The following is a 57,671-nucleotide window of genomic DNA, read 5'->3' on the forward strand; positions in this document are numbered from 1 at the left end:
AAAGATGGTAATTTAGTGATTATTGAAAACAAGCTAGATGACAGTGGTCGTGATGTTGTCTGGCAAGTGATTAAATATGCCTCTTATTGTGCCAGTTTAACAAAAGGGCAAATTGTTGATATTTATCAGCAATATCTTAATAAGACTCCTTTCCATTCAGAAACCACAAAACAAGATAAAAAGCCTCAATTGAATGCTGCTGATCGAATTTGTGAATTTCTTGAAATTCCAGATTTAGACGAAGTCAAATTAAACCTTGGCAATAGTCAGCGTTTGATGTTGGTTGCGGCAAATTTCCGCAAGGAAGTAACGAGTACTGCGTTGTGGTTATTGGGTCAAGGTATTAATATCCAGTGTTTTAAAGTAACGCCTTATGCACTAAATGAACAACTTTTTCTTGAAATCGATCATATCATTCCAACCCCCGAAGCAAAAGAGCTCATGATTGGGATTAGCGCTAAAGAAGCAGAAGAAAAGAATACTGAAGTGGTTCTGAAAAATAGGCACTCCATTCGTCGCCAATATTGGGAGCTTACACTTGAAGTTTTCCAAAAAAGTAGCTGTACACTTTACAATAATATTAGTCCTAGCAAGGATCACTGGCTTTCGGCAGGATCAGGGCTAAGTGGTTGCCCTTACAATCTAATTTTTAGTCAAAAAGAGTTACGTGTTGAACTGTGGTTAAGTAAGAGCTCCACAGACGAAAATAAATTTCTTTTTGATTATTTATTTAAGATGAAAAATGAAATAGAAAATACATTTGGATCACCACTTGAATGGATGCGCTTGGATGATAAAAAGGCTTGCCGAATTCAATTTTCATATAAAGTCGATGGCTATAATAAGGAAGAGTGGCCTCAATATACACAATGGCATTTGGTGTATATGAGTAAGTTTGAACGTGCTTTTAAAGTACCATTAAAAAAAGCAGCTAATGCGCTTAAACAAGATAGCAAAAATAAGCTTTAATCATGTAATGATATTGGCATCTTATAAAAGGATTTTAACATGAGCACCGCACAGCATTTTATCAAGCTTGGTTAGAGGTTATTAATAATAATAAAGAACTCAATAAGCAAAAACATTTAGATCGCATGACTGATGCTGTGTTAGAAGATTATGCATTAGAAAAATGCATTATATTTTTATAATGCATCATGTTACTAAAGGAATTTATTCTGCTAGTAACTTTTTAAATTGTGTAGTCTTAGCATCAAGCACAACACAACTATTTCCTTTAACTTTCAAATTATTAATAAGTACGTCATGTTTTGGTTCATCAAAATCGTAAATCGAACTATTTATAAAATCCTGATATGTTCTGGGTGGGCAAAATAGGACATTTGAAGATATATTAAATAATTTTTCTCCCTTTAAATGATAGATATTTGGGTCATCAGATGATTTGTAAGGCCCCAATACGTTATCACTAAATTACATCTTTAGGATAAATATTTTTGTCTCTAAAACCGTATAAAACCACTCTTCAACTATATTTTAATTGCATCAAATCAAGTTGAAAATTTAATTTTATATTATTAATTTGGTGATTATTTTATTTACACTAACTATAATACATTTAATAAAAATCAATTAGTAAGTGATTATTTATATAAAAAGTTAAGGGTGATATTTAAATTGATCACAACTAAAACATATTTTTGATATAGATTTGCAAATTGAAACTGGCACTAATTTTGCATATTTTTATTTGTTTGGCGGTATCTAACTTTTGTTGCGTTAATGTTAGCAGTCATTTCAATTAAAAATGGTGTGTTAATGTAAATGCCTATGTCACACGTTGATTTTAATTATGGTGCTTTTTGCACTATATCTGTGCGGAAGATGGTAAAAATATGGATTTAATCAAGATTAAATTTTTTTGTTGTAAGAACTAAAATTAAGATATTTTATCAAATTTGTATATTAAAGATATCAAAAATACGATGCTCTTAACTTTTTTTACGTGTGACAAAATAGGTTTAATATAGTTGATAGTTAGGATGATTTTATGAGAAATATAAGTAAATATAAACGAAAATTTTTATTGAGTGCTGCGCTAATAACGTTGCTCACCAGTGCACAATCGTATGCTGATGGAACGTTAGTTTATTGTGCAGAAGCTTCACCTGAAACATTTAATCCACAGCTTGTGACAAGCGGTATTTCGATGGATGCGGGTGCAGTTCCTGTTTATAATCGTTTGGTGGAATTTAAATTAGGTACTACCGAAATTGAACCTTCTTTAGCTAAATCTTGGGATATTAGCCAAGATGGTCTAACTTATACTTTTCATTTACGTGATGATGTTAAATGGCATAACAGTAAAGAATTTAAACCAACCCGAAATTTAAATGCTGATGATGTTGTTTTTACATTTATGCGACAAAAGGATAAAAATCATCCTTATAACAAAGTTTCTGGTGGTCAATATGTTTACTTTGAAAGTATGGGATTACCAGATTTAATTAAAGAGATTAGAAAGGTTGATGATCATACAGTCGTATTTGAGTTGAGCAAACAAGAAGCGCCTTTTTTAGCCGATTTAGCGATGTCTTTCGCTTCAATTTTATCAGCGGAATATGCCGATGCTATGCTTAAAAATGGCACACCAGAAAAAATCGATTTACTACCTATTGGAACAGGTCCGTTTACTTTTGTTCAATATCAAAAAGATTCAAGAATCCTTTATAAAGCGAATCCAGATTATTTTGGTCCTAAAGCTAAACTAGATCGTTTAGTTTTTTCAATTACACCTGATGCTGCAATGCGTTATGCTAAGTTACAAAAAGGAGAGTGTCACGCAATGCCATTTCCAAATGTAGCGGATATTGAGCGAATGAAATCAGATAATAACATTGTTGTTAAAGAAATGGCGGGGACTAATATTGGCTATTTATCCTACAATATGGATAAACCACCATTAGATAATTTAAAAGTTCGTCAAGCTCTAAATATGGCTGTCAACAAAGATGCGATCATTAAAGCTGTATTTCAAGGTGCAGCTGAACCAGCTAAAAACTTTATTCCACCATCAATGTGGGGTTATAACGATGCTGTAAAAGATTATCCTTATGATCCTGCACAAGCAAAAGAATTATTAAAATCAGCCGGATTAGAGAACGGGTTTACTTTAAATTTATGGGCGATGCCGGTGCAACGTCCATATAATCCTAATGCACGTCGTATGGCTGAAATGATTCAAGCGGATTGGGCTAAAATTGGTGTAACTGCTAAAATTGTCAGTTATGAATGGGGCGAGTATTTATCTCGTATTCGTAATGGTGAACATGATGCAGTATTAATGGGATGGTCGGGAGATAATGGCGATCCTGATAACTTTTATTCTGTTTTGATGAGTTGCGATGCGGTTAAATCAGGCCAAAATTATTCACATTGGTGTTATAAACCATTCGATGATTTATTACAACAAGCTCGAATTGAACCAAATCATGAAAAACGGGTTGAGCTCTATAAACAAGCACAAGTTGAGATGCATGACCAAGCACCAGCATTAATGATTGCTCACTCAATGGTTTATATGCCGATACGTAAAGAGGTTAAAGGCTATATAATGGATCCTTTAGCATTACATAACTTCAACCAAGTTGCTCTTGAAAAATAGCATTCCTAGCGATTAACCTCTATTATGCGGTTAATCGCTGCGTTGGGTTTTACCTAATTTAATATTATCAATATATTATTTTATAACAATAAAAAGTTTATCTATTTGATAGACAATAATTTAGAAGCAATACTTAAGAGCCACTACATGTTTCGATTTCTTTTAAAGCGGTTAGGTATACTTATTCCGACTTTTATCAGTATTACACTACTGACTTTTATTTTTGTTCACCTTATTCCCGGTGATCCCATTACCGTTCTTGCCGGAGAACGAGGTTTATCGCCAGAACGTCATGCCGAATTAATGACTCAATTAGGTTTAGATAAACCGCTATATGAGCAATATTTTCAATACATTATTGGAATGTTGCATGGTGATTTAGGGATCTCGTTTAAAAGCCAAATTCCAGTTTGGGAGGAATTTGTTCCTCGATTTAAAGCAACTTTTGAGCTTGGATTTTGTGCGATGCTGTTTGCAATTAGTTTTGGGATTCCAATTGGCGTGCTTGCGGCAGTGAAACGTGGATCAATATTTGATCACACAGCTATAGGTTTGTCTTTAACGGGATATTCCATGCCGATTTTTTGGTGGGGAATGATGCTTATTATGTTGGTCTCTGTACACTTAAATTTAACCCCAGTATCAGGTCGTGTCAGCGACATGCTTTTTTTAGATGAAAGTCAACCTTTAACCGGATTTATGTTAATTGATACTTTTTTATGGGGAGAAAAGGAAGATTTTATTGATGCTGTTACTCACTTAATTTTACCATCCATTGTATTAGGTACTATCCCATTAGCAGTAATTGTGCGTATGACCCGTTCTTCTATGTTAGAAGTGTTGAGTGAAGACTATATCCGAACAGCACGAGCGAAAGGAGTTAGCAGACTGCGAATCATTCTTATCCATGCGTTACGTAATGCGATGATTCCTGTAATTACCGTTATCGGTTTACAAGTTGGTTCGATGCTTGCTGGCGCAATATTGACCGAAACTGTCTTTTCATGGCCGGGAATTGGTCGTTGGTTAATTGAAGCACTACAACGTCGAGATTACCCTGTTGTACAAAGTGGTGTTTTGATTGTTGCTGGCATGATTATTTTGGTGAATTTATTGGTTGATATGTTGTACGGTGTTATCAATCCCCGTATAAGACATAAATAAGAGTGTGTTTACAGATGAATAAACAGGTTATTACTGAAGCCACTAATGAGCAAGACACTAGTTTGGTGGTACCTCAACCATTAACCCCTTTACGTGAATTTTGGTTTTATTTTTCACAAAATAAAGGGGCTTTAGTTGGTTTGATCTTTATTGCGATTGTTATATTACTTGCTATTTTGGCTAATTTTATTGCGCCGCATTCACCTTCTGAACAATTTAGAGATGCATTATTAGCGCCCCCAGTTTGGATGGATGGCGGGAGTTGGCAATTTATTTTAGGCACTGATGATGTGGGTCGAGATATCTTATCTAGACTTATTTATGGCGCCCGTTTATCGCTACTAGTTGGTTGTTTGGTTGTTATTATTTCGCTGATTTTAGGGATTACATTGGGATTGATTGCGGGTTATGTTGGTGGCTTTGTCGATAATATAATTATGCGTGCTGTCGATATCATGCTTGCCTTACCTAGCTTATTACTTGCACTTGTTTTAGTTGCAATATTTGGCCCATCTATTGTTAATGCTTCAATGGCATTAGCATTTGTCGCATTACCACATTATGTCCGTTTAACGCGGGGAGCGGCGTTAGCTGAAATTAATAAAGATTATGTTATTGCTTCCCGTGTTGCCGGCGCTGGCGCCTTACGGCAGATGTTTATAAATATTTTACCAAACTGTTTAGCACCATTAATTGTTCAAGCTTCATTAGGATTTTCTAATGCAATTTTAGATATGGCAGCATTAGGCTTTTTGGGAATGGGAGCACAGCCACCAACACCTGAATGGGGGACAATGCTTGCTGATGTATTGCAATTTGCACAATCTGCATGGTGGGTAGTTACCTTCCCAGGTTTAGTCATTTTAATGACAGTGTTAGCTTTTAACTTAATGGGCGACGGTTTGCGAGATGCGCTTGATCCCAAATTGAAACAGTAATGGAGATTCAGTCATGGCACTATTAGAAGTAAAAGAATTATCTGTTCAATTTGGTGGATTTAAAGCGGTAGATTACATTAGTTATGATGTTGAACAAGGACAAGTGGTTGGCATTGTAGGAGAATCAGGATCAGGAAAATCAGTGAGTTCACTAGCCATAATGGGATTAATTGATTATCCGGGTAAAGTTAATGCAAATGCATTACACTTTGACGGTAAAGATCTTCAACAGATATCAGCTAAAATGCGTCGTAATATTGTGGGTGCAGATGTGGCGATGATCTTTCAAGATCCAATGACAAGTTTAAATCCGTGTTTTACCATAGGTTATCAAATCATTGAAACACTAAAAATCCATCAAGGCGGTAGGAAAAAAGCACTCAAAGCAAGAGCAATTGAGTTACTTAAATTAGTCGGTATTCCTGATGCTGAAAATCGACTCAATGTTTATCCTCATCAGTTATCTGGTGGGATGAGTCAGCGAGTAATGATTGCAATAGCGATTGCATGTAATCCCAAACTGTTAATTGCTGATGAACCAACCACAGCACTGGATGTAACAATTCAAGGACAAATTATTGAGTTATTGCTTGATTTGCAACGCAAAAATAATATGGCATTAGTTCTCATTACTCATGATTTGGCCTTAGTTTCAGAGGCTGCGCAAAAAATTATTGTCATGTATGCTGGACAGGTGGTTGAAATAGGTGATGCGGAGATCATTTTTAAAGTTCCACTACACCCTTACACACAAGCACTATTACGCTCTCTTCCTGAATTTACTCAAGATAAACAGCGGTTAGCATCGTTAGCAGGTGTTGTTCCGGGGAAATATGATCGGCCAATGGGCTGTTTACTTAATCCTCGATGTCCTTATGCTACCGAACGTTGTTATACTGAGGAGCCTGCATTAATAAGTTATTCTGAAACTAGGCAAGTAAAATGTCATTACCCACTATCGAGCGAAGGAATACCACAATATGAACAATAATATGGAAAATAACGAATTATTGCTTGATGCCCGAAACTTGAAAAAATATTACCATGTTAAAACTGGTTTTTTTTCTGAACCTAAACAAGTTAAGGCTGTTGATGGTGTATCTTTTACTTTAAGTAAAGCTAAAACACTCGCAATTGTTGGTGAATCAGGCTGTGGCAAATCCTCATTAGCAAGATTATTGACAATGATTGAAAAACCCACATCGGGAGAACTTTATTTTAAAGATCAGAATCTTTTAGATAATGATCTCAAAGCGCAAAAATTGCGTCGACAAAAGATTCAAATTGTTTTCCAAAATCCATACTCATCATTGAATCCACGCAAAAAAATTGGCTCTATTCTAGAAGAGCCACTCATTATCAATACGGATTTAACTGCAAGTGATCGTAAAGCAAAAGTGTTAGCAATGATGCAAAAAGTTGGATTAAAGGAAGAGTTTTATAACCGTTATCCACATATGTTTTCAGGCGGACAGCGACAACGTATTGCTATCGCAAGGGGATTAATGCTTGATCCTGAAATCGTGGTTGCTGACGAACCTGTTTCTGCATTAGATGTTTCTGTGCGTGCACAAGTGTTAAATTTGATGATGGATCTACAGCAAGAACTCGGTTTATCTTATATTTTTATCTCTCATGATCTTTCTGTTGTTGAACATATTGCTGATGAAGTTATGGTGATGTATTTAGGTCGCTGTGTTGAACAAGGACAAAAAGATGAAATCTATGGTAATCCTGAACATCCATACACGCAGGCATTATTATCAGCAACACCGAGATTAAATCTCGATCTTAGACGTGAAAGGATTAAATTAGAAGGAGAATTACCAAGCCCACTTAATCCTCCTTTAGGTTGTGCTTTCAACGCTCGATGCCGTTTAGCGTTTTCACGTTGCACAACTGAGCAACCGCAACTTATTAATTATAACGGACATAAAATTGCGTGTTTTTGTACAGAAAAAAGATAATAAAGGTGACAGTGAATTCTGTCACCGTATACTGTAATAAATCTATTTATTGTATTGTTTAATGATATAAACATGTTGTTGGTAAAAGTCATAAATTAACAGCTAATAATCAGCGAACTAGCAATTTAATACATAAGAAAGCAGTAGCATATCCCAATATTTTGTATAATTTTCACCTCTTTCCTGATAACAAATTGTGATATTTATGGTTTTGTGTTAGTTTCATAGTCATCACTTACATAAAAATAGGTATTGGTTTATCCAAGGTTTACTTATGTCAAATTCTTCTGCAAAAAAAGTGGCTTTTGCTGCTTTTATCGGTACTACTATTGAATGGTATGATTTTTATATCTATGCGTTGGCATCGGTATTGATTTTTGGTCAGCTTTTTTTTCCGTCTGATAACGAGTTTGTACAAATTTTAGGGGCGTTTGCTACCTTTGCAGTAGGTTTTTTATCCCGCCCTTTAGGTGCGATGTTATTTGGGCATATTGGTGACCGTTTAGGGCGTAAAAAATCACTTATTATTACTTTGCTTTTAATGGGGACGGCGACTACTTGTGTTGGGTTATTACCGTCTTATCAACAAGCGGGTATTTTGGCACCAACGTTATTGGTTGCATTGCGAATTTTACAAGGTGTTGCCGTTGGTGGTGAGTGGGGTGGTGCCGTGTTGATGACGAATGAACATGCGCCGAAAGGGTTGAAAAACTTCTTTTCATCCTTTGCCCAGTGGGGAAGCCCAGCAGGCAATATTTTAGCATTACTGGTTTTTTCTTATATTATTCGTTTACCTGTTAATGAACTGATTGATAGTGGTTATTGGCGTATTCCTTTTTTAGCCAGTGCGATTTTGTTAATTATTGGCATTATTGCCAGAGTGACGTTAACCGAATCGCCGGTTTTTGTTGAAGCATCTAAAAAACAAGCAGACTTAAAGCAAGAGTCAGCACCGATTATTGAAGTATTTAAAAAAGCATTGCCATTATTACTATTAGCGATTGGTGCTAATGTGCTGTCATTTAGCGGTATTTTTTCTAATACATTGATGATTGGTTATACTACTTTGGTACTTGGTGTCGAGAAATCAGTGATAGTTGATGCACTGTTTTGGATTGCTATTGTCCATTTTGTTGCTCAACCGTTTATCTCTTATTGGTCAGAAAAATTCTCGGCAACTCGCTTTTTGATTTGTACAGCAATGTTGGCAATGGCATCGGTATTCTTGTTATTCCCGATTATAAATTCAGGCACAAAAACCAGTTTTATTATTGGGATTTCGTTAAATGTGATTTGTTACAGCGGCTTTTATGGTGTAATTGCAGGGTACTTAAGTCGCATTTTCCCTGCCAGAATGCGTTATACTGGGCTGTCAATGAGTTACCAAGGATGTGCGGCTATTTTTGGTAGCTTAATTCCGATGATAGGTGGTTATGTTATTTATACCTACAAAAATTTTTGGTTACCCTTAGCCTTGTTTTATTGTGGTTTAGCACTGATATCCATTATCTGTATCTACTTGTTAAGCAAATATCGTTATTATGATGAATAATAAGGTCAATATATGAAAACCGTTTTATCTATTCAATCTAACGTTGTTTATGGTTATGCCGGTAACAAAGTTGCCACATTGGCTATGCAATTACAAGGTGTCGAAGTGATGCCGATTCATACTGTGCAACTATCAAGTAATACAGTTTATCCGCATTATGATGGGATTGTGCTAGGTGCTCAACAAATCACTCGAATCGTCAACAGTTTAGAAAAAATTGGCGTATTGTCATCCATTGACGCCATTATTTCGGGCTATATTGGGCTTGCCGAACAAGGTGAAGAGATCCTTGAAGCTGTAAAAAAGATTAAATTTTATAATCCTAATGCTATTTATGTTTGCGATCCGGTGATGGGGGGCGATATCAATAAAGGTAGCTCACTGCCACAAAACATTATTGATTTTTTTACTAAGCAAGCGATTAAACAAGCTGACTTTATTACGCCGAATTTATTAGAGTTACAGATATTATCCAATATCGAAATAAAGACTTTTAGCGATGTACTTAACGCAATAAAGATACTGCAAAGCGAGCCTATTCAAGCCATATTGGTTAAAAATCTGCTACATGCCGGTAAAACGACGGAATTATTTGAAATGATTCTAGCCACACCGTCGCAAAGCTATCATCTGGCTCGACCATTATATGATTTTCCGCACCGCCCATTAGGTGTTGGGGATTTAATTTGTAGTCTCTTCACTGCGCATTTAGTCAATGGACAATCACAATTAAAAGCATTTGAATTGGCAGCGAATGCCGCTAACCATGTACTGGAAATTACCAAACAACAAAATGTTCGAGAACTGGCGATTATTGATGCTCAGCAATGGATTAAACAGCCGGATTTGAAGTATTGTGGGACACCGCTAGCATTATAAGGCAATTCAGATCGGTATTATTGTCATTGGTCATAATCATTTTAGCTGCAAAATTTAAATAGTTTATTATTGTGCATGAATAAAAACGCTTTGATCTCGACAAGATATGTTGGAGATCACGTCTTATTGTGGATTTTTTAAAAGGTATTACATTTTTTAGTAATTATTGTAAATTTATTTGAGATTTTTTCAGACCCTCAGTATCAATTTCTGCATTTTTTGTATGAGAGCACAACCATTCTTCAATTCTATCTATAAGTTGTTCATCTGTTAATTTAAATTTCCCTTTTAATGCACATTCCCAGATTATCAATATTTTCCAGCCTAACTTAGCTAATTTTTGTATATTTTTTGTATCGCGTTTGCAATTATCATTAATTTTATTAAGCCAAAATTCAGTATTTGAGTTAGGTAACTTAAATAAATTACAGTTATGTTTATGCCAAAAACAGCCATGAACAAAGATAATCGCTTTATATTGCTCAATAACGAAATCGGGTTTTCCCGGTAATTCTTTGATTTGAAAGTTAAAAGGAATATCTAAGTTTTTTAATAGATTATTAATACGAATTTCAATAAAGGTATTTTCTTTCTTTATTGCTTGCATATTTTTACGCCTAATCTCTTTAGAATGGACATCAACCATAAAGATTTATCTCTGTTTACTTGTCTGACAATAAAGCAGTTCTTATGTTATCAAGATATTGATGATTAACATAAGCTTTAATAACATCTACAGGATTTAAATAGAGGCATTTTATATGTGGAAATACCTTTAATATTTCTGATTGTTCAATTTGCTCGTGATTAAATTCTATGTGAGAAAAAGTATTATGAGTTCCGGGAAAAATAAAGATATTATCTATTTTAATTAAATTTCGATGCACTAACTGTACTGCATTAAGGTAGCAAATCTGTTTAAGTATATCACCTAAAGCAGGAAGCGATTCGCTATTATTATCTTTAGCATCATAGTATTTTGCATCAATAACTGCGCCAGTTAGTAATTTATCATCTTTGATGAAAATATCTAATTTCATTCCAGGTCTTTTAATATCTGATAAATGATTAGTTGTATGCTTATAAACAGGAATTGGAAGCCTATTATTATTAGCTTGATTTGTTCCTCTTAATACAGCGCGTAGCATATTTTCCCAAAGTTGTTCAAATTTCTTGACCCCTAAAACAAGTATAGTTGATGCTGTACCTGGCTCTTGACTTAAAAAAGTAATAAGGTTTTTTAGTAATTTTATTTCTCGATCTGAATAAGCTTGATTTAATTCTTTATTTAAAATGTAAATTTTTTCTTCTATGGTTAAAGTGGACTTTTCAAATTTAGCTAAATTAGGGGCAATCAATAAACCAACTTTTCTGTTCAACCACCAGCTCAAACTGTGATCTAATTTATGTACTATTTCTGCGTGAATTTTAGATATTTCATGGGTATGAAAGTTTGTAAATTTATAGCCATAATATTCAAGATAAAATGGAGTACTAGAATTTATAAAAATAGGAAGTTCTTTTTGGAATGTTCTTTTCCAGTTTATTTTACCTGAATTAATTAATTCTTTTTTAGATACTTTTTTGTATAAGCCATAAGTCTGATAATCGGATAGCAGCTCTTTGGCGAGAGTAAGATAACACAAACTAATTTCAATGTTTTCATCATCATCTGAAGTTATGTGGGATTTATTTCGTGTTGCATACCTTTCTAACATAGACATTAGTAAGCAAGCAAATTCCATTTTATTTATTTTCGAATAATCAGAACTTCTTGGAATAAACATATACACGGTATCATTGTTTATCATCATGCCACAGAAAGAGACATTATTACTATTTTTTGCTGTAAATAAACCGCGCTGATTTATTTCTTTCCTTAAAACTGATGGTAAGTCAGAAATATTATCTCGATCAGTAATAAATTTAAATTTCATTGTAATTGTCAAAATATATTTTTATAACTAAAATAATTTTTCTTGTAATTCAGGACAAAATATCTCTTTTTTTTCTTCAAAACACTTAATAAGTTGCCCAAATGTTCTTATGCTTGAATCAAAAATGATTGTTTTGGCTTGATGTCTCAATAAATCATCCCATAGGTAAATAAAAAGCTTATTGGTTAAGCCTTTTTCATTTATTTCATTGGTTGATAAAAAAAATGGCCCAAGATGACGATCTTCCGGAATATTAAATTCTGACAGACGCTCATTAATTTCTGTTGCTAATTTTCTCCAGGCAACACCAACTGTCTGATTATTGTTCGGAATATTGATAATTTTATCTGATGCTTTATCCATATTAATTTGAATATATTCAAATTCCCAACGTCTTTTAAATGCAGTATCTAAAGGCATAACAGCTTGGTCACTACTGTTCATGGTAGCCAGAATAGATAAATTACCCGGCATTTGTAATTTAACTTTGTTATCAGGATAACCACCAATTTTATTTATCAAATAATCTACTAAGCTTTGATCCGCCGGTTCAATTTCGTAACAACCAATTCCTTTTTCATCTCGGTCAAGAAGTTGAAATATTTCACCAAATACCATTGCTGCTTGAGCTCGGTTAATTTCTTCAATAACCAAATAATGGTGTATTTGAGGATTTTTTAAAGCATTAACATAGGATTGAATAAAAGGACCTGGCATAAAATGATAGCTACATTCATTATTATCGTTCATCGCTGGTTTAAGCATGCCTAAAAAATCGCTATATTGAGTGTCAGCATGAAAAACAGTATGTATACAATCTCCACCTTTAGTCAGTTGATCTATTTGGTAACTTTTTCCAGTTCCAGGAGCTCCATAAAAAATGATATTACGTCCAATATCAATTTCATTTTTATCAATTAAATTCTTTAGTGCCTCTTTGAGCTCAGAATTTAGGCATATTTTTATAATTTCGTATAATTTATCTGAGCTGGCTAGTATAACATTCATAGCCAAATTTAAGGCGGATTGGATAACATCACTTCTGTTTAATTTTCGTCCTGAAGATGATGTTGTTGATTTTATCCACCAATCAGGATCAGAAATGAAATAGCTTAAATATTTTCTATCATTGTCATTTAAGCTATTAAGCTCTTTTTTGATATCATCAACCCAATCTTTTGCTTCAGGTAGATTTTCCCAATCTCTACAAGGTAATTTTCCTAAAAAATTTTTCTTAGAATCAGAGGAGAATTTTTTCTTTTTAGAAATATTATTTATGATAGTATCAAACTTATTTTTATATTTTTCTAATTCTTCAAGAAGAGGGGCGAAAGCATATGCATAATAGAGACAGGTTGTAGAGAAATTAGCTCGAAGGTTCTCATTGTTAGTATAGATAATGGAGTAATCATTAATACATAAATGTGTACCTGTTTTATTAGTTTGTTTGAAATATTCTGTAGCATGCTTTTTGAGCAGGACTTTAAATAAGTGATCTAATCTAATTTCTTTGTAGTTTGGGAGTGTACTCCATTTTTTTCGGCATTCCAGAATAACTTTATCAAGATCTTTTAACATATTTCATCAATCCCATTTTTACAGCAAAATATTGACTGTTTAAATATCCAGTGCTATTATCCGGGAATAAAACGGATAACTCACTTTTTAATTAATATTTTACTAGGATACCTACATATGAATGAAATTTCATCATTTATTGAACAAAAGCGAATGAAAATAGGACTAACCCGAAAAGATTTTGCCAGATTATTAGGTATGAATGAAAATGGAGAGAGAACCGTACGAGGTTGGGAAAAAGGTGAGCACACGCCGTCTAAAGCAACTTTAGAATTGATTAGCCAATTACATGATGATTGCCCTTTTAAACAAAAAGGGTCGACTGTTCAAAAATTTACGTTTATTGACTTGTTTGCTGGGATAGGTGGTATACGGTTGCCATTTCAGGAACTAGGTGGAAAATGTTTGTTTACTTCAGAATGGGATAAGTTTGCTCAAAAAACTTACACTGCTAATTTTGGTGAGGTACCGAGTGGAGACATAACTAAAATAGCTGCAAAAGACATTCCTGATCATGATATTTTATTAGCAGGTTTTCCTTGTCAGGCTTTTTCTCAAGCGGGATTAAGAAAAGGATTCAATGATACCAGAGGCACAATGTTTTTTGAGATTCAAAAGATTCTGGTTGAAAAAAGGCCGAAAGCATTTTTACTTGAGAATGTTAAACAACTAAAAGGCCATAATAAAGGTAATACATTAAAAACAATATTAAATATTTTAGAAGGTCATAATATTGGCCATATCCCCGATGATATTCCGTTATCTGGCGAAGCGAAAGAAGCTTTATCGAGTAAATTAAATTATCAGGTTTTTTATAAAGTATTGCGAGCCGCTGATTTTGGAGTACCACAAAATAGAGAAAGAATTTTTATTATTGGTTTTGACAGAGATTATTATGATCATATTGATTTCAATATTTTATTTAAATGGCCGCAACCTCCGTGTATACCAACAAAGCTAGGAGACATCCTTCAAACTGAAAATGAAATTGATGATAAATATACTATTTCTGAAAAACTATGGAATGGTCATCAACGAAGAAAAAAAGAACATACCCAAAAAGGTAATGGCTTTGGTTATAGTTTATTTAATTCAAACAGTGAATATACTAATACTCTAAGTGCTCGTTATTATAAAGATGGTAGTGAAATTTTAATTGACCAATCAGACTTAGGAAAAAGGCCTCGTAAATTAACACCGAGAGAATGTGCCAGATTACAAGGTTTTCCTGATAATTATATTATTAACGCTGTATCTGACGGACAAATGTACAAACAATTTGGAAATTCTGTTACAGTGCCGGTTGTGAAAGCTGTAGCAAAGCAACTATTAGCGGCATTTACTTTAGCTAATCAGATGAAAGATTCTGAAAGTTTTACATCTGATCATTTAAAAGGTTTAGTTGATCGAGAGATCAGGGATAAAAACTGGACCGAGGCTGAATTAGTTTTTAATAAAATGAAATTGCAATATTCTAATAAATAAAATCATTAGTATAATAACTGCAACCGCATCAAACCAAGTCAATGCGGTTGTTGTATCAAAGTTACGCCTTAAACGTAATCCACGGCTTAAGTTTAACCACTGTTTGAATCAAACCGGCGTTTTGTTGTGCGTCAATCACCGGTGTGATCGGTTTGTAGGCTGTGGGCGCCTCTTCACGTAGCCGTTCTTCTTTTAAGGTAATACATTGCCATGGCAAATTAACCTTATCATATTCGACTTTTTTGCTACGCATAGCTTGTCGTCTTTCTGCTCGACCTGCACCGTGTGAGCAAGACCATAACCAATCTGCATTACCTTTACCCACTGCCACATAAGAGTGATCACCCATTGAGCCAGGGATTAAAGCTATCTGACCAGCATAAGCAGGCGTTGCCCCTTTACGATGAATATTCATCTCATGTTCAGGCAAAATGATATTGTGCGAAATGTCGACCACGAGTTGACTATTATCTTGATGAAAAATAGTGGCAAGTGATTTACGTATCAATTCGGTAATCACAATTCGATTAATCCAAGCATAACGCGCAGCAACGCCCATAGCGTGTAAATAGGCCTGTGCGTGATTATCTGTTAAACCAAACAATCCGGATTTAGGTTGCTTTTCATTAGTCGGCCATAGCGCTTTTGCTTTATCTTGCCAACGCTGACCAATGTAAAAACCAACATCACGCGATCCGGTATGAATCATGACGACGACACTATTTTTTTCAAGACCTAATTGATAAGCTAAATGCCGATCGATAATATCATCAACAATTTGTAACTCGACAAAATGGTTACCAGATCCGACAGTACCTAAACTCGCAGGGCGAATAATATCGCGCTTTTCAAAAAAGGCTTCAGGCGCATACTGACTATCTGCCTTAATTAAATGATGACCCGATATTTTATTAAGCTCTGCGTATAATCGTTCATAATTAACTGAATTCCACAAACCTTTCTGCGGTAACTCTGATAACCATGCTGCAAGACCTTGATCGAATAATGCTTGAAAAGATTGCGGAGTAACAGGTACATCGCGTTCATCTTGCAATAACACACGTTTTAATTGTGCAATAATTGTCGATTTTTGTTCACACACCTGATCAAAGCTTAAACCCGTGGTAAAAAGCCGCATACCGCAATTAATATCGGTACCAATTGCTGCCGGGATAATTAAATCCTGAGTAGTTGCAACAATACTACCAACAGGCGCAACCGCACCTGGATGAAAATCAGGTGTAGCACGAGCCATGCAAACTTTTCCTAAGCTATTAGGAACGGTCACTGATGCAAAGTTCAGAAGCTGTTCTACCGCTTTTTGCTCTAAGGGTAAAGAACTCGGTAACAAAATCTGAACAGATGTATTTTCTTTATTTAAAGTATAAATATCATTATTAAAATGACTTTCAATCCCAAGACGGGACAAACGTTTTTGTAAACGGGAAAATGTAGACATAATAGCCACCTAGAAAACAATAAAAAAGCGTCTCCTCAAATTGAGAAGATAATTACTGTTTTCCTGCAGCAGCACTATTCAGGAAAGCGGATGAATTCTATACGCTGATTATTTATTTGTAAAGGATAAAATTGATATAGTAAGTCTGATAAATTTATTTTTATGACTCGCTCATTTGCTTTAAAATAGCAAACTCACCGATAAATTGATGAAGTTTATTTAAATCTGAAAGGTGTTATTGATGGTCAACCCTGACAGATCGATATGCAAAACAGCAGATCATATTTGGTGATGATTTGTATTTTTCAATCCAAATATTGGGAACGTTTTCCTATGCTTCTGAAACTTGGCTTTGGGCTTGGGCAAGTGTTAACACACTATTTGCTTGCTAAAGATTATCACGTGACTTTTAATGATGGTTCGAAGCTAATTGCAGTAAAAGAAAAACATCAAATCACGGCTGAATCTGATCATTTATCGCAATGGGTTAAACTCAATGACTAGAGGGCTCACTCGTGCTAATTCAAAGTAAAATAGACAAATACGGTGATTAAATGGACAAAAAAGCAAAAAAGATTCTGTTTCAAACCTATTGGAAAAATGGCTGGAAGGACAGAAAGGAGATAAAAACAGAGCCTAGCGACTTTGCGTATGCGAAAGAAAAAGGATTAATGTTTGATCCCATTACCATATCACACGATGATTGTGTCAATAAAATCATAAACATCGTCGCCACAATCACACTTGAACACGTTGCCAAGGCCTTTTTGAGCAGCTTATCAACGCGGCGACTTGATTGGCGCTCAGGTATTGCATCATACTTTATCGCCAAATTAATGACAGCGCATCAATATACGCCAGTCGTGTCTGGTCAATCTTATCAAGATGGCCAAATGAGTCATTCATCCCATACGTGTCAGGTCTGCCGTGATCTCAAATATGGCATGATAGGTAATGAAAACTACACCAAAGCAGATTTAAATATCTTAAACTTTGAACGAATAAAGTGGGGAGGAGTGCGTCATGGTGATTTACTTTATACCTACTTTGATCTCATGCAATTCACCAAACAGGCAATCTCTGAACCGACCAAAGATGATATAGCTATTTTAAAAGGGATATTAGCCATTATTGCATCCTGTCAGCAAGATGATTATCCGGGTTCACTGAGTGATAAACTGACGGATGTACCTAACTTTAAATCCAATCAGGATGAACGTAACACCGTTATTGAGATTTTGGCTTGTGTGGGGATTTTACAACCCGCTTCTTATGAGCGCCCAACAAGGGGAAAACACGATTGGGTATATGCCACTTATTGGCGTGGTCAGGATAAATACAATCAACACATGGTAAAGCAATTATTTGGTTTTTAATGCATGGTCTCTAATTTGCTCTAGGGGCTGTTGAATCTCATCCCAACTCAGCCCAAACTTTGCCAAATACTTTTTGAGCCTGTCGGCATGATTACTCTTCTGTTTTTTGGTTCTCGAAACAACAAAAAGCTATATTTAACAATGACTTGTCAAGGCAGATAGTTTCTGCTCTTGTTCACATTGTGTAGTAAGTGATAAGCCCAACAGCGATGAAAAACAGATTTACCATTGAAGACCAAATCAAAGCAACGGCACATGTCGAATGTCGAAAAGATACTAATGTGATTAATGAAATCCCAATGGCATACAAAGATATTAATGCTGTTATTATTGCAATGGGTTCCGCCATGAAAGCAGTCGTGAAATATTGATGTTCAGGTGTTCAGACGAGTGAGGGGTTCAAACCAACCCCTCCGGCTCCCCGTTCCACTGTGCGTGGGGCGTAATGGAGGATATTTGACAGATTTGAGGTATGTCAGTTGATTTATATGCTAATAGGATCGATGTTTGTTAGGTTGTTTAATGGTCTTGAAGTTTAATTGTCGATCATAGTATGTACCGATAAAAGGATATTATTAGCCACTCCCATGTGTCTCAGCCTAAAGGCTTGTTGTTAATACAACATTCAAATTTATTCCAGATTAATCCATTTCATACTCTTGTAATTTGGCACTCAACGCAATTTCACATTAGAAAAATAGTGATAGTTAAAATGATTTATTTGTTTGCTTGCCATAAAAAATAAAAATCATTTTTATAAGCTTCAGTTTTATCATTAAAAGAATTTTTATAATTAACTAAAATATCACTAATGGCCTTTCCTCCACCAAATAGAGCGAGGATATTCCCTATTTCAGGAGGTAATATACCTGAATATAACCCAATGGAAACAGAACCAGCTCCAATGTAGATAGAGTCTCTCACATTGCTTCTTAAATTAGATTTCCAGTTATTAACCTTTTTATTTATTATGTTTAATTCTGGTAGTATTTGATCTCTAAAAAGCTCAGATAATTCTTTATCATTCCATGATTGGCTTTTATTTTGCAAAATAGAATTTAATTTATCTCTATATACCTGAAAGGCTTCATTTTCTCGCTCTCTAAGATTTAATATATCTTGAGCATCTTTATAAAAAATAACTGGTAAATAATGGTTTAAGGCTTTTTCAAAGGAAGTTGCATTTGCAATTGATACTTCGCTATTCAAGTTTTTAATAATATCTAAATTCCTTTTATTATCAGAAAGATAGGAAGTATTGTAAAAGTTAGAATGCCACTCTTGTATAGATACATCATCAATAATTCTATTAATAATATATTGAAATAAATCATATTTTTTAATTTCATTAATGGAAATTACGTAAGGAGTTTTTTTATTTTTTAATTTTTGAATGAAGTTTGGATATGGTGGGTAAAAGTATAAATAGTATCGGGAATGTGGAATTAGTTCTTCTTTTTTTTCTTTAAATTCTAAAAAGTTTCCTTTACTATTTGAATCAAACGTTATAGAGCAATGACTTAACAAATATTCTTCAAGAAGATTTGTTAATTTTTTTTCTTGGCTTTTTATTTTCTCTTCTAATGGAATCCCTAGTGAATCCCAGTGGTTTTTGCATAAAGTAATCCCTTCATTAACATACTTAATAATTCCTTTTTTGATAAAGGGTTCTAAATAATAAAAAAGAATAATACCATTAATAAATTCTAATCTTGAATTATCAGAAAATTTATCAAATCCATGTAAATAAATTTTTTCAAATGGATGTCGTATATATATACAGTCAGCGTACAAGGATGCAAAAGATACTAACTCATCTAATTTTGACATACGGCAGCCTAATGAAGAACAAAAATTGCCTCCGCCACTTAAAGATGAATTAGCTGTGAATGTGAAATTTTTATTATTATGTTGTTCGGGTTTATGGTGATATATTATGCTTTTAGTAATGAGCTCACTTATTTCATAGAAAGTCTCATCAAATTTATTGTTATCAATGTTTGTCAGATTTAAATCAGGAATATTTAATGAAATTATATGATTAATTTCTTCAACAAAATCCATTTATAACCTCTCTTTAATTATCAGTTTTTAATCAATGTAAGCCTTAACATACCTAAACTTATATTTAGTAAAAATGTTACTTAAGGTAATTTTTGATATTCTTCACCGAAATCCCCAAAATCTTAGCAATATCTTCAATAGAAACTCCTTTTTCCAACAATGCATTAATTAATGCTTTTTTCTCAAAATCAGCTTTTTCTTTTATTTCTTTTGCTTTTTGTTGAGCTGTTTTTGTCTTATCCTTCTCAACCGCCAACTTCTCTTTAGCAATCAACTTTTCTTCCTTGCGGATACGTTCAACCACTTGATAAGTCGGTACGTATTTTAGGCTTTGTTCTAACTCGTCCATAAGTTTAGTACTGCGAAAGCTGATATAGGATTTTGGGGTGATGATTAGGTGGTCGATTAGGTCGATATTTAGAATACGGCCAACTTGAATGAGGCGATCGGTGATATCTTTATCCGCCACGGACGGCGTCAGCGATCCTGATGGATGGTTGTGAACTAATATCACGCGTGAGGCGTTTTTCATCACTGCAACACGAAATACATTCATCGGTTCAACATCGACCGATTTATAACTGCCAAGCGCAATCAGCTCGATATACAGGATATAACCAGCTTGATTCATGCCAATCATCCAAAGATGTTCTTTTTCTTGGTCGATTTGGTTATCACGCAATAACACACGTTGCATAATGCTGTAGACATCGTCCGTGCTTTCAATATAGCGTTTATCATGCTTGGTGAGTTTTATATCCATCTTATCGCCTTGTAAAATCAGTTAAAAAATAATATAGCATATTTTTCTTAGGCTTAGCAGAAGTTAATTAATCTTTGTTATACCTGTGCTGGCATATTTTATGTTTGCCTGATAGGGTCATCGTAAACTGCAATAACATTCATTTAGCATTTAGATTGGATTATAATTCTCCTAATTTTTATTATAAAACGCCTAAAATAACAGCATATAATTCAATATCAATCATCCAATTTAATAAGTTTAACAGTATAAAATAGGTGGCGATTTTTTGGCTAGTTCTTGCAATTGATTATTGCTTCAATACAATCTTACTCTTTAGTTTTTGCAACCCAATAATCGAATAATGACAGCATAATAAAATTGCCGGATAGATTATAAAATTGAGGGTGAAAAGTGATGTCACGCACAAAACACCCATGATAAACTCAATACTAAACAATAGTTTATCATAACCACCACTCATGATTAATATATAGAGAACCGCTAATATAAAGCTAATCAGTACTCCAATAAGTACGCCATAAATTACTAATCCTATAGGTCGTTTTATTTTATTTAGAAGATAAATTGAAATAATAAAAAAACAGAAATAACACAAACCATAAAATATTAAATAATATAATTCTGGTGGAAAACGATGATGTTTTTTTATAATTAAGGAATAACACCATTGGTAACTTATAAATGCTCCAATAACATTAAATGTAAATATAATCATCATGTTAATTGTTTTCACTAGTTTGTCCTTTTTTATCTTCAATCTCTTTTACTGCTTCTTCCAAAGAGCCAGGTGACCAATAGAGTTCTTGTAGACCATATTCATCTAAAACAGATGAAACGGCACGCGCACAATAAAAACCAATGTAAGTCGCATAATTACCATTAATAATTCTTTTTTCAATATTCAGCGCTTGATCTCGTGTTAAAGTAATTTCGCGTTGAGAAACGTAATCGCCATCTTCGGCATGGAATTTTACAAACTCTGCTATTGAAAAAGGAATACTACCATCATCATAAAAAAGTTCCGCTTGCCCTCGATATCGTCGCATATAATCCCCATTTGGGTCGAACATAAAAGGTGTCTTACCTTTAATATGAATGTATAGTGAAGAATGTGTTCCTAGGGACATTAAATTAATCCGCCTTGTAGTAAATAAATATGCTTCTACATCTTGCTGACTATTTTTTTTCACTTCATCACTTAAATTATTATATAGGTCATTTTTTAAAGAGGTATGTGTCATATTGATAAAATTGCTGTTTTCTTTTTCCTCATCAACAAAAATAGTACTTTTAGTTGCTATAATTTTATTACAACCTACCGGAGAACATTGACATGCAACAATACAACCATCATATGCAGCTGGTTTACCAGCAACAATATAATTATAAGTACCCTCTATAATTTTCCCAGTACTTTTACATTTAGGACAAGAGACATAATCGCCTATGCAAGCTATACCTTGATTGTTGCAAAAACCTTCATTCGATGCTGAAATGACCCTGCCACCAGTAGTGGTATAATCACCAAGAATAGCTACCTGTTTACTCATAACATACTGTTTAATATTTATTTAATTGCGTTTATGTTATGTTAAACCGATAAAAAAAAACAAGCTGATTTGATTAATTGCACTTATATAAAAAACGTTAGACGGTGTTTAATAGGTAAGGTTTGGGCAGTATTTTTGGTGAATCATTTTGTGAGTGTTATAATTTATTCTTGCTTCAATGCAATCTTACTCTTTAGTTTTTGTATCGCAATAATCGAATAATGACAGCATAATAAAATTGCCGGATAGATTATAAAATTGAGGGTTACCGCTGATGTGATGCCCAACAATCCCATAATAAGATCTAGATTAAAAATCACTTTTTTAGTATCTTCCATAACTAATATTGAGACAATAGGCGGCATTGCGGGAATTATAATACCAATTGGCACACCTAAAATGACTAATCCGAGTGGTCGTTTTATTTTATTTAAAAGAAAGATTGAAATCAGAATAAAACAGAAATAACACAAACCATAACATATCAAATAATAAAATTCTGGTGTGCGATGTTTTGCGATAATCATTCGATAACACCATTGGTAACTTAGATAGGCACCGATAAAATTAAATAAGATGATAATTAATAAATTAATTAATTTCATTAGGCCGTCCTTTTGTTGTTTTCAATTTTTCCATCACTTCAATTAAAAGCAAGTTAGCTACTTTATTCAAGACAAAATCATTTTTCTTTTGAATACTACTTATAAATTTTTTTTAATCAATCTCAAGGTAGTTCTACGGACAAAAGTATGGATAAAGAGATAGATTCGCCACCTCCCCCAATTAAACGTAAAAAGAAGCTGATTATATTAACGCTATTATTTCTTTTTTTTGCTTTGGCTTATGGCGTTTATTGGTTTATGTTTAGTCGATTTAATCAATCAACTGATAATGCCTATGTTATGGGTAATCAGGTCCCGGTTGATGCGCAAGTAAATGGTGGAATATTGACGATTAATGTCGATAATAACGATTTTATTCAACAAAATGATGTGATAGCAACGATTGATGCAGTTGATGCAGAAAATGAATTTGGTTATGCCCAAAATGCGTTAATCAAAGCGATTAGAGAGTTGCATCAAATTCAGATCACAAATGAAAAACTTTCAGCCAGCATTCAGTTAAAACAAGTCACCTTAGACAAACTTAAGCAAGATCTTGAACGCCGGGAGAATCTTTGGTCACGAAAGGTCATTTCAAAAGAAGAGATTATTCATGCAAGGCAAGATGTCGATTTTGCTATTAATGATTTAAATATATCTAAGCATGAATTAGCCATTAATAATGCACTACTAATGAAAACGCCATTATTAGAACAACCAAGTATTCAGCAAGCAATTTTTAAATTAAAACAAGCTTGGCTTAATTTAAAGCGAACCAAAATCACCGCACCGGTAACAGGGTATGTCGCGAGGCGAAGTGTCCAAGTTGGTACACAAGTGACTAAAGGTGAGCGTTTAATGGTTATTGTTCCGTTAGATCAAATATGGGTAGAAGCAAATTTTAAAGAGGTACAGTTAAACGATATTCGTATCGGTCAGCCAGTTACCTTAGAAAGTGATTACTATGGTGAAAAAGTTGAGTATAAAGGAAAGATAAGTGGTATTGCGATGGGCACCGGTGGCGCTTTTTCTTTGCTACCTGCACAAAATGCGACAGGAAATTGGATCAAAGTGATTCAACGTTTACCGGTACGGATTGAATTAGACAAAGCGCAACTTAAACAATTTCCATTACGTATAGGCTTATCAATGAGTGTCAATGTGGATACGCATGATACAACAGGTAAACTTTTAACTGATGTCCCAGCGAAGACGATAAAATATCAAACGGATTCACTTTCTTTTGATGAAACTGAATTTGAACAGCTCGTTGAGGATATTGTAAAAACCAATTTCTACGCTACGCAGATTATTCAATGAATCAAAGTAAAGCGTCCTCATTGCCTTTAACAGGCATCAAATTTATCTTACTAATTATTTTATTAGCGGTAATCGCGTTTTTACAGATTTTGGATTTAACAATTACTAATGTGGCATTATCAACCATTACGGGTAATCTTGGTGCTTCAAATTCGCAAGGAACGTGGGTTATCACCTCTTTTGCCGTTGCTAATGCTATTTCGATCCCCTTAACGGGATGGTTAGCTCAGCGTTTTGGTGAAGTAAAATTATTTACTTATTCTATCTTATTTTTCGTAGTCACTTCTTGGCTTTGCGGTATTTCAAATAGTTTAGCAATGCTGATTTTTTCAAGATTATTGCAAGGTATGGTTTCTGGACCAATCATCCCTCTATCGCAAAGCTTGCTATTAGCGTATTGCCCGCCGGCCAAAAAAAATATGTCATTAGCCATATGGTCAATGACAATTATTATTGCGCCAATTTGTGGTCCTATTTTAGGTGGTTGGATTAGTGATAATTATTTTTGGGGATGGATCTTTTTAATCAATATTCCTTTCGGGATCATCATTTGGTTTGGTGTTCACCTTTTATTAAAAGATCGTGAAACGGCTACCAGCAAATTACCCATTGATAGAATTGGATTAGTTTTATTTATAGCTGGCGTGGGGTGTTTACAACTGGTATTAGATAGAGGAAAAGAACTTGATTGGTTTAATTCTAATCAGATTATTATTCTTTCTGTATTAGCTGTTGTTTTTATTAGTTATTTTATTGTTTGGGAACAAACAACAGATTATCCAATTATTGATTTATCCGTTTTTAAATCTCGAAATTTTACCATTGGCACAATTTGTATCAGTTTGGCATTTTTACTCCATATTGGCACGCTGGTTATTCAACCACAATTATTACAACGTGTGTTTGGTTATACTGCAACTTACGCTGGTTTAGTGTTGGCGCCAATTGGTTTGGTTCCTATTTTTCTTGCGCCAATAATTGGCCGATTTGCTTCGAATGTCGATATGCGTAAGGTGGTAACGTTTAGCTTTATTGTGTTTGCACTCTGTTTTTTTTGGCGAGCATATACATTTGAATCAAACATGACCTTTTCTGATGCAGCATGGCCGCAGTTTTATCAAGGCTTTGCGATAGCATGTTTTATTATGCCCTTAAATATTATTATTTTATCTGATATTCCTATTCATAAATTAGCAATTGCCGGCAGTATCTTTAACTTTTTTAGAACGTTGTCGACATCAGTTGGTACCTCGTTAACCGCTACTTTATGGGAGCGTCGTGAAGTGATTCATCACAGTCAATTGACCGATATAATTTATCAAAATACCCAAGCATTAAATTACACTTATCAACAATTCAATCAACTAGATTTATCTGACATGCAAGTATCAGCTATGTTGGCTCAACAGATTACCAATCAAGGATTATTAATTGGTATTAATGAGATATTTTGGCTATATGGTATGATATTTTTAGGTTTAATTGGTATAGTATGGTTAGCAAAATCTTCGGTGAAGGTTAATTGATACTTGGCTAATTAAATCAACGTGATTTTTATGACAGGAGTAAAGTATCAATCAGTGGTGTATTATTCAGATATAAAATAAGCAGGAGAGCGCATTTTGCATATTGATTCGGTGATTAAATTAGATGAACAAGAGTCAGCAACTTTGTACTTTCTCCATAACGTTAATACCGAATTTCATCGTCATCCTTGTTTACAATTAACGATATCACTGCACGATATTTTTTTAAGTTTAGAAACAGAAGATAAAAAGTATCGTGAATTTGGTTTTATTATTCGTTCAAATCTGCCACATAAATTAAATACAACTTGCGCTATCAATTTTTTACTCGAACCCGACGCGCCTTATTTTCATTTGTTGTCACATTTTACCGAAAACGATCCTATTTATCGTTTATCGCGTGAAGAAGCCTCAATACTGGCACAATATTTTATAAATACTATTGAAAATAAACAGGTATTCGATATCGAGCATATTGTTAATTTATTATATCGCCCTAATACAAGTTGTCTTTGTCGGCAAGATAGTCGAATAGTTAAAGCGACCTCAATAATTTCGTTATTGCCGGTAAAACAGATATCCTCAAAAGACATTGCTGATAAAATTTATTTATCCGAAAGTCGTTTTTTACATCTATTTCGAGAAAATCTAGGTATCAATTTCCGAGGCTACCTGTTATGGAAAAGATTGCGTGATGTTATTAACACGCTTGACGCATCGGCAACATTAACAACGTTAGCTAATGATATGGGCTTTGCCGATTCAGCTCACTTTAGCCGAACTTGTGTTGCAAGTTTCGGATTAAGGCCCTCAGAGCTGAAACGAGCGTTAATTTATAATCAAAAATTGCCAAACAATAAACATGGTAAACATATTTATTGTTTGCATAAGCCAGCAGAAAAATAACTCACCAGACCCAGCTGAACCATTCAATTCTGCGTTAATTTTAGTATGTTAAAAATTGCTAATTATTTTCGTGCAACAAATACGTTGCTTCATAAGGCTGTAATACCATTTCACCTTCGAGCACTGTTTGATTTGAGTAATTACTTAACAACTTTTGCCAAGAACTATTTTCCAATGCTTTAGGCAATTGCCATTTAACCCTATTTTCGGTCAGATTGGCTATCACAAGTAACGTTTGATTATTCCAATGTCTGACATAGCACCAACAATCAGCATTATCAGGCGTTAGATCTTGATAGTCACCGAAAATAAAGATCGGGTATGTTTTGCGTAATTTGATTAAAGTTTGATAGCAATAAAAAATGGAATTAGGATCGTCAAGTGCTGCCTTCACATTGATTTTTGGGTAATTGTTTGCCACCTCAATCCAAGGTTTACCTTGACTAAATCCGGCGTTGACGGTGTTGTCCCATTGCATTGGCGTTCGGCTATTGTCCCGTGATTTACTGGCAAGAATCGCTAACATATCAGACTCTGACATACCTTCGGCAATTTTTTCTTGATAGATGTTAAGACTTTCTACATCTTTATATTGCGAAATATCGGTAAAATAGGGATTGGTCATCCCGATCTCTTCACCTTGATAAAGGTACGGCGTGCCTTGGAGTCCATAAAGAATCATCGCTAGCATTTTTGCTGATTCGTTGTGGTATTGGTCTTCGTTACCTAAACGTGACACAATGCGAGGTTGATCGTGATTACACCAGAAAATCGCATTCCATGCCTTACCGTGCATACCCACTTGCCAATAGCCAAGTATTTTTTTGAGTTCTAGCAAATCAGGCTTAGCCAGCGTCCATTTTTCCCCATTTGGATAATCAATCTTTAAATGATGAAAATTAAAGGTCATGGTCAACTCTTTGCCATCCAATGCGGCATATTTTTGACAGTTTTCAAGCGTAGTGGATGACATTTCGCCCACTGTTTTTAAACCATTAGATTGAAAAGCATCTCGGCTTAACTCTTGCAAAAATTCGTGTATTTTCGGGCCGTCCGTATAATATCTTCGCCCGTCACCTTGCACGTCATCCGGAAAGTCTTGCTGTTTAGAGACCAAATTAATCACGTCAAGCCTTAATGCATCGACGCCTTTATCCGCCCAAAATTGACAGACGTTCTTAATCTCTTGGCGGACGGTTGGATTTTCCCAATTGAGATCGGCTTGCTGCTTTGCAAACAGGTGTAAATAGTATTGTCCTGATTGCTCATGCCACTGCCAGGCTTTGCCGCCAAATTTTGATCGCCAATTGTTGGGTTCTGATCCGTCAGCTTTGGCATCTTTCCAAATATAAAACGATCGAAATGGGCTGGTTTTATCTAAGGCCGATTTAAACCATGGATGCTCTGTTGAAGTATGGTTAAATACCATATCCATCATAATCCGGATATCACGCTCATGCGCTTGCTTCACCAATAATTCAAAGTCGCCCATCGTGCCATAAGCCGGATCGATATCATAATAATCCGATACATCATAACCATTATCAATTTGCGGAGAGGGATAAATTGGCGTTAACCAAATCGCACTAATGCCCAGATTTTTCAGATAATCTAATCGACTGATAATGCCTAATAAATCCCCCGTTGAACCCGCACCACTGGCTTGAAAGCTTTTGGGATAGATTTGATAAATAGTACCGTTTTGCCACCAAGGGATTTCATTCGTATTCATTGTTTGCTCTTTTTTTTAATCTGACATGAATTAACCATTCAATAATCGAATGGTTAACGGTTATTAAATCGTGCTTAGCGAATATCTAAGGTGCCTTTTTTCAATTTTATTTTATAAACAACTGCTGTTAAAACAATTGGCACAACTATAGCCACCAACATAGCTAAGGCATAAATTCCCCAATAAATTGGTTTAATCGATAAGATGCCTGGTAATCCGCCGACACCAATACCATTAGATAACACACCAAATAGACCACAAACTAAGCCAGCAAAAGCAGCACCGATCATGGCACATAACATCGGGAATTTATAACGTAAATTGATCCCGTACATAGCTGGTTCAGTCACGCCCAGATAAGCTGATATGGCAGCCGGAACCGACACTTCACGTTCGTTATGTTTTTTACTGACTAAAATAATACCAACAACCGCCGAAGCTTGAGCAATATTGGATAAGGCAATAATAGGCCAAATTGGAGTACCCCCCATATTTTGGGTCATCTGCATATCAATGGCCAACGTAGTATGGTGAATACCAGTAATTACTAATGGTGAGTATAAGAAGCCAAAAATAGCAGATCCGATAAAGGCATAGTCGCCAGTCATCAAATATCTAACTCCATAGGCAATACCATTGCCTAACATTCGCCCTAAAGGACCTAATAAAAAATGCGCTAAAAAAACAGCAAGTAGTAGTGATACAATCGGAACAATCACTAAAGTAAGATAATCAGGGATAATTTTACGTAATCGCGTTTCGATCCATCCTAGTGCTAAACCGGCAAAAATCGATGGAATCACTTGTGCTTGATAGCCGACTTTTTGGATAGTGAACCAGTCAAAATCCCACACTTCAGGTATTTTACTGCCAAGATCGTAAGCATTCATCAATTGTGGTGAAACCAATGTTATGCCTAGAACAATCCCTAACACAGGCGACCCACCCATTTTTTTCACCGTTGACCAGCAAATCGCCACCGGTAGAAAATGGAAAATTGCTTCACAAGGTAGCCAAAGTATATTGTAAATAGGTGCTAACCAATGATAAGTTTCAATTAATGGCTTATCATCTATGGTGGGCATATCACCAATAATGTTGCGTAATCCTAATAACAAACCACCTGCAATCAAAGCAGGCAGTAAAGGTACAAAAATTTCAGCTAAGTTCGAAATTAATCTTTCAAAAAAAGACATATTTTGTTTAGATGCAGCTTTTGTTTGTTCTTTTGTTGCTTCAGTTAAATTTAACTGCTGCGTTAATACTTTGTAATAATCATCCACATTCGTGCCAATAATCACTTGAAATTGCCCAGCATTATTAAAGCATCCTTTGACAAAGGGTAACGCTTCGATAGCTTGGATATTGGCGGTTTTAGGATCAACCAAAGCAAACCTTAATCGAGTCAAACAGTGGCTAACACTCGCAATATTTTGTTTGCCGCCAACAAATTCAATTAATTGCATGATCGATTCTGTTGATATTTTCGAATCTTTAGCCATCGCAAGTCTCCTTTCAATTAGTACTTTCGCTGTTTTATCACATCAATAATTTGGCTATTTTATATAGGGAAGTAGCATAAATTGAATTCAATAAATAATAAATGGGAACGTTCCCAAATTGTGATTCAATTCACAATTTTTAGTGTATAATTCGAATTTGATTAATTATTGATTCGTTAATTGGCAAGGAACCGTAATAGTTCTACCGGTAATTTTACCTTGTAACATATTAAGTAACTCTCGAGCAGCATAAATACCTGCCTTATCAAAGCCTAGTTCTATAACGACAGTTTGTGGAAACAGAAAAGTAAGCAGTTCGCTATGACCAACGCTAGCCACAACGATATGATTGAGTTTTTTTTCACTTAAATATTTATTCAGTCCTAATGCGATAGCATCGGTGGCACAAATGATAGCCGAAGGTGAATGCTTTAAAACTGATTCAGCAAGGTTATAGCCAGAACGGTAACTTAATTTGCCTAAGTAGGCATTAGGTATGGTGTGATGTGCTAAGCAACAATCTTGATAGGCTTGATATCGCAGTGCGCCAGTTGTTTGATCTTGCTGATCTACGCCAATATAAGCAATATTTTGATGTTTTTTATTTTGGTGTAGATAGTTAAATAAATTTGTTACCGCCCCAACATCATCATAACAAACGCAAGTATATTCGGAAAATGATCTTGCCAATATCACACACCTATTTTTCCAGTCAGATAATAAAGATTTATCAAGTCCGGTAAAAGCAAATATCACCACCGCATCCGCTTGCTTCTCTTTTAACATTGCTAGGTGTTCTTGCACCTTATCAACCTTAAATTGGCTTTCCATGATGATAGGATCGTAACCACGTTGGTAAAAAATAGGTAACATTGAGCGCACCGCTTGATTTTCAGACATCGAATCAAGGCGAGTTACAATAATGCCGATCACTTTATTACCATAACCACGCATTGCCCTGGCTGATTTAGATGGGGTAAATTGATACTGCTCAATTATCGCCATGACTTTATTACGCGTCACTTCTTTCACCATAGGATCGTGATTAATCACTCTAGAAACAGTGGATTTACTTACCCCACAAAGTTTGGCAATATCTTTAATGGTTAAGTTATTGGAAGACTCGCGCATAGTTAGTTCAGTGAATAAAAATCAGTTAAATCATAGTAATATAGTTTAAGGGAAATTGCGATATTCATATTGCATGACTCACTTTTCTTTTGAGCAAAAAATAGTATCTTTTGATGCAAAAAAAGCCATAATACTGTTGATGAAAAACGTTAATGTTTTTACAAAAAATACTTTTATCAAAAGCCAGCAATATGTTATTTAGTTGTTAAATAAATTTAATTGGATATTAAAGAATTTTAATCGTTATTTTATAAGGAACATATGAAAACACGCTATAAGATTTTCGGTGGTATAGTGCTTATGTTGGGCTTACAAGGTTTGGCATTGGCTAACCCAAAAGCAGCCACCGTTGAAGATGAATTTAAAGCTGCTTTATTCTGCCAAACTGAAGCTTTTGATGCGCGCGATGCCAAAACGGTAGCGCGACTTGGTGAACACAGTATTAAAGTTAAAAATTTGGAAGAAGACGGGCTGATTAATCAGGAATTTCATTTTGCCACACCGCTTAACATTGATAATGTTACAGTATCTGTTGTGCGTTATCTTGGTGATAGTGGGTCTTATTTTTTTGCTGTCGCTAGAGGGGATATGAATAATTTTGCTCAATCGATTGGGGCAAAGCCAATTCCTGATGAATTGAAACAAACGCTTTCTTGGGGCAATATCAATCAATATTATAAATATACAGCCCCTGTGACTACTGATAATCCTTATCCAAAAACTATTCTTATTGGTCGTGATCAAGACGCTAAAACCGGTGAATTTTATTTTGGTTGTCTGGAAGTGGATAACTAACTGTATTTGATTGAAGAATGGTAAGTGGTTTACCATTCTTTCTGGTTTTAATTGTGCGTTTTTAGTTATGTCTACATGGTTGATTTGTAATTATTATTGCTGACTATTTTTTGATTTATACGCTTGTCCCCAATCTAACATCGCATCATGTACTTGTTTTAAACTTTGCCCGACTTCGGTAAGAGTATATTCAACTTTAGGGGGAACCTCTGCATAGACTTTACGATGAATAAGACCACTTTTTTCCATTGCTCTTAAATGTTGAGTTAACACTTTTTGTGATATGCCATTTAGTGATTTTTTCAATTCGCCAAAACGTTTAGTGCCGGTCAGTAAGTCGCGGATAATCAGAACTTTCCATTTATCACCCATTAACATTAATGTGGTTTCAACAGGGCAAGGTGGTAAGTTGTCAATGGTTAACATGTCAATAATTCCTTTAAATTCAACAATAGTTACAAATTGGATACTATATTACTACTTAGTACCTACTTTACAATAGAAACTTTGAATATTAATCTAAAGACAATGTTTTGGCCATAGATGCTCAGTAAATTAAGCATTAACCAAAATTTAAAATATTTTATTTAGATAAGAAAAAGGAGTGGATAATGAAAATTGCAGTTATTGGTGCTAATGGTAAATCAGGTAGTTTAATTGTTAAAGAGGCGCTATCGCGTGGACATGATGTTACCGCCATTGTACGTAAAGCTGATGCGAAAGTTGATCCTAAAGCAAACGTGCTAGTTAAAGATCTTTTTCAACTTACATATGACGATTTGAAACCTTTTGATGTCATTATTGATGCGTTCGCGGCGTGGACGCCCGAAACCCTTCCACAACATCAAACTAGCTTAAAACATTTAACTGATATTTTAAGTGGTAAACCTAATCGCTTGTTAGTTGTTGGTGGAGCGGGAAGCTTGTACGTAAATCCAGAACAAACAGTTCGTTTAGTTGATACACCTCAATTCCCTGACGAGTTTAAACCACTAGCCAATAATATGGCTAAAGGCCTTGATCAATTGAAAAAATGCAATGACGTACAATGGACCTATTTAAGTCCAGCCATTGAGTTTATCGCTGATGGACCAAGAACCGGTCATTATACCTCTGGCGGTGAGCAAGTTTTATTCAATAGTAACGGTAAAAGCCACGTTAGCTATGCCGATTATGCAATTGCTATGATCGACGAAGCTGAACATGCTAAACATATTAAACAACGTTTTACTATTGTTACTGAGTAATCTTTAGACATCACCTTACATTAAGCTGTTTTAATTAATGTAAGGTAGTTAAAACTGATCACCTTTCCCCCCAATAAACCACTCTATTTATCAACTAATAATAACCATTTTTATCGTATTTGATTGATTAGCTGTTTATTAATCATTTACAGATAAATTTAGGAAAATAGGATAAGTGAATACTCGAATTCGTTTAGTACTTATATGGTTTATTGGATAAATGTATGTGTTAGATGTTAGTTGCTTAACCTAATGCACCATAATGTTTAAAAACAGTCTGCAATAATTATAAAGTGGATCATTTTGGTGCGTAAAGATCAAATAAGTAGCAATGATACGTGGTTTTTGGCTTGGTATGTTTTTTGCACAAAAATGTAGTAATGAACGGTAATAATGAATAAGATGAAGAATAAGCGTTATTACAAGTATATTTTTTACTAATCATTTTTGGAAAATTATTATGCAGTATGATCGAATTATAAAAAATGGTATTGTCATTTTAGAATCTGGTGAAGTCCGTACTGATATTGCCATTAAAAATGGCAAAATTGCAGCCATTGCTCCAGATCTAAATGGTGCACATGAAGTTATTGATGCTCAAGGTTTAATTGTTAGCCCAGGTATGGTTGATGTACATGTACATATAAGCGAACCTGGCGGTATTCGTTGTGAGTGGGAAGGTTATGTCACTGGCACCAAAGCTTGTGCTAAAGGAGGCGTGACAACCTTTGTTGAAATGCCACTTAACCAACTGCCAGCAACCACTTGTGGTGATACACTTCGACAAAAATACGCTGCCGGCGAAGGCAAACTCTATGTTGATGTCGCCTCATTTGGGGGATTAGTTCCTTATAACCTCACTAATGGTGGCATTGAACAACAAGTTAAAGAGGGGGTAACCGCATTTAAATGCTTTATGGCAACGTGTGGCGATCCTACTTTAGAGGGCGATTTTGCAAACGTTAATGACTATGCACTTTGGGAGGGCATGCGTCAAATTGCTAAAACCGGTAAATTACTGGCTATACATGCTGAAAACGCCGCCATTACCGACATGTTAGGTAAGCAAGCTAAAGAACGAGGTGAAACGCGCGTTTCACAGTATGTGGCAACCCGCCCTATTTTTACAGAAGTAGAAGCAATTCGCCGAGCAATCTTTTTTGCTAAACAAACGGGTTGCCGTATTCATATTTGTCATGTGGCGTGCCCCGAAGGTGTTGAAGAGGTGATAAAAGCGCGCCAAGAAGGGGTTGATGTCACTTGTGAAACCTGTATCCATTATCTCTATTTTACCACTGATGAACTTGATGCAATTGGACCTTTAGCAAAATGTTCACCCCCTATTCGTGATAAACAGGCCCAAGATGGATTATGGAAATATCTATTTTCTGGTCACATTATTACCGCCGTATCTGACCATTCTCCTTGTACTTATGAAATGAAAAATAAAACTAATGCATTTGATGCATGGGGTGGAATTTCGGGTGTACAAAATAATGTCGATATTTTCTTCGATGAAGCGGTGCAAAAACGTGGTATGTCATTAAAACAGTTTGCCGATATCATCGCTAAAAATCCTGCTGAGCGTTATAACTTACCCACTAAAGGTTCAATTCAGATTGGCAAAGATGCGGATATTATCTTCATCAAACCGCAATCAAGTTATGTGGTGAGAGCAGAAGATCTTGAATATCGTAACAAATTTAGTCCTTATGTTGGACGACAAATTAACGCACAAGTGGTACGTACGTTATTACGCGGTGAAACAGTTTACAATTTGACTACGGGTATTGAATCGACACCAAAAGGATCATTTATTCGTCGTTAGTTTGAATATAGCGGCGTTAAAAAGTTAAGTACGAAAGGAATAGGTAATGAATAATAATAGCCCTCAATTATCTAATAACCAATTAAATATTGATAAATCACTATTACCGAAAACACCACAACAGCGTACGGTCAATCCATTGGCATATGCTTTTATGTGGATTGGTGATGGTGTGAATCTTGGCAATATGACCTTAGGCGCCAGTTTAGTTGTTGCCGGTATTGCTACTATGAATATTGTGCAAACTTTTATGGCGGCTTTGATAGCTATTTTAATTATTACCAGTATTTTTGTACTTAATGATCGCTTAGGTTACCGGACCGGTATTCCTTATGTGGTGCAACTTAGGATGTCATTTGGTATAAAAGGTTCGATAATCTCTTCGCTGCTCCGTGGTATTCCTGGTATTGTTTGGTATGGTTTTCAAAGTTGGATTGGTGGCACGGCACTCAATGAAATTATCAAAATTCTATCCAATGAGAGTTTTGATAATGTCTTTATCTGTTTTGTAGTTTTACAATTTATACAAATTGCGTTATCACTGTATGGCTTTCATGCAATTAAATGGGTTGAGATATTAATATCATTAGTTATTCTATCCGCACTTGTCTATGCCTTTATTTTGTTACTTCGCAATCATCAAACTGTCATTATTGAAAAATGGATTAATACTGAAGGAACTTGGGGATTACCATTTTTTGGTTTTATTATGATGTTTTTAGGTAATTATGCTGCAATATTTTTGAGTGCAGCGGATTATTCACGCGAACTCAAATCAGGTATTAGTAACGGTAAACGCGGACTGTTATATTTTGTACCTATCACCATTGCCTATGGATTTGTTATCACAATTGGTGCAATGTTAGCTTCGGTTACAGGGAATAGTAATCCTGTTAAAGCATTTGCTATTGTTGTGGATAATTCGTATATCACTGTTGCGGTATCGTCATTTATTGTACTTGGGGCGATTGCGGTTAACATGGTGGCAAATATTATTCCACCGGCATATGTGATTAGTTTATTAACTAAAGTCAAATATAAATCAGCGGTAACGATTACGGGGTTACTCGCCATTGCTTCTTTTCCTTGGATTTTAGTTCAAGACTCATCAGCCAAAGGCTTAGGTCTGTTTATTTTGATCTATTCTGCGTTTTTAGGACCAATTGTGGCAATTTTACTTGTAGAGTATTATCTATTAAGGCGCCAACAAGTCGATATTAATGAACTCTATAATAAAAATGGTCAATTTGCAGGTTTTAATAAAGCTGCTATTTTAGCAATGCTTATTGGCTCGGCTGCGGCGTTTTGTGAAGTAAGTTTATCGTGGCTAATTGGCTTTTTTGTTGGTGGATTAAGTTATATTCTATTAACAAAATATGCCTTTAAACAATCACCGTTTAGAAAAGGTACTATTTTTGAAAAAAAGTAAATTAAGTGAAATTGAATGATGATCATTACTGATAATGATCATCTTTATTAACTCAGTTATTCGTTAGCGACTTGAGCGAGTCATACTAATTTTAATGCTTATTTGTGTTATGTTCCATTAGCTATTGCCAATTTGGCATGTCACCTTAATTTCTCGATTATCAGTAATTTCAAGATTAGATAATACCGCCAATTGTGGAAAATTAGGTCGCAAAAACTGTGATAGCATCAGCCTTAGTGAATGGTTAACTAATAATACTGGTGGTGCACCGATTGCTTCTTGTTGGTGAAGTGCTTGTTTAAGTTGTTCAATGATCTGCTCAGCAAGCCCTGGTTCAACATGGCTAGTATTTTGCATGGCTTGCAGTAATAAACGTTCTAAGTTGATATCTAAGCCAATCACCTCGATTGGATTGTTACCTGCAAACCATTGTTGTGTGATGACTCTACCTAAAGCAATCCTGACTATACTCAATAATTGATAAACATCATTTTGATTTGGCGCGTTTTCACAAATAGTTTCAATAATAGTGCGCATATCACGAATCGAAACTTTTTCCGCTATTAAATTTTGTAGTATTTTATGAAAGGTTGTTAACGTTACAACCTCAGGAATAAAATCTTCAACTAACTTAGGTACCTCTTGTTTCAGACGGTCAAGTAGTTCTTGTGTCTCTAATCTACCTAATAATTCGCTCGCAAATTGTTGTAGTAAGTGGTTAAAATGTGTGGCAATCATGGTACTGGTATCGACAACGGTATAACCTAATATTTGTGCATTTTCTTTATTGCTTTCATCTATCCATATTGCTGGTAAACCAAAAGCCGGCTCGGTTGTTGCAATACCATCAATGGTTTCTACCACTTTACCTGGATTGATTGCCAACCATTTATTATTCATAATTTCACCTTGCCCAATTTCGCCACCTTTTATAAATAATTTGTATTGGTAAGGGGCTAAGGACAAATTGTCACGAATATGTACTTGAGGCGGTAAAAATCCAAAAGTTTGTGCAAATTTTTTACGTAAACTGCGTATTCGACCAAGTAATTCGCCATTTTGTGCTTGATCAACCATTGGAATCAGTCCATATCCGACTTCCATCGCTAAAGTATCTTCAATATTGACATCCGACCAAGACGCTTCAATATTACTTGGTGTAGTGGCATCGACATTGACTTTTTTGGTTTGTTGTTTAACCTCATTTTTTTTATATTTAGCTAACCACCAAGCAATAGCCAATAATAGACCGGTAAACAATAAAAACACTAAATTTGGCATACCAGGAATCAAACCAAGTAGCCCTATCACAGCCGCTGTTAAAATTAATACTTGTGGATTTTTAAATAACTGGTTGAGCATCTGCTCACTAATATTTTCTTGCGAGCTAACTCTAGTTACAATCACGCCTGCGGCGGTTGAAATAATCAGTGAGGGAATTTGAGCGACTAAACCATCACCAATGGTTAGTAAGACATAAGTTTTACTGGCATCAGCAAGTGTCATGTCATGTTGCATAATACCTACCATTAAACCACCAATAATGGTAATGGCCATGATTAATAAGCCGGCAATGGCATCACCACGGACAAATTTACTGGCACCATCCATCGAACCATAAAAATCGGCTTCTTGCGTGACTTCGGCTCGGCGCGCTTTGGCTTCGTCTTCACCAATTAATCCAGCATTAAGATCAGCATCAATTGCCATTTGTTTACCGGGCATACCGTCTAGTGCAAAACGTGCACCCACTTCGGCTATACGCCCAGCCCCTTTAGTGATAACCATAAAGTTAATAATCACCAAAATAATAAACACCACAATACCGATAGCAAAATTGCCACCAACCAAGAAATGGCCAAAGGCCTCAATAACTCGCCCTGCGGCGGCACTGCCTGTATGACCTTTTAATAATACAACGCGAGTTGACGCAACATTCAACGATAATCGCAATAAGGTGGCAAAAAGTAAAACAGTTGGAAAGGCGGCAAAATCAAGTACTCGTTTAGTAAATAACGCAACAATTAAAATAATAATCGACAAAGCAATGTTAAAGGTAAAAAACAGATCTAATACAAATGCCGGTAAGGGTAATACCATCATCGATAGTATTAATAAAATCAGTAATGGACCGGCTAATATTTGATAATGACCAGTTTTTAATGCATTTATTGATAATATATTGAGTAATTTAGATTTAATCATAAAAATAGTGATTGCCTTTATTTATTTTCAGATAAAAAATCGGGTATAGGTAAGTTATTGGGTTTTGCTGGCTTGTTGCCGCCATGTTTACGCCAATGTTTTAATTGATACACCCAAGCTAAAATTTGCGCTACAGCGGTATAAAGTTCAGTCGGAATAGTTTGACCAATTTCACCGTGACGATATAACGCGCGAGCAAGTGGTGGTGCTTCTAATTGTGGAATATCATGTTCACTGGCGATTTCTTTAATCCGTAAAGCCGTGTTATCGGTGCCTTTGGCGAGTAATTTAGGGGCTGCCATGGTTTTTTCATCATATTGTAAAGCCACAGCATAATGGGTTGGATTGGTGATAATAACATTTGCTTTACTCACATCGTTCATCATTCGGCGCCTTGCCATCGCTTGTTGCACTTGACGAATGCGCCCTTTGATTTGCGGATTGCCCTCTTGCTCTTTAAACTCATCTTTAATTTCTTGTTTCGACATGCGCAATTTTTTTAAATTGCTCCATATTTGATAAAAAATATCAAACCCCACCATTGGAATTAAAGATATAACGGCAAATAACCCACAAATCATAATTAATTGTGCGGCTTTTGCTAACGCATTGCTCAAATACATGTTGGGCAATGCGAGTATAGTAGAAAATTGGTGTAATAAAAAAAGTGCGCATGCAGCAGAAATTAACACTACTTTAAGGATAGATTTGAGTAATTCAGAAAAAATTTTCGTACTAAATAATCGACCGAATCCGGCAATTGGATTGAGTTTTTTAAAATTAGGTTTAATTGATTGCAAACTAAATAGTAAACCACCAATACAAAGCGGCGCTAGGATAGCTACAATCACTAAACCTAAAAAAATCGGCAAAATAGACCAAAAACCGGCTGTGAATAAATTAACCAAATTAAAAATGATTAGTTTATCATCCAAAACATGATTAGACACTTTCATTGCTGTTTTGATAATAACGATTAAATTGCCAACTAAATTGGCACCGATCATCGCAAATAGCGTAATACCTACCAGTAATATGATTAACGAAGTTAGTTCACGCGATCGCGGAATCTGACCCTTTTCTTTAGCTTTTTTGATTTTACTATCTGTGGGTTGTTCGCTTTTATCTAAATCACTGTCGTCAGCCATATTGAGCTTAAATAAAATTTAGGGGATAAGAATAGTGACAGTATGAACTCAACTCGAAAAAGTTATTGGCTAGAAAAGACCCTAAATTACGGGGTATTTATCGCGTTTACTAACACATAATACCTTTTATCACTAAACTTTGGCGCGTTTTGATGAAATAATTTCGGTCTGTTGATAACCGTGATTAGTATAAACAACCGGATTATTAATGCTTTTTAGATAATCAATTGACTGTTGTGTTAAGTTCATACGTTTTTGAATAATCATGCCATTTTCGCGATTAATCAGCGCTAATTGTTGTGTAGTATTAACAATAAATTGCCATTTATCAGCAAGTTTCGCTTTTTCACTATAAGGTGATTGGATATTATGCTGTTTGCTAAATTTTATGCGCTTTTCATCGAGTAATTTTAACTCAATGAGTAGTTGATTTTTTTGGTTAATAACTTCATTGAGTTGATTGATAGCACTATTTTCAATCAATATTTGCTGTTCATTGTTAAGAACGTCGGATAATGTTTGCAACATAATGATGACGTTATCTAAAATGTTGTCTAATTCTAACATTTTTATTTCCCTTCAGTTTTGAATTAGCTTTTAATATCTTCAATAGTTTGTTGAATCAACGCATCTGCAATTTTACTTGGATTAATCACTAAACTACCGTTGCTAATTGCCTGCTTTATTGTCTTTATTTTTTCGATATCAATATCGTTCTCACTGCACTGCAATTGCGCCATAACATGTTGACTTAATCTTAAGTCAGCACAGGTAGTTGAATGATGTTTTTCTGGTACAGATGCCTTTGGATTTTTTTGTTGTTCATTGATTACCTCACGGCTGAGTAGTCCCGATATTGTTGTCACCAATTTAGTTGCATCTATACTCATGTCATACCTTTAATTGAAGTTCAAATTTAAATGATTTGTTTAATGTTATTATCGGCAAAAATTTGAAAATCATTAATTTTATTTATTGATTAATTGTTATACCTTGCTCACTGACAATACCTTCAACAATCGTGCCAGTATTGAGTTTAACGTGAATATAATCACCTTGAGCGCCATTAGCCAACGTTTTACCTTTAGTTGCCACTAAGTAACCATCTCCATTGATGATCACTTTAACCTGTTGTCCGGCCTTAACCTGCCAGTGTCTTTTAAGCATTGAAGTTTTTATGGGTTCTTGTGGATCGATATGCCGTATTGCAATATGGTTAATAATTTGGCTTTTATCTAAAATGATTGTGGCTGGGAGTTTGTCTAATTGACCAGATTGCTCTGTTATGTGCTGTTCTGTAATTTTTGTATCGGCATTTATTGCTTGATTGGCAACAATATAACTGCCAACCACATCCACATATAGTTGGATATATTTGGTTTGATTTTTACATTTTGCACTCAGGGTAAGGTTGCCCCATAGTTTGTTTTTACTCAGTAATTTTAATGTTGGTTTACGACAGTTTAAATCAGGTTGAGCGGCTAGATAGCGAATCCCAATATGATCGATTTTTTTATCTTGCAATTGTTCCGAAATAAAATGATGGATCTGATTATCAAGTACATCAGCAAACGATGTTTTCCAGCCTAATAGTATAAAAATGCAAAATATCAATCTAATAAAAAATGTCATAGTTACTTGTTTTTAAAATTATTTATGGCCAAATTTTACTGTATGTGTAAATGGTTTGAATGTTGAAATAAGGACAATTTTTGGTGTTATTTGTACGATGATTTTTTTTTGATTCACTTAAAATTCAAAACATCAATAAAGGTGAGATGATTTTTATGCTGAATAAATTAGATACATTTGTGAATTTTCATCAACAAGCATTAAATATACGTGAAACACGTCAACAGATTTTAGCTGCAAATATTGCTAACAGTGATACGCCGCATTATCAGGCTAGAGATATTGATTTTAATGCTGAATTAAACAAAGCACTGAATAATCAAAATAATATTAATGGCGTAAAACTGCAAGTGACTAACAAAAATCATATTGCAATTCAATCACCTATAACAACGAATACCAATCTTCTTTATCGTATTGCTTATCAAGCTTCGGCTGATGGGAATACTGTTGAAATGGATCAAGAGCGCACGGAATTTATCGACAACACGATTCATTATCAAAGCAATTTAACCTTTTTGGGTGAACAATTTAAGAATGTAATGTCAGTATTACAGCAAGGATAACAACAGATATGAGTTTCTCTATTTTTTCAATTTCAGCTTCAGCCTTAATGGCGCAAACGCAGCGGATGAATGTCAGTGCCAGTAACCTTGCTAATGCTGACAGTGTGACAAGTACTTCAGGTCAAGCTTATCGTGCTAAACAGGTGGTGTTTAGTGTTGATCATCAGGGCTATCAAAATCACATTGCTGGTGTAAAAGTTACCCAAGTTATTGATGATCCTACTCCGATGAATTTAGTTTACGAACCTCATCATCCACTGGCTGATGAGCAAGGTTACATTCAAAAACCTAATGTCGATATTGTCGGTGAAATGGTTAATACGATTTCGGCTTCACGCAGTTATCAAGCAAATGTAGAAGTCATAAATACGGTAAAAAGTTTAATGTTAAAAACACTGACCTTAGGACAATAGTAAGGAGTCATTTATGGGGGTGTCTAACGTACCTGTTTCGGAATCATCAACAATAAAAAGCCCACAATCCATGCAAAAAAGTGCAGCGGAAGCAAATTCAAGTAAAGAGTTGCAAGATAACTTCTTAACGCTGCTTATTGCTCAAATGAAGAATCAAGATCCAACTAATCCAATGGATAACAGCCAATTAACTTCGCAGCTAGCTCAAATTAATACTTTAGCTGGCATTGAAAGGTTAAACACAACATTAGGGGTAGTATCTGGTCAAATTGACGACAGTCTTTCTGTAAATGCCAGTAACCTGATTGGTAAAGGTGTAATGGTGCCAGGTAATAAAATTTTGGTTGCTACCTCAGAACAAGATGAAAGCGGTGGTGAGCGCGAAACCATTACCACACCATTTGGTTTTGAATTAGCACGTGATGCAGATTCTGTTGTTATCACCATTAAAGATGAAAATGGTAATGTGGTGCGTGAAGTTGATTTAGGTTCGATTTCAGCTGGGGTGAGCTCTTTTACTTGGGATGGTGAACTTAATGATGGAACAACTGCACCGGATGGCAGTTATACATTTACAGTTAAGGCGACAAGCGATGGGCAAAGTGTATCGTCAACATCACTATCTTATTCTGTCGTTTATGGTGTTATAAATAGTCAAGTGAATAATAAAGTCTTACTTGATTTAGGCATACTTGGTTCAATTAGTATTGACGAAGTTCGTCAAATTCTTTAGGGAGATAAAGTTTATATGGGATTTTCTCAAGCAATTAGCGGAATGAATGCCGCATCAAAACAGTTAGATGTTATTGGTAATAATATTGCTAACTCTGCAACGGTAGGCTTTAAAAGTGCAAGTATTTCATTTGCCGATATTTATGCTGGCTCAAAAGTTGGTATGGGCGTAAAAGTGGCGGCTGTCATGCAAAACTTTAATGATGGCACCGCCACTTCAACCAATAATAGTTTAGATGTTGCTATTTCGGGCAATGGTTTTTTTCGCTTAGTGGATAGTAGTGGTCAAGTTTACTATACCCGTAATGGTCAATTTCAATTAGATGCTGAGCGTAATATTATTTCTGCTGATGGTTTGCAATTAACAGGTTATCTGGCTACAGGTACACCGCCTAAAGTACAACAGGGTAGTGCACCAGGCCCACTTAAAATTTCACAAGAAATGTTAAATGCTTCGGCTACAACCAAAGCATCGTTACAAACCAATTTGAATTCAAACAGCAAAATACCTGAAAAACAACCTGTCAATGCGCTTGATGCTGATACGTTCAATTATTCCACAACTATTACTACTTATGATTCATTGGGTAATCAACGTAATGTTCAGCTTTTTTATGTCAAAACTGCCGACAATCAATGGGACGTGCATTATATTGATGGTAGTGATCCGAGCAGTAATTTACAAAAAATTGGGCAGATGGAGTTTGATTCATCCGGAAAACTCATTAGCAATCCTGAAATGACGATTAATATTAAAGGGCTTAACGGATCTGCTGATAATACCTTTACTTTATCATTAGCTAATAGCTCACAACAAAATATGGGTAAAGAATTGGGCAGCATTAAAACGCCTGTGGTTGATGGTTATGCACCGGGTGATTTAGTCGGTTACAGTATTAGTGATGATGGTTCGATTTATGGTATCTATTCTAATCAACAAACGATGTTGCTTGGCCAAATTGCGATGGCTGATTTTGCCAATGTCAATGGATTGGAATCAGCCGGTAACAATAACTGGCGCTCAACCATTAATTCTGGTGCTGAAGTGCTGGGTATTGCAAATTCGGGGACTTTAGGTGCATTAACCAGTGGCGCAGTTGAGTCATCAAATGTTGATATGAGCCAAGAATTGGTCAATATGATTGTTGCTCAACGTAACTACCAATCTAATTCACAAACAATTAAGACTCAAGATCAGATCTTAAATACACTAGTGAATCTTCGTTAATATAAAGGTTATTTATGGATCGCGTTATTTATACTGCTATGTCAGCAGCGAGTCAGACACTGCATCAGCAGTCTATTACCGCCAATAATCTTGCTAATGTATCGACAGTAGGATTTCGAGCACAGCTAACAGCCATGAAAGCTGTGCCTATCATTGGCAATGATAGGCCAACAAGGACTATGGTTACCGCGACAACACCAACCTTTGATTCGCAAATGGGGACATTTAATTATACCGGACGTGATTTAGATGTTGCATTGGCAAAAGATCATTGGTTGGCCGTGCAACTACCCGATGGTAGTGAAGCGTACACGCGTAATGGCGCTATCGAGATTGATGAAAATGGCACGCTTAAAGTACAAGGTTATCCATTACTTGGTGATAATGATGTATTAACTGTGCCCCAAGGTTCACAAGTTACTATTAGTTCTGATGGAACCTTATCAGCTTTGGGGGCTGGTGATAAGCCAACGACAATTGCACAAGTGGGTAAAATAAAAAAAGTACAACTTGAACGTAATGAAATTGTACGGGGTGATAATGGCTTGTTCCAATTAACACAAGCAACACGCGATACCCGAGGCGCAGTTATGCAAGATAACCCTAATACCAAATTAATGTCAGGTGTTTTAGAGGGCAGTAATGTTAATCCAGTTACTGCTATGGTTAATTTAATTAGCCACTCGCGTCAGTTTGAAATGCAGATGAAAGAGATTATGACGGCTGACGAAAATGCACAAAAAGCCAATCAAATTTTATCATTAACTTAAATGGAATAGGAAAAACAACCATGATTAAATCATTATGGATAGCCAAAACAGGATTAACTGCCCAGCAAATGAATATGGATATTATTTCTAATAATTTGGCTAACGTTAGTACCGGTGGATTCAAACGGCAACGGGCTGTTTTTGAAGATTTGCTTTATCAAACCATTCGCCAGCCAGGTGCACAATCTTCAGAGCAAACCACCTTACCTTCTGGATTACAAATTGGTACAGGAGTAAGACCAGTTGCAACTGAACGTATTCATAGTCAAGGTAATTTAGAATTAACTGACAATAGCAGTGATATTGCTATTAATGGGCAGGGTTTCTTTCAAGTTTTAATGCCCGATGGCACGCAAGCTTATACGCGCAGTGGTGCTTTTCAAGTCAATCAAAATGGACAGCTAGTGACCGCGGCCGGTTATGAAATTCAGCCAACAATCAATATTCCATCAAACGCAATTAAAATGACCGTAGGCCGTGATGGCGTTGTCAATGTCACGTTAGCTAATCAATCAACACAAGTGCAAGTCGGGCAGTTAACATTACACACTTTTATTAATGATACCGGGCTTGAAAGTGTTGGTGAAAACCTTTACCTCGAAACCGAAAGTTCTGGTGCACCAACTGAAAACACACCAGGATTAAATGGCGCAGGTTTGTTATATCAAGGTTATATAGAAACATCGAATGTCAACGTTGCTGAAGAATTAGTTAACATGATTCAAGTGCAACGTGCTTATGAAATTAATAGTAAAGCTATTTCGGCCTCAGACCAAATGCTACAACGATTAAATCAACTCTAAACAGTAATCATGCGATGAACATAATGCGATATCTTGGTATTTTAACCGTATTTCTTTTGTTGGGTTGTGCCCAGTTACCTAAAAAACCTTTAGTTGAGGGCGAAACAAGCATTGAACCAATGCTGCCTGTAATAGGTAATTCAACCGGTTCGATTTATCAGTCTTCACAACCCACTAGTTTTGGTTATCAACCGATGTTTGAAGATCGTCGTCCTCGTAACATTGGTGATGTGTTAACTATTGTGTTACAAGAAAATGTAAGCGCCAGTAAAAGTTCATCAATCAATGCGGGGCGAAACGGTTCAACCGATTTAAGTGTCAAAGCCGTGCCGCAATTTCTTGATGGCCTAATTGGACGAGGCAAAGTTGATACTGATATTTCTGGCGCAAATGATTTTAAAGGGTCTGGCGGTGCGAATGCAAAAAACACCTTTAGCGGCACTATTACAGTGACGGTTCAAGATGTCATGGTCAATGGTAATTTAAAAGTCATTGGTGAAAAACAAATAGCTATCAATCAAGGCACCGAGTTTATTCGATTTTCAGGTGTGGTTAATCCAAGAACTATTAGTGGCAATAATACGGTTATTTCAACGCAAGTTGCTGATGCGCGTATTGAGTATGTCGGTAATGGTTACATTGACGAAGCTCAAACCATGGGTTGGTTGCAGCGTCTATTTTTTAATTTTTCTCCATTTTAATGAGTATTGTTATGCTAAAAAATTTGCGTTTTATTCTCTGTTTTAGTTTGACAATGATCGTAGGTATGCCACTGAGTCATGCTGAGCGTATACGTGATTTAGTCTCTATTCAAGGTGTCAGAGAAAATGCTCTAGTGGGTTATGGTTTGGTTGTGGGGCTTGATGGTACTGGCGATCAAACATCGCAAACCCCATTTACTATTCAAAGTATCACAAATATGCTTTCTCAACTCGGTATTACAGTGCCATCGGGCAGCAACATGCAACTAAAAAATGTGGCTGCGGTGATGGTAACAGCAAAATTACCTTCTTACGCCCGAGTAGGACAGCAAATTGATGTGGTGGTGTCCTCACTGGGTAATGCTAAAAGCTTACGAGGCGGAACATTAATTATGACCCCTTTAAAAGGGGCAGATAATCAAGTCTATGCCATTGCACAGGGAAATCTATTTGTTGGCGGCATGGGCGCAAACAGTAAAAATAGCAGTGTGAGTATTAATCAAATGTCAGGCGCAACCATTCCTAATGGTGCGACAATTGAACGCGAATTGGCAACGCGATTAGATGAACAAAATACAATGTATTTGCATCTAAACCATTTTGATTTTACCCAAGCGTTGAAAATTGCTGATGCGATTAATAAGTTACAAAAAAATACAGCGGTCGCTTTAGATGGGACTACTGTTAGCCTATCTATGCCCAAAGACAGTCAAGCAAGGGTAAAATTTTTATCACAAATTCAAAATTTGGAAATTGGTGTGACGCCAATTTCAGCTAAAGTGGTGATAAATACGCGAACCGGTGTTGTGGTGATGAATCAAAAAGTAAAATTAGATAATTGTGCAGTAGCACATGGTAACTTGTCTGTCGTGGTCAACAATAAACTAAAAGTTAGTCAACCCAACACACCTTTAGCAGGCGGTGCAACTGCAGTTATCCCTGATGATCAAGTCAGTATAACGCAAGATGGTGGGGCACTACATAATCTCGCTTCAGGTACAGATTTGAAACATGTGATTAATTCGCTAAATGTATTAGGCGCGACCCCGACCGAATTGATGTCAATACTGGAAGCATTAAAAACCGCAGGCTGTTTGCATGCAGCATTAGAAACAATTTAAGTTTGAAAATTGAAGATGAATAATAAAATAGGTCAGTCTTTTAATCGTTTTGCTTATGATTTATCGAGTTTGCATCATTTAAAACGAAATGTGACAACGGGGGCAAATGGTAGTATCAAGCAAGTTGCTGAACAATTTGAAACACTTTTTATTAATATGATGATGCAATCAATGCGTAAAGCAGTACCGGAGGGTGGCTTATTTACCAGTGCAGCCACTCAACTGTTTACTTCGATGTTTGATCAGCAAATAGCACAACAATCCGCAGGTAAAGGATTGGGATTAGCCAATATGCTAACTCAACAATTAGCCAAGTCTTCGTCTGATTCAGCCAAGATTAACATGCAGTCTAATAGCAATAATAAACAACCTAATTTAAAATTGGCTCAATCTTTATTTTCTGAAAATACTTCGCATCTTTCACCTCAAGCATTGGGGCAAATGCTCTATCATCAACATAAGACAGACAATGCATCACAACTTAAGTCAAATGAGTTAGCTTTTAACACTTCGCGTCAAGATCTTGATGCTGATCATGTTACGACCTTCGTGCAACAGTGGCTTAAACCCGCTAAGCAAGCATCGGGGGTTTCTGGTATTCCTTATGAAGTTATAATTGCACAAGCAGCATTAGAAACAGGCTGGGGACAAAAGGAAATTAAAACAGAAGATAATGCCACTAGCCACAATTATTTTGGGATTAAAGCAACGCCTGCTTGGAAAGGTAGTTCAACGCGCTTAACCACTCAAGAATTTGTGAATAATCGGATGATAAAAATTCAGGATGAATTCAAAGTTTATAACAGTAAACAACATGCATTGACTGATTATCTCAATTTATTAACTAAAAGCCCTCGTTATCGTGCTGTGGTTAATGCGCCTGATGCTCGCTCCGCTGCTAAAGCATTACAAGCGGCAAATTATGCCACCGATCCAAACTATAGTGATAAACTAATTCAAATTATTGGTCGTATTGAGCAAATTGCCGCAACAATACCATCAATATCGACAAGTGGTTTTAAACAAATCGCTTTTAACTAAGCGCACCTTGGTTGTTGACGCGCGTTGCTATTATCAAAAAGGCGGGTAAACCCGCCTTTAATTTTTAGAGATGTCTTACTGATGATAGTTGCAACAAGTATCATCGCAATAAACTAATTCAAATTATTGGTCGTATTGAGCAAATTGCCGCAACAATACCATCGATATCCACAAGTGGTTTTAAACAAATTGCTTTTAACTAAGCGCACTTTGGTTATTGACGCGAGTTGCTATAATCAAAAAGGCGGGTAAACCCGCCTTTAATTTTTCAAATATGTCTTACTGATGATGGTTGCGACAAGTATCATCGCGATAAACTAATTCAAATTATTGGTCGTATTGAGCAAATTGCCGCAACAATACCATCAATATCGACAAGTGGTTTTAAACCAATCGCTTTTAACTAAGCACACTTTGGTTGTTGACGCGCGTTGCTATAATCAAAAAGGCGGGTAAACCCGCCTTTAATTTTTCAGATATATCTTACTGATGATGGTTGCAACAAAAGTACAACTATTAAAAATAGTTAATTACTTCATTTGAAATAAAGACATACTTTGCATATTCATAAAAGTATATTGTGCAGCTTGTAAATTTGCCTGTAACATTACATAATCTGAAATTGCTTCATACCAGTCGACATCTTCAATTTGACTGATCTGGGTTTCAAATTCAATATCTAAGCTGTCACCTAAAGCGGATAATCTTTCTACTTCTGCTAATACTGTTCCGCCAGCCGCTCTTAATGTTGATATGTTATCAAAAGCATTATCAATCCCTAAACTCGCTTGAGTTAATCCTGCTCGAAATTGCTCAATGGCATCTTCATCGTTATCATCTAACTTCATATTTAATGCATCAAGCGCATAATCCAGGCTGGCAAAGATATCGCTTGGCGCATCAGGTTGGTTTGGATTGGTGCCACTCATAAAGGTTTGTGCACCAGTAAAACTGAGTGAAACTTCGCGCGTTTCATCAATCAAAACGTTAATTTGTGATGTTCCACCCACATAATTGACTTTACCTGATTCGTCGACAACAAATGGTGGCGTGTCGTTTTTATTACCGGCAAATAAATAGTTACCATTGGTATCTTTAGCATTGGCTAATGAAATAAGTTGATCTTTTAATCCTTGTAATTTATTGGCAAGATCTTGGCGGTTTTCGTCATTTAACGTTTCGTTTCCGGCATAAACTAACGTTTCTTGAATGGTTTGAATGACGGTATTAACTTCTTTTAAGATGGTATCTTGTCGGCTTAATGATTTATCAACACTTTCGCGTGCTGCTTGGAATTGATCGTTCTTCGATTGTGCTTGTTTAAGTATCAGTGCTTGTGATGCCCCCATCGGATCATCAGACGGTGATAAAATTTTCTTACCTGTGGCTAAATGTAATCCAGATTTTTGCCATTTATTGTTAGTATTTAAAATACTATTTAAATTTTTTTGATACATTGAATTAGTACTAATTCGCATTATTAAACCCTTTTATCAATTAGCCAAACCTAAGATAGTATCGAATAGTGTTGTTGCAGCATCAATTACTTTTGCGTTCGCTTGATAATACTGCATATAAACCTGCATCGAAATATACTCTTCTTCAATATTAACCCCTGATATAGATTGATTTTGTTCATAAATCTGATCTGTAATATTTTGGTTGGATTGCAGAGAAATTTTGGCAGTATGCGTTTCACTGCCAATATAACTTACTAAGGTGTTGTAAGCGCTGTTTAATGTTTTGGTGCCATTAATTAATTTTTCATTTTGTATCTCTAAAAATTTTGCCACATTACGATTGTCACCAGCACCGTTTTCATCATCGGCAAGCCCAGTAGCAAGTTGATTAACATCTTTTACCAACAATTGTAATGATGAAGCAATATTAGCAACTGGTTTAAGCATAAACGAATCGCCATTAACTGGTGTACCTGTGATTTTTATTGATAAACCATCAAAGTTTAATGCACCATTCTCAACTTGAGGCGTGATTTGCTGATTGTCAGATAATCGCGTTACTATCCAATCACTACCATTAAATTCGATTTTATAATCAGACGCTTTAACATCCTTAACTGATTGATAATCAATGGTTACCGCGGCATTTCCCTGATTTTTAATATTGGCGATACTGCTAGGTGCGTTGTAATCAAATAACTTTTCGCCAGCATTACCATTGATATCAACACCTGACATATGGACTTGATTAAATCTTTCAGCCAAATTCAATGCAATTAAACCTAATTGATTACGTGCTTCTAGGAGTGGTCCATCACGAGAAGTTAATAATCCATTTAATCGGCCTGATGTGATATGTTGACTTGTGAGTTCTTGAGTCGCACCAGAAGGATGAGTGTAAATAATTGTATTTAAAGAAGGGTCATCTGTTGAAGGTTGTACTGATAGTTGATTAACTGATGCACCTTGTACTAAATTTAAACCATTACTAAGCGAAATATTATATTGACCATTTTGTTCGGTGACAGTGATGCCGATAATTTCACTTAATTCATTGACTAGCTGATCGCGCTCATCAAGCAGCGCATTAGGTTGGTTTGCTTCACCCACAGTCTGTAGTTTTGAAATTTTTTGATTTAGTTCTGCAATTTGTTTGGTATAAGCGTTGATTTGATTAACGTTATTGCTTAGTTCAGTATTAATATTGGCAATTTGATTTTTTAAATTTAATTCGGTTTTATTAAATTGATTTACTAGTGAAGTGAGATCGCTAATCACCGTTTGCTTAGTTGCAGCGTCAGCGGCATTTGATGAAAGTTTATTTAAGCTAGAAAATAAATTATTGAGCTGTGATGCAATACTATTTTCATTTTCAGCTAATAAATTATCCACTTTAGATAATTCATTGTAATACGCTTTTATTGAACCATTTTGTGACTGTGCTTGGCGTAATTGTCCAACAACAAATCCATTAAAGGCTCGATTAACAGCACTGACGCACACACCATTACCAACAAAACCAAAACCATATTTAGTACTATTTGCTTGGCTTAAAATTTGTTGTTGACGATTATAACCCGTAGTATGCGCATTACTGATATTATTGCTTATAACATTAAGCATATTTTGTGCTGCATTTAATCCACTAATACCAGTATTCATCAATGAATTTGACATAAAAACTCCCAAATATAGTGTTAGTTAGTCACGCAATAATTAACTAAACGAATATTGTCTATATCGGATTAATTGCTAAAAACTTTAATTATTTTTTGCAAAATTAAACACCGCTGATTTTTGGTAAAACTTTTTATGTTGCATCACTCGGATTGAATTTTTTGTGATTGTTTTAAAAAATCAATACCAGTCATATTATTTTCATCTTCAATATATTGTTGTGCTGATTTATTTAAGATTAAAATACTAATACGACGATTGGCATCATTACTGTAATTTGGTTTATTTAAGCTTACGGTATCAGCCAATCCAATAATACGAATAATTTTGTTTGAATCTAAGCCACCGGCAATCAGTTCTCTTCTTGATGAATTTGCTCTGTCAGCGGATAACTCCCAGTTACTGTAACCTCGATCACCTGTAATATACTGGCGTTCATCGGTGTGGCCTGATAACGTAATTTTGTTAGGTAGTGAATTAATGATTGGTGCTAATGCATTTAAAATTTCTTGCATGTTAGGGTGAATGACAGCACTGCCGACATCAAACATGGGCTTATCATCGCTGGCCAAAATTTGGATTCGTAATCCCATTTCAGTCAATTCTATAATTAAATTTGCCGCTAATTTTTTAAGTCGTGGATCGAGTTCAAATACTTCATTAATTTTGCGTGCGGTTTCTATTAACTGTAATTTTTCGACCTGTTTTTTCTCAGAATCAGTAAGGTCTTGTTGCAAGGTGGTATTGTTTTCTTCCCCTATTTTTTTATGAAAATCATCACCACCGCCAGGTATTGGACTTTCACTATCACTGAGGTTTTTTCCGCCATTTTGTCCCAGTATTAAAGGGGTTCTAAAATATTCAGCAATGCCTTGTAATTCTTGAGGGCTAGCTTTAGCAATTAACCACATGACCAAAAATAGCGCCATCATAGCGGTCATAAAGTCGGCATAGGCGATTTTCCAAGAACCACCATGATGCCCACCACTATGCCCCGATTTTTTTTTAGAGATAATTATTTTTACTGAGTTGTTTTTCATTGTTCACTGTTTTCTGTTTGCTGAGTATTTTTTTCTTTGATTTCTTGTAGGTATTTTTCTAATTCAAAGAAAGAAGGTCTTTCATGAGAAAATATGGTTTTACGTCCAAATTCAATACAAATTTGGGGGGCATAGTCATGCATACTTGCAATTAATATCACTTTGATACATTCCAAGATTTTTACACTGTCGGCGTTCTTTTGTCTTAAAAGTGCAGCTAAAGGCGAAACAAAACCATAGGCGAGCAATATACCTAAAAACGTTCCTACCATCGCGTGAGCAATTAATTCTCCTAACTCGCTCGCCGGCCTGTCAGCTTGTGCTAACGTATTAATAACCCCCATAACGGCTGCAACGATACCAAATGCGGGTAAGCCATCGCCTACACTTGAAATGGCATCGACAGGTTTTTCTAATTCATGTAACTTGGTTTCAATTTCTTCATTCATTAATGCTTCAATTTCGTACACTTCCATGTTGCCACTAATCATTAATCGTAAATAGTCCGTTATAAAATCACAGATTTGAGGATTAGCTAAAATAAGTGGATAAGCTTTAAATAGTTCACTTTCTTTGGGGTTATCAATATCAGCCTCGATAGATAATCCCCCATTTTGGCGAACTTTAGTTAAAATGGTGTACATTAAATTAATCAGGGTTAAGTACAATGTTTTGTTATATTTTGATGTCTTAAATAATTGACCTAACGATTTAAGGGTAGCGAGAATGATTTTTTTTTCATTACTGACAATAAACGCGCCGATAGCCGTTCCGCCGATAATTAGAAATTCTAACGGTTGAAAAAGTACGGCTAAATACCCTCCACTAAGTACATACCCAACTAGGGCAGAAGCGATAACAACGATATATCCTACAATGATGAGCATTGGCTTTCCTTTTTCTCCATAAACTGATCGTGATTAAATATGCTTATTTTTTATAATGTTGATTTAAGCAGTCATTTGTTTTGCAATAATCGAATTAAAACCATTAGGTATTGATAATACTTGTAAGCATTTTGCATGGTTTTCTTTCTGTGTTTTGTTATTTTTTTCTGCCCTTGATGGTGGCTGGCATAAACTACAAATAAAACTATTATGCGGTTGATAAGCATGGGTAATAAATCGCCCTTTACACGCTTTGCAGCATGATTGTTGCATTACATTGCTTTCAACAAATTTGACCAAGATCCAAGCTCTGGTAAGTCCTAAAACCGGCTCTTCATTATAAGACGAGGGACATTGCTCTAAGTACAGTTGGTAGGCTTTTAGAATCGATTGAATGCCAGGTTTAGTACCATGTTTAACCAAAAAGTGATAAGCATTATAAAAAATACTAGAGTGAATATTGGGTTCCCATGTCATAAACCAGGTGGTTGAAAAGGGTAATAATCCTTTAGGCGGTGGACAACCTTGGATCTCTTTATATAATTTGATTAATTTACCACGACTTAAATTGGTTTCGCTTTCCAGCATCTGAATCCTAGCGCCTAGCGAAATTAGTCGGATAGCTAGTTGAACTTCCTTATATTTTTGAATAATACTTGTGCATCTCATCCTAATTTCCTATTACTTATTGATTGAATCTAATAGTAAACTAGATAAAAGAATTCCCGTGTGCATCTGTTTAATGTCACTCACGCGAGATTCTTCCGTTAGTTTTTTCATCATTTCTGAATTTTCAAAACGTAATTTAAATGTTAATTGGTTGGTTTCAGACAACACTAACATTTGAGAAGCACTTAGATTACTAAGCATGTCAGCTGTTTCTTCATCAATGCCTAGTCGATACATCGCCATTACTTTATCTTTTTCAAGCATGCGTTGACTTAGTAGTAATGTTGAAAGATTCAAATGATGTATGCATTTAAGAATATCGTCATCTAATATATTACCCAATTTAATCACCAATCCCTATCCAGTAAAGTTCGCATTAAAAAGTGCGAAATAAATAAATTTTTATTAGAAATATTTTTTTATGCTTAAAATTACATTTTTAAACGAAAAAAATCAATAAAAAAATAATTTCAATTTATTTTCGATTAATTAAATTTTATTTAACTCTTTTTTATAAGCTAATTTTACTTTGTATTCTTTTTATTGCTTGGCTGTGTAATTGGCTGACTCGTGATTCACTAATATCCATAATTTTGCCAATCTCTTTTAAATTGAGCTCTTCTTGATAGTAAAGCGCCAATACCATTTTTTCTTTTTCTGGCAGTTTTTCTATTTGCTCAATAATGATATTACGAATTTCATCGTTAATGATGTTGGAAAATGGTGTGTTATCATCTTGATAATCAATCATCACATCTAGACTATCACCGAGCTTTTTTTGTATTTCGTCGTAAGAATATAGTTGGCTATAATTGGAATCTAACAATATTTTGCGATATTCGCTTAGAGACAGTTGTAAGTAATTGGCAATTTGCTGATCAGTAGGTGCAACACCTAATTGCTGTTCAAGTTGGTGAATTGCCTGAGTGACATCTTTAATTTTTTTGCGTGTTTGTCTAGGTAGCCAATCTCGACTACGTAACTCATCTAACATGGCGCCTTTGATTCGCGGAATGGCAAAGGTTGTAAAAGTATTACCTTGTGATGCATCATAACGTTTTATTGTGTCTAATAAACCGATATAACCAACTTGTAATAAATCATCAAGCTCTACTGTTGTGGGTAAGCGAACTGCTAATTTTAGTGCTTCATTACGAACCAAATGAATATATTTTTGCCAATCAATTTCATTCATTACACCTTGTGAGTTATAAAGGTTATCATTCATTTTATGAACCAATGTAAAAAATGCCTAATGGTATTATGGTGATAATCGGTTAATTTGATGGCGAGAATAGCGTAGTAAATAATAGGTATTTGGCATTATTAGCAATAACGGAAATTAAACCGTTATTGCTAAGTTCAAAATTAGAGTAACCAGAAAATTTTAGATAAAAAACTTATTGTAATAAAGATAGTACTGATTGTGGTACTTGGTTAGCTTGTGCTAATACAGATGTACCTGCTTGTTGTAAAATTTGACCACGCGTCATATTTGATACTTCGGTTGCATAATCAGCATCTTCAATTCGGCTACGTGCAGAACTTAAGTTATTTACTGTGTTATTGATGTTGTTAACAGTTGATTCAAAACGGTTTTGTACCGCACCTAGCTCACCACGTAATGCATCAATTTTTGATAATGCTGCATCAAGCGTTTTTAATGGATCTGCTGTTGGTGTGTCTGATACATTGAAAGCAGCTAGACCTAATTCTGTGCTATCAATTTTTTTCAAATTGATTTCAATGGTTTCGCCGTCATTTGCGCCAACTTGGATTTTTAGTGATTTATCTGCTGACAATACTTTAGAACCATTGAAATCAGTTTGTTTAGATACACGGTCGATCTCTTCTAAACGTTGATCGATTTCGTTTTGGATTGACTCTAAATCGCTTTGTGAGTTAGTGCCGTTTGCTGCTTGAACTGTTAATTCACGAATACGTTGTACGTTGTTATTAATTTCGTTTAATGCACCTTCAGTTGTTTGCGCAAGTGAGATACCATCATTTGCATTACGCGCTGCTTGAGTTAAACCTTTAATGTTTGAAGAAAAACGGTTAGCGATAGCTTGACCTGCTGCGTCATCTTTAGCGCTATTAATACGCATACCAGATGAAAGACGTTCAATAGCTGTGCCAAGCACACTTTGTGAATTGTTAAGGTTATTTTTTGCCATTAAAGACATCGTATTAGTATTAATTACTTGTGCCATTTTTATCTCCTTTAATATTATTAGTAAAATCAACGTTATACTGATTATTAATTCAATATTCTTGCTGACAGATAATGTATCGGTAGTAAAAAAAGAAACTTTAATTTTTTTCTACATTATGGTTGATTTTACTCAGTTTTAATGGCGATTTTTGTTAGGTAAATTGATATAAATCATTTAATTAAATTATTTTTTATGTTTTATAAAATCGCACCGTTTTTATTATGTCTCGATAAAATTTCAAACCTGATTAAACTTTTTAGTAAGTTAGCCGATATAAAACTTATCGAATAATTGTTATAGGTTGATCAGATAATGGCAATGAGTGTGTTAGGTATCGGTTCAGGAATCGATCTTAATGAAGTTTTAAATCAATTAGAGTCTGTTGAAAAAACACGTTTGACTCCAATTAAATCACAACAAAAAGCGGTTAATGCCAAAATTAGTGGATTTGGTAAGTTAAAAAGTGCGTTGACGGCATTTAATTCAGCCACCGAAAAATTGCAGAAAAAAGATTTATTTCAAAGCAAAATAGCAACTAGCAATGATAGTTATTTTACAGCTAAAGTAAATAGTCAGGCACAATCAGGTAATTATGCTGTAAGCGTTGAGCAATTAGCGACTTCGCATAGCGTTGCAACAACGTCAATTAATGATAAAAATATGGGCTTAGGGAGTGATAGTGAAAGCCGCACAGTGACCATTAAGCAAGCTAATGGTAGTGAACTTAATATTGAGTTATCTAAAGACGAAACTTCGCTTGAGTCAATTGCTAATGCAATTAATCACGCCAAAGTAACTAATGCTGATGGTAGCACGAGTGAATCGACGATGAATGCAGCCGTTGTTCGTTCAGGTACGGGGAGTTATCAGTTAGTGATCACCGCTAAAGAGACTGGGGAACAACAGACTATTACGTCCATTTCGTCAGATGATGAGCAGTTAAATAACATAATTGGCTTTGACTATAATCAAAAAGATAATGCTAATATGACTGAAGTTTG

53 protein-coding genes and 1 pseudogene (2 of these 54 cut by a window edge) are annotated in these 57,671 nt (G+C 35.3%); 29 read left to right on the forward strand and 25 right to left on the reverse strand.

All coding sequences use genetic code 11. The annotated features are described in order from the left end of the window. From A9G03_RS11700 to pdxY, 8 genes are all read left to right on the forward strand, one after another. A protein-coding gene (locus A9G03_RS11700) for a DUF4268 domain-containing protein (RefSeq protein ID WP_065799286.1) crosses the window boundary here: on the forward strand, positions 1–969 show its 3' portion. 204 nt of this gene lie to the left of the window's left edge; the window shows 969 of its 1,173 coding nt (coding positions 205–1,173); the start codon falls outside the window, past its left edge; it ends in the stop codon at positions 967–969. A gap of 1,042 nt (positions 970–2,011) precedes the next feature. Beyond that, positions 2,012–3,625: an ABC transporter substrate-binding protein gene (locus tag A9G03_RS11705; RefSeq protein WP_065799287.1), complete on the forward strand. Its 1,614-nt coding sequence runs from the start codon at positions 2,012–2,014 to the stop codon at positions 3,623–3,625. Positions 3,626–3,772: 147 nt separating this feature from the next. Beyond that, positions 3,773–4,789, forward strand: a complete 1,017-nt coding sequence (gene dppB, locus A9G03_RS11710) for a dipeptide ABC transporter permease DppB (protein ID WP_065632936.1) — start codon at positions 3,773–3,775, stop codon at positions 4,787–4,789. Between the two features lie 14 nt (positions 4,790–4,803). Further along, complete coding sequence (dppC, locus tag A9G03_RS11715; RefSeq protein ID WP_141671486.1) at positions 4,804–5,727, forward strand: dipeptide ABC transporter permease DppC; 924 nt, start codon at positions 4,804–4,806, stop codon at positions 5,725–5,727. A gap of 13 nt (positions 5,728–5,740) precedes the next feature. Further along, a complete protein-coding gene (gene dppD, locus A9G03_RS11720; protein ID WP_065799288.1) occupies positions 5,741–6,718 on the forward strand; it encodes a dipeptide ABC transporter ATP-binding protein in 978 nt (325 codons plus the stop codon). After that, complete coding sequence (locus tag A9G03_RS11725; protein WP_065799289.1) at positions 6,708–7,694, forward strand: peptide ABC transporter ATP-binding protein; 987 nt, start codon at positions 6,708–6,710, stop codon at positions 7,692–7,694. The genes dppD and A9G03_RS11725 overlap by 11 nt, the downstream gene beginning before the upstream one ends. A 274-nt stretch (positions 7,695–7,968) precedes the next feature. After that, positions 7,969–9,246: an MFS transporter gene (locus A9G03_RS11730; protein ID WP_065799290.1), complete on the forward strand. Its 1,278-nt coding sequence runs from the start codon at positions 7,969–7,971 to the stop codon at positions 9,244–9,246. Positions 9,247–9,258: 12 nt separating this feature from the next. Continuing rightward, positions 9,259–10,125 (forward strand): pyridoxal kinase PdxY, encoded by an 867-nt coding sequence (pdxY, locus tag A9G03_RS11735; protein WP_065799291.1) that lies wholly within the window; start codon positions 9,259–9,261, stop codon positions 10,123–10,125. Between the two features lie 163 nt (positions 10,126–10,288). Here pdxY and A9G03_RS11740 read toward each other — a convergent pair whose 3' ends face one another. The 3 genes from A9G03_RS11740 to A9G03_RS11750 are packed head-to-tail and all read right to left on the reverse strand — an operon-like array spanning position 10,289 to position 13,640. Beyond that, the gene (locus A9G03_RS11740; protein ID WP_065799292.1) at positions 10,289–10,771 is read right to left on the reverse strand and encodes a very short patch repair endonuclease; all 483 of its coding nucleotides are present in this window, start codon (positions 10,769–10,771) and stop codon (positions 10,289–10,291) included. A gap of 16 nt (positions 10,772–10,787) precedes the next feature. Beyond that, positions 10,788–12,062 carry an LlaJI family restriction endonuclease gene (locus A9G03_RS11745; RefSeq protein ID WP_065799293.1) on the reverse strand — a complete coding sequence of 425 codons (1,275 nt, stop codon included), beginning with the start codon at positions 12,060–12,062 and terminating at the stop codon, positions 10,788–10,790. 27 nt (positions 12,063–12,089) lie between these two features. Beyond that, positions 12,090–13,640, reverse strand: coding sequence for an AAA family ATPase (locus A9G03_RS11750; protein WP_065799294.1), 1,551 nt, complete (start codon positions 13,638–13,640; stop codon positions 12,090–12,092). 117 nt (positions 13,641–13,757) lie between these two features. On the opposite strand from A9G03_RS11750, the gene dcm reads away from it, so the two are divergent. After that, positions 13,758–15,125, forward strand: a complete 1,368-nt coding sequence (gene dcm / locus A9G03_RS11755; RefSeq protein WP_082209459.1) for a DNA (cytosine-5-)-methyltransferase — start codon at positions 13,758–13,760, stop codon at positions 15,123–15,125. Between the two features lie 61 nt (positions 15,126–15,186). Here the strand turns inward: dcm and A9G03_RS11760 are convergent, their stop codons facing one another. Next, the gene (locus A9G03_RS11760; protein WP_065799295.1) at positions 15,187–16,584 is read right to left on the reverse strand and encodes an RtcB family protein; all 1,398 of its coding nucleotides are present in this window, start codon (positions 16,582–16,584) and stop codon (positions 15,187–15,189) included. A gap of 333 nt (positions 16,585–16,917) precedes the next feature. Between A9G03_RS11760 and A9G03_RS12585 the strand changes: the two genes are divergently transcribed. The 3 genes and pseudogenes from A9G03_RS12585 to A9G03_RS12590 all read left to right on the forward strand — a co-directional run. Then, complete coding sequence (locus A9G03_RS12585) at positions 16,918–17,088, forward strand: hypothetical protein (protein ID WP_179854762.1); 171 nt, start codon at positions 16,918–16,920, stop codon at positions 17,086–17,088. 50 nt (positions 17,089–17,138) lie between these two features. Then, complete coding sequence (locus A9G03_RS11770) at positions 17,139–17,960, forward strand: hypothetical protein (protein WP_065799297.1); 822 nt, start codon at positions 17,139–17,141, stop codon at positions 17,958–17,960. 157 nt (positions 17,961–18,117) lie between these two features. Then, positions 18,118–18,331 (forward strand): annotated as a pseudogene (locus tag A9G03_RS12590) (RtcB family protein); the annotation flags it as partial. A gap of 346 nt (positions 18,332–18,677) precedes the next feature. On the opposite strand, the gene A9G03_RS11780 reads toward A9G03_RS12590, so the two are convergent. The 4 genes from A9G03_RS11780 to A9G03_RS11800 form a co-directional block, all read right to left on the reverse strand. Next, positions 18,678–20,024 carry a hypothetical protein gene (locus A9G03_RS11780; protein WP_065799299.1) on the reverse strand — a complete coding sequence of 449 codons (1,347 nt, stop codon included), beginning with the start codon at positions 20,022–20,024 and terminating at the stop codon, positions 18,678–18,680. A gap of 76 nt (positions 20,025–20,100) precedes the next feature. Then, positions 20,101–20,787 carry a JAB domain-containing protein gene (locus A9G03_RS11785; RefSeq protein WP_065799300.1) on the reverse strand — a complete coding sequence of 229 codons (687 nt, stop codon included), beginning with the start codon at positions 20,785–20,787 and terminating at the stop codon, positions 20,101–20,103. Positions 20,788–21,509: 722 nt separating this feature from the next. Then, a complete protein-coding gene (locus A9G03_RS11795) occupies positions 21,510–22,340 on the reverse strand; it encodes a PAAR domain-containing protein (RefSeq protein ID WP_065799302.1) in 831 nt (276 codons plus the stop codon). Positions 22,341–22,504: 164 nt separating this feature from the next. Beyond that, positions 22,505–22,945 (reverse strand): hypothetical protein, encoded by a 441-nt coding sequence (locus A9G03_RS11800; RefSeq protein ID WP_065799303.1) that lies wholly within the window; start codon positions 22,943–22,945, stop codon positions 22,505–22,507. A 147-nt stretch (positions 22,946–23,092) separates the two neighbouring features. On the opposite strand from A9G03_RS11800, the gene A9G03_RS11805 reads away from it, so the two are divergent. From A9G03_RS11805 to A9G03_RS11815, 3 genes are all read left to right on the forward strand, one after another. Further along, positions 23,093–24,265 carry an HlyD family secretion protein gene (locus tag A9G03_RS11805; RefSeq protein WP_065799304.1) on the forward strand — a complete coding sequence of 391 codons (1,173 nt, stop codon included), beginning with the start codon at positions 23,093–23,095 and terminating at the stop codon, positions 24,263–24,265. Further along, on the forward strand, positions 24,262–25,791 hold the full coding sequence (locus A9G03_RS11810) for a DHA2 family efflux MFS transporter permease subunit (protein WP_065799305.1): 1,530 nt from the start codon (positions 24,262–24,264) through the stop codon (positions 25,789–25,791). Before A9G03_RS11805 ends, A9G03_RS11810 begins: the two co-directional genes overlap by 4 nt. A gap of 96 nt (positions 25,792–25,887) precedes the next feature. Beyond that, positions 25,888–26,697, forward strand: coding sequence for an AraC family transcriptional regulator (locus A9G03_RS11815; RefSeq protein WP_065799306.1), 810 nt, complete (start codon positions 25,888–25,890; stop codon positions 26,695–26,697). Positions 26,698–26,755: 58 nt separating this feature from the next. On the opposite strand, the gene treC is transcribed toward A9G03_RS11815, so the two are convergent. From treC to treR, 3 genes are all read right to left on the reverse strand, one after another. Continuing rightward, positions 26,756–28,429: an alpha,alpha-phosphotrehalase gene (treC, locus tag A9G03_RS11820; RefSeq protein WP_065799307.1), complete on the reverse strand. Its 1,674-nt coding sequence runs from the start codon at positions 28,427–28,429 to the stop codon at positions 26,756–26,758. 74 nt (positions 28,430–28,503) lie between these two features. After that, positions 28,504–29,931, reverse strand: a complete 1,428-nt coding sequence (treB, locus tag A9G03_RS11825) for a PTS trehalose transporter subunit IIBC (RefSeq protein WP_065799308.1) — start codon at positions 29,929–29,931, stop codon at positions 28,504–28,506. 165 nt (positions 29,932–30,096) lie between these two features. Further along, on the reverse strand, positions 30,097–31,062 hold the full coding sequence (treR, locus tag A9G03_RS11830) for a trehalose operon repressor TreR (protein ID WP_065799309.1): 966 nt from the start codon (positions 31,060–31,062) through the stop codon (positions 30,097–30,099). 261 nt (positions 31,063–31,323) lie between these two features. Here treR and A9G03_RS11835 point away from each other — a divergent pair, with 261 nt between their 5' ends. Continuing rightward, positions 31,324–31,857, forward strand: a complete 534-nt coding sequence (locus A9G03_RS11835) for a hypothetical protein (RefSeq protein WP_065799310.1) — start codon at positions 31,324–31,326, stop codon at positions 31,855–31,857. A gap of 93 nt (positions 31,858–31,950) precedes the next feature. On the opposite strand, the gene A9G03_RS11840 is transcribed toward A9G03_RS11835, so the two are convergent. Then, the gene (locus A9G03_RS11840) at positions 31,951–32,283 is read right to left on the reverse strand and encodes a winged helix-turn-helix transcriptional regulator (protein WP_065632956.1); all 333 of its coding nucleotides are present in this window, start codon (positions 32,281–32,283) and stop codon (positions 31,951–31,953) included. 185 nt (positions 32,284–32,468) lie between these two features. Between A9G03_RS11840 and A9G03_RS11845 the strand changes: the two genes are divergently transcribed. The 3 genes from A9G03_RS11845 to A9G03_RS11855 all read left to right on the forward strand — a co-directional run bounded on the left by A9G03_RS11845 (position 32,469) and on the right by A9G03_RS11855 (position 36,361). Continuing rightward, positions 32,469–33,104 carry an NAD(P)-dependent oxidoreductase gene (locus A9G03_RS11845; RefSeq protein ID WP_065799312.1) on the forward strand — a complete coding sequence of 212 codons (636 nt, stop codon included), beginning with the start codon at positions 32,469–32,471 and terminating at the stop codon, positions 33,102–33,104. A gap of 460 nt (positions 33,105–33,564) precedes the next feature. Next, a complete protein-coding gene (gene allB, locus A9G03_RS11850; RefSeq protein ID WP_065799313.1) occupies positions 33,565–34,932 on the forward strand; it encodes an allantoinase AllB in 1,368 nt (455 codons plus the stop codon). Positions 34,933–34,978: 46 nt separating this feature from the next. Next, complete coding sequence (locus tag A9G03_RS11855) at positions 34,979–36,361, forward strand: NCS1 family transporter (RefSeq protein WP_065799314.1); 1,383 nt, start codon at positions 34,979–34,981, stop codon at positions 36,359–36,361. A gap of 117 nt (positions 36,362–36,478) precedes the next feature. Here A9G03_RS11855 and flhA read toward each other — a convergent pair whose 3' ends face one another. From flhA to flgA, 5 genes are all read right to left on the reverse strand, one after another. Further along, positions 36,479–38,566, reverse strand: a complete 2,088-nt coding sequence (gene flhA, locus A9G03_RS11860) for a flagellar biosynthesis protein FlhA (protein ID WP_065799315.1) — start codon at positions 38,564–38,566, stop codon at positions 36,479–36,481. 17 nt (positions 38,567–38,583) lie between these two features. After that, positions 38,584–39,714 (reverse strand): flagellar biosynthesis protein FlhB, encoded by a 1,131-nt coding sequence (flhB, locus tag A9G03_RS11865; RefSeq protein ID WP_065633071.1) that lies wholly within the window; start codon positions 39,712–39,714, stop codon positions 38,584–38,586. 132 nt (positions 39,715–39,846) lie between these two features. Beyond that, positions 39,847–40,281, reverse strand: a complete 435-nt coding sequence (locus A9G03_RS11870) for a flagella synthesis protein FlgN (protein WP_065633070.1) — start codon at positions 40,279–40,281, stop codon at positions 39,847–39,849. Positions 40,282–40,304: 23 nt separating this feature from the next. Continuing rightward, the gene (flgM, locus tag A9G03_RS11875; RefSeq protein ID WP_065633069.1) at positions 40,305–40,604 is read right to left on the reverse strand and encodes a flagellar biosynthesis anti-sigma factor FlgM; all 300 of its coding nucleotides are present in this window, start codon (positions 40,602–40,604) and stop codon (positions 40,305–40,307) included. Positions 40,605–40,686: 82 nt separating this feature from the next. Next, positions 40,687–41,346, reverse strand: a complete 660-nt coding sequence (gene flgA, locus A9G03_RS11880; protein WP_065799316.1) for a flagellar basal body P-ring formation chaperone FlgA — start codon at positions 41,344–41,346, stop codon at positions 40,687–40,689. 155 nt (positions 41,347–41,501) lie between these two features. On the opposite strand from flgA, the gene flgB reads away from it, so the two are divergent. The 9 genes from flgB to flgJ are packed head-to-tail and all read left to right on the forward strand — an operon-like array spanning position 41,502 to position 48,721. Further along, complete coding sequence (flgB, locus tag A9G03_RS11885) at positions 41,502–41,912, forward strand: flagellar basal body rod protein FlgB (RefSeq protein ID WP_065633081.1); 411 nt, start codon at positions 41,502–41,504, stop codon at positions 41,910–41,912. 8 nt (positions 41,913–41,920) lie between these two features. Continuing rightward, positions 41,921–42,325, forward strand: coding sequence for a flagellar basal body rod protein FlgC (gene flgC, locus A9G03_RS11890; protein ID WP_065633067.1), 405 nt, complete (start codon positions 41,921–41,923; stop codon positions 42,323–42,325). Between the two features lie 13 nt (positions 42,326–42,338). After that, positions 42,339–43,058, forward strand: coding sequence for a flagellar hook assembly protein FlgD (flgD, locus tag A9G03_RS11895; RefSeq protein ID WP_081297424.1), 720 nt, complete (start codon positions 42,339–42,341; stop codon positions 43,056–43,058). A 15-nt stretch (positions 43,059–43,073) separates the two neighbouring features. Continuing rightward, complete coding sequence (gene flgE / locus A9G03_RS11900; RefSeq protein ID WP_065799317.1) at positions 43,074–44,285, forward strand: flagellar hook protein FlgE; 1,212 nt, start codon at positions 43,074–43,076, stop codon at positions 44,283–44,285. A gap of 14 nt (positions 44,286–44,299) precedes the next feature. Next, entirely contained in the window at positions 44,300–45,055 is a 756-nt protein-coding gene (locus A9G03_RS11905) for a flagellar basal body rod protein FlgF (protein WP_065799318.1), read from the forward strand. 20 nt (positions 45,056–45,075) lie between these two features. Further along, entirely contained in the window at positions 45,076–45,858 is a 783-nt protein-coding gene (flgG, locus tag A9G03_RS11910) for a flagellar basal-body rod protein FlgG (RefSeq protein ID WP_065633064.1), read from the forward strand. Positions 45,859–45,872: 14 nt separating this feature from the next. After that, on the forward strand, positions 45,873–46,559 hold the full coding sequence (locus A9G03_RS11915; protein WP_065799319.1) for a flagellar basal body L-ring protein FlgH: 687 nt from the start codon (positions 45,873–45,875) through the stop codon (positions 46,557–46,559). A gap of 11 nt (positions 46,560–46,570) precedes the next feature. After that, on the forward strand, positions 46,571–47,680 hold the full coding sequence (locus A9G03_RS11920) for a flagellar basal body P-ring protein FlgI (protein ID WP_065633079.1): 1,110 nt from the start codon (positions 46,571–46,573) through the stop codon (positions 47,678–47,680). A 15-nt stretch (positions 47,681–47,695) separates the two neighbouring features. Then, positions 47,696–48,721, forward strand: coding sequence for a flagellar assembly peptidoglycan hydrolase FlgJ (flgJ, locus tag A9G03_RS11925; protein WP_065799320.1), 1,026 nt, complete (start codon positions 47,696–47,698; stop codon positions 48,719–48,721). Positions 48,722–49,251: 530 nt separating this feature from the next. Here the strand turns inward: flgJ and flgL are convergent. From flgL to A9G03_RS11965, 8 genes are all read right to left on the reverse strand, one after another. Then, positions 49,252–50,199: a flagellar hook-associated protein FlgL gene (gene flgL / locus A9G03_RS11930; RefSeq protein WP_065799321.1), complete on the reverse strand. Its 948-nt coding sequence runs from the start codon at positions 50,197–50,199 to the stop codon at positions 49,252–49,254. Between the two features lie 15 nt (positions 50,200–50,214). Continuing rightward, positions 50,215–51,858, reverse strand: coding sequence for a flagellar hook-associated protein FlgK (gene flgK / locus A9G03_RS11935; protein WP_065799322.1), 1,644 nt, complete (start codon positions 51,856–51,858; stop codon positions 50,215–50,217). 143 nt (positions 51,859–52,001) lie between these two features. Beyond that, positions 52,002–52,898: a flagellar motor protein MotB gene (gene motB, locus A9G03_RS11940; RefSeq protein WP_065633059.1), complete on the reverse strand. Its 897-nt coding sequence runs from the start codon at positions 52,896–52,898 to the stop codon at positions 52,002–52,004. Then, the gene (gene motA, locus A9G03_RS11945) at positions 52,895–53,785 is read right to left on the reverse strand and encodes a flagellar motor stator protein MotA (protein ID WP_065633058.1); all 891 of its coding nucleotides are present in this window, start codon (positions 53,783–53,785) and stop codon (positions 52,895–52,897) included. Before motA ends, motB begins: the two co-directional genes overlap by 4 nt. 63 nt (positions 53,786–53,848) lie before the next feature. Further along, positions 53,849–54,454 carry a flagellar transcriptional regulator FlhC gene (gene flhC / locus A9G03_RS11950; protein WP_065633057.1) on the reverse strand — a complete coding sequence of 202 codons (606 nt, stop codon included), beginning with the start codon at positions 54,452–54,454 and terminating at the stop codon, positions 53,849–53,851. A gap of 12 nt (positions 54,455–54,466) precedes the next feature. Beyond that, positions 54,467–54,787 carry a flagellar transcriptional regulator FlhD gene (gene flhD / locus A9G03_RS11955; RefSeq protein ID WP_141671490.1) on the reverse strand — a complete coding sequence of 107 codons (321 nt, stop codon included), beginning with the start codon at positions 54,785–54,787 and terminating at the stop codon, positions 54,467–54,469. Positions 54,788–54,965: 178 nt separating this feature from the next. Beyond that, positions 54,966–55,682, reverse strand: a complete 717-nt coding sequence (locus A9G03_RS11960) for an RNA polymerase sigma factor FliA (RefSeq protein ID WP_065633055.1) — start codon at positions 55,680–55,682, stop codon at positions 54,966–54,968. Positions 55,683–55,854: 172 nt separating this feature from the next. Then, positions 55,855–56,667, reverse strand: a complete 813-nt coding sequence (locus A9G03_RS11965) for a flagellin N-terminal helical domain-containing protein (protein ID WP_065633054.1) — start codon at positions 56,665–56,667, stop codon at positions 55,855–55,857. Positions 56,668–56,982: 315 nt separating this feature from the next. Here A9G03_RS11965 and fliD point away from each other — a divergent pair, with 315 nt between their 5' ends. Then, positions 56,983–57,671 carry the start of a flagellar filament capping protein FliD gene (gene fliD / locus A9G03_RS11970; protein ID WP_082209462.1) on the forward strand. Its footprint extends 745 nt past the window's final position, so only the first 689 of its 1,434 coding nucleotides appear in the window; its start codon is at positions 56,983–56,985; its stop codon lies beyond the right edge, outside the window.

It is taken from the genome of Gilliamella sp. wkB171 (assembly GCF_001693755.1).
Lineage (GTDB): Bacteria > Pseudomonadota > Gammaproteobacteria > Enterobacterales > Orbaceae > Gilliamella > Gilliamella apicola_F.

What these genes read in the sequence shown, in the direction of transcription:
- A9G03_RS11705 (WP_065799287.1), top strand. Translation starts at nt 2,012, where the DNA reads ATGAGAAATATAAGTAAATATAAACGAAAATTTTTATTGAGTGCTGCG.
- dppB (WP_065632936.1), top strand. Translation starts at nt 3,773, where the DNA reads ATGTTTCGATTTCTTTTAAAGCGGTTAGGTATACTTATTCCGACTTTT.
- dppC (WP_141671486.1), top strand. Translation starts at nt 4,804, where the DNA reads ATGAATAAACAGGTTATTACTGAAGCCACTAATGAGCAAGACACTAGT.
- dppD (WP_065799288.1), top strand. Translation starts at nt 5,741, where the DNA reads ATGGCACTATTAGAAGTAAAAGAATTATCTGTTCAATTTGGTGGATTT.
- A9G03_RS11725 (WP_065799289.1), top strand. Translation starts at nt 6,708, where the DNA reads ATGAACAATAATATGGAAAATAACGAATTATTGCTTGATGCCCGAAAC.
- A9G03_RS11730 (WP_065799290.1), top strand. Translation starts at nt 7,969, where the DNA reads ATGTCAAATTCTTCTGCAAAAAAAGTGGCTTTTGCTGCTTTTATCGGT.
- pdxY (WP_065799291.1), top strand. Translation starts at nt 9,259, where the DNA reads ATGAAAACCGTTTTATCTATTCAATCTAACGTTGTTTATGGTTATGCC.
- A9G03_RS11740 (WP_065799292.1), bottom strand. Translation starts at nt 10,771, where the DNA reads ATGGTTGATGTCCATTCTAAAGAGATTAGGCGTAAAAATATGCAAGCA.
- A9G03_RS11745 (WP_065799293.1), bottom strand. Translation starts at nt 12,062, where the DNA reads ATGAAATTTAAATTTATTACTGATCGAGATAATATTTCTGACTTACCA.
- A9G03_RS11750 (WP_065799294.1), bottom strand. Translation starts at nt 13,640, where the DNA reads ATGTTAAAAGATCTTGATAAAGTTATTCTGGAATGCCGAAAAAAATGG.
- dcm (WP_082209459.1), top strand. Translation starts at nt 13,758, where the DNA reads ATGAATGAAATTTCATCATTTATTGAACAAAAGCGAATGAAAATAGGA.
- A9G03_RS11760 (WP_065799295.1), bottom strand. Translation starts at nt 16,584, where the DNA reads ATGTCTACATTTTCCCGTTTACAAAAACGTTTGTCCCGTCTTGGGATT.
- A9G03_RS12585 (WP_179854762.1), top strand. Translation starts at nt 16,918, where the DNA reads ATGCTTCTGAAACTTGGCTTTGGGCTTGGGCAAGTGTTAACACACTAT.
- A9G03_RS11770 (WP_065799297.1), top strand. Translation starts at nt 17,139, where the DNA reads ATGGACAAAAAAGCAAAAAAGATTCTGTTTCAAACCTATTGGAAAAAT.
- A9G03_RS11780 (WP_065799299.1), bottom strand. Translation starts at nt 20,024, where the DNA reads ATGGATTTTGTTGAAGAAATTAATCATATAATTTCATTAAATATTCCT.
- A9G03_RS11785 (WP_065799300.1), bottom strand. Translation starts at nt 20,787, where the DNA reads ATGGATATAAAACTCACCAAGCATGATAAACGCTATATTGAAAGCACG.
- A9G03_RS11795 (WP_065799302.1), bottom strand. Translation starts at nt 22,340, where the DNA reads ATGAGTAAACAGGTAGCTATTCTTGGTGATTATACCACTACTGGTGGC.
- A9G03_RS11800 (WP_065799303.1), bottom strand. Translation starts at nt 22,945, where the DNA reads ATGAAATTAATTAATTTATTAATTATCATCTTATTTAATTTTATCGGT.
- A9G03_RS11805 (WP_065799304.1), top strand. Translation starts at nt 23,093, where the DNA reads ATGGATAAAGAGATAGATTCGCCACCTCCCCCAATTAAACGTAAAAAG.
- A9G03_RS11810 (WP_065799305.1), top strand. Translation starts at nt 24,262, where the DNA reads ATGAATCAAAGTAAAGCGTCCTCATTGCCTTTAACAGGCATCAAATTT.
- treC (WP_065799307.1), bottom strand. Translation starts at nt 28,429, where the DNA reads ATGAATACGAATGAAATCCCTTGGTGGCAAAACGGTACTATTTATCAA.
- treB (WP_065799308.1), bottom strand. Translation starts at nt 29,931, where the DNA reads ATGGCTAAAGATTCGAAAATATCAACAGAATCGATCATGCAATTAATT.
- treR (WP_065799309.1), bottom strand. Translation starts at nt 31,062, where the DNA reads ATGCGCGAGTCTTCCAATAACTTAACCATTAAAGATATTGCCAAACTT.
- A9G03_RS11835 (WP_065799310.1), top strand. Translation starts at nt 31,324, where the DNA reads ATGAAAACACGCTATAAGATTTTCGGTGGTATAGTGCTTATGTTGGGC.
- A9G03_RS11840 (WP_065632956.1), bottom strand. Translation starts at nt 32,283, where the DNA reads ATGTTAACCATTGACAACTTACCACCTTGCCCTGTTGAAACCACATTA.
- A9G03_RS11845 (WP_065799312.1), top strand. Translation starts at nt 32,469, where the DNA reads ATGAAAATTGCAGTTATTGGTGCTAATGGTAAATCAGGTAGTTTAATT.
- allB (WP_065799313.1), top strand. Translation starts at nt 33,565, where the DNA reads ATGCAGTATGATCGAATTATAAAAAATGGTATTGTCATTTTAGAATCT.
- A9G03_RS11855 (WP_065799314.1), top strand. Translation starts at nt 34,979, where the DNA reads ATGAATAATAATAGCCCTCAATTATCTAATAACCAATTAAATATTGAT.
- flhA (WP_065799315.1), bottom strand. Translation starts at nt 38,566, where the DNA reads ATGATTAAATCTAAATTACTCAATATATTATCAATAAATGCATTAAAA.
- flhB (WP_065633071.1), bottom strand. Translation starts at nt 39,714, where the DNA reads ATGGCTGACGACAGTGATTTAGATAAAAGCGAACAACCCACAGATAGT.
- A9G03_RS11870 (WP_065633070.1), bottom strand. Translation starts at nt 40,281, where the DNA reads ATGTTAGAATTAGACAACATTTTAGATAACGTCATCATTATGTTGCAA.
- flgM (WP_065633069.1), bottom strand. Translation starts at nt 40,604, where the DNA reads ATGAGTATAGATGCAACTAAATTGGTGACAACAATATCGGGACTACTC.
- flgA (WP_065799316.1), bottom strand. Translation starts at nt 41,346, where the DNA reads ATGACATTTTTTATTAGATTGATATTTTGCATTTTTATACTATTAGGC.
- flgB (WP_065633081.1), top strand. Translation starts at nt 41,502, where the DNA reads ATGCTGAATAAATTAGATACATTTGTGAATTTTCATCAACAAGCATTA.
- flgC (WP_065633067.1), top strand. Translation starts at nt 41,921, where the DNA reads ATGAGTTTCTCTATTTTTTCAATTTCAGCTTCAGCCTTAATGGCGCAA.
- flgD (WP_081297424.1), top strand. Translation starts at nt 42,339, where the DNA reads ATGGGGGTGTCTAACGTACCTGTTTCGGAATCATCAACAATAAAAAGC.
- flgE (WP_065799317.1), top strand. Translation starts at nt 43,074, where the DNA reads ATGGGATTTTCTCAAGCAATTAGCGGAATGAATGCCGCATCAAAACAG.
- A9G03_RS11905 (WP_065799318.1), top strand. Translation starts at nt 44,300, where the DNA reads ATGGATCGCGTTATTTATACTGCTATGTCAGCAGCGAGTCAGACACTG.
- flgG (WP_065633064.1), top strand. Translation starts at nt 45,076, where the DNA reads ATGATTAAATCATTATGGATAGCCAAAACAGGATTAACTGCCCAGCAA.
- A9G03_RS11915 (WP_065799319.1), top strand. Translation starts at nt 45,873, where the DNA reads ATGAACATAATGCGATATCTTGGTATTTTAACCGTATTTCTTTTGTTG.
- A9G03_RS11920 (WP_065633079.1), top strand. Translation starts at nt 46,571, where the DNA reads ATGCTAAAAAATTTGCGTTTTATTCTCTGTTTTAGTTTGACAATGATC.
- flgJ (WP_065799320.1), top strand. Translation starts at nt 47,696, where the DNA reads ATGAATAATAAAATAGGTCAGTCTTTTAATCGTTTTGCTTATGATTTA.
- flgL (WP_065799321.1), bottom strand. Translation starts at nt 50,199, where the DNA reads ATGCGAATTAGTACTAATTCAATGTATCAAAAAAATTTAAATAGTATT.
- flgK (WP_065799322.1), bottom strand. Translation starts at nt 51,858, where the DNA reads ATGTCAAATTCATTGATGAATACTGGTATTAGTGGATTAAATGCAGCA.
- motB (WP_065633059.1), bottom strand. Translation starts at nt 52,898, where the DNA reads ATGAAAAACAACTCAGTAAAAATAATTATCTCTAAAAAAAAATCGGGG.
- motA (WP_065633058.1), bottom strand. Translation starts at nt 53,785, where the DNA reads ATGCTCATCATTGTAGGATATATCGTTGTTATCGCTTCTGCCCTAGTT.
- flhC (WP_065633057.1), bottom strand. Translation starts at nt 54,454, where the DNA reads ATGAGATGCACAAGTATTATTCAAAAATATAAGGAAGTTCAACTAGCT.
- A9G03_RS11960 (WP_065633055.1), bottom strand. Translation starts at nt 55,682, where the DNA reads ATGAATGATAACCTTTATAACTCACAAGGTGTAATGAATGAAATTGAT.
- A9G03_RS11965 (WP_065633054.1), bottom strand. Translation starts at nt 56,667, where the DNA reads ATGGCACAAGTAATTAATACTAATACGATGTCTTTAATGGCAAAAAAT.